Consider the following 55,795-nt stretch of genomic DNA (forward strand, 5'->3'; position numbering starts at 1 on the left):
CCTCCATCACCGGATGGGTCAGGCGAGGAACTCCCACGGGTCGAACGACTCGATCGGGATGACGCGGACGCGCGGCAGCGGCGCATCGAATGCATGGACGTCGTACTCGAGGTCGAAGAATTCGACGCCCGGGATGGCCGTGAGCTCGCTGCTGCGGAACTCCGAGAACGCCAGCACGCCCACGCGACGACCGGGCCCGGTGAGCGCCGCCACCTCGCCGACGAAGTCGCGGTCGTGGCTGACGAGCACGACATCGTCCTCGCGTTCCTTCAGCGCCGCGAGCGTGCGCTGGATGGCGATGTCGACGACCTTCTCGTCGGCGTCGCCCGACAGCGGCACCGGCTTGTAGTCGAGGGCGAGCAGCGCCTGGACGAACGACATCGGCAGGTGGTTGCTGGCGTTGAGGAAGAACAGGCCGCGAGCGGGCTGCTGCCATTGATCGTCGACGAACTGCAGCAGGCGGTCCCAGCGGGGTCGTTCGTCCGGGAGCGGACGACGCCCGAGGATCGACTGACCGAGCGTCGCGTCGATGTTCTCGCCGTCGACGAGCAGCCACGTCACGCGTTCGGTCATGAGGTCCCCTGTCTGCGAATGTCTCCCGTGAACGCTATCAAGCCGGTTCAGTCCGCTGCCGCCAGGGGGACCCGCGTCAGGCGGTCGTCGCCGGCCGCCGCGTTCCCCCGGCCGTCGGTGTTGTTCGTGAGCAGCCAGAGCTCGTCACCCGCCACGACGGCATCGCGGACGCGGCCGAGCTCACCCTGCCAGAGCGCCACCGGCTCGCCGGTGAGAGCGCCTGCCTCGACGTCGATCTGCCATACGCGTTCGCCGCGCAGACCCGCGACGAAGAGGGTGTTCCCCCGCGCCGCGACGCCGCTCGGGCTCGCCTCCTCGGGCGTCCAGGTGATGAGGGGCGCGATGAAGCGCTCGTCGTCCGATGCGCCCTCGACGACCGGCCAGCCGTAGTTGCCGCCGGCTTCGATGCGGTTGATCTCGTCGAAGCGATCCTGTCCGAACTCGCTCGCCCACAGCGTGCCGTCCTGCGTCCACGCGAGACCCTGCACGTTGCGGTGGCCGAGGGAGTACACCTCCGACCCGGAAGGGTTGCCCGGGGCGGGCTCCCCTTCCGGCGTCAGCCGCAGGATCTTCCCCGCCAGCGAACCGGGCTCCTGCGCCGCCTCGGGCCGTCCGGCGTCTCCCGTGGCGACGTAGAGCATGCCGTCGGGCCCGAAGGCGATGCGCCCGCCGTTGTGGACGCGATCACGCGGGATGCCGTCGATCACGACCTCCGCACCGCCGAGCCGGCGGTTTCCCGCCTCACCGTCGAGCCCCACGCGCACGACGCGATTGTCATCGGCCGTCGTCACGTAGGCGTACAGCAGCGTGCGGTCCTCGTCCGCGTCCTCATGCACCGCGATGCCGAGGAGGCCGCCCTCGCCGACCGCGGCCGTGAGGTCGATCTCACCCACGACGCGCGCGAGCCCGTCCGCGTCGACCTCGAGGACAGCGCCGTCGTCGCGCTGGCTCACCAGCTGGGTCCCGTCGTCGAGGACGACGACCGACCACGGCACCTCCAGCTGAGTGACGACGTCGCGGGGCTCGCCCGCGGCGTGCCACCAGGCGACGGCATCCGCCTGTTCCGTCGGGGTCTCGCTCGGGGTCGGCGCGGTCGCGCCGCCGCTCGGGCGCGGTTCGGCCGCGCCGGTGCAGGCGGACAGCAGCAGCGTCGAGGCGAGGAGCGCCCCGGCCAGGGCCTTCGGCCCCCGAGGACGCGGATGGATGCCGTGGCTCGTCGAGCGCTTCATCGTTCCAGGCTACGGGCCGGCGAGGATGGCGGCGGCGTCCTGTGCCCACCCGAGCGCCGCTTCGGGGTGTGCGAGCGTCGTGGCGTCGTCGGCGCGCGCGAGCACCGTGATGACGACGGGCGCGCCGCCCTCCCGCTCGAGGTACCACGAGCCGGCGAGCACGCCGACCGAGCTCCCGCCCTTGAAGGCGACGTACGTCCACTCGTCCCCGAACGCGAGACCGGGATTGGCGGACAGGATCTCGCGCACCGGCTCCCCCGCCGGCGTCTGCGCCCGGTCCTGCAGCGCAACGTGTGCGGCCGCGAGATCATCGGGCGCCGCGAACCAGTCGATCCCGTCGGGCCAGCCCGGCTGCGCAGCGGAGGCGGTCGCGACATCGGGGACGCCGGCGGGCAGCCGCTCCAGCACCGAGCGACGGGCATCGGGGTCGCCCGCAGCGGTCCACAGCGCCCGCAGATCGGCGTCGCCGAAGAGGAGCCAGAAGAACTCGCGCGTCGTGGCGAACGGGAGGTTCGCCTCGAGGTCGGAGTGCCCCATCGAAACCATCGCCGCTTCGACCGCATCACGACCGACGGCGCGGGTGAGCATGTCGGTGGCGGTGTTGTCGCTGATGGCGATCATCTTGTCGGCGGCCTCCCGCACGGTCACCTTCGTGCCGTCGGGACGGTCCTGCAGCTCACCGCTGGGGAGACTGCGCACCGCGGCGTCGACGACCAGCTCGTCGTCCCAGGCGAGCCGTCCGGCCGCGACGGCGTCGACGACGGCGCCGAGCACCCACAGCTTGAAGATGGAGCCGATGGGTCCGGCGGCCTGGTCACCGCCCTCGTAGAGCACCTCGCCCCCGACCTCCCGGACCTGCACGCCTGCGGTGAAGGCGGCGTCGTCGATCTGCCGGGTGAGCTCGTCCCAGGACGCCGCGGGCGTGCGCTCAGGCTGCGGCGGGCTGAACAGGAGCATCTGGATGCGAGCGTCGGGGGTGACCGAGATCGACATGTCGTAGGTCACCTGAGCGGACTCGATGGTCACGCGGGCCTGGGTCTCGACGCCGTCGTACCCGACCGCCGTCCACGGGGCCGCGGCCTGCATCTGCGCGAACACGTCCTGCAGCTGCGCGGGTGGGAGCTGCTCCAGAGCGGCGGCGTCGAAGTGCGTCTCGATGTCTTCGATGTCGGTGGCCGCGTCGGCGTTGATCTCGTCCATCACCCAGCGGACCTGGTCGCCGACCGGTGTGCCGGGGATCTCGACGGGTGCGGCCGGCGAGGCGGGCGTCCCCTCCGGCGCGGGCTCGGCAGAGCAGGAGGCGAGCGCTGCGGCGGTCGCCGCCGCGACGGCGACGGCGACCGGTCCGCGTCGGCGGGAGCGGGTGGATGGACGAGCAACATGCGTATCGATGGGGAGACTCACCTATCCAGCTTCTCGACGCACGGGTGTCACCGCCTCCCCCTGCGGGAGGAGATCGTGGCCACCCGAACCGGCTCGGCCCTGCGGGTAGCGTGAAAGGGTGGACCCGATCGTCGCGACCTTCCTGATCCTCGCCGCAGCGATCATCGCGTTCCTGTCGGCGCGGGTGCCGCTCGAGGTCGTGGCCGTGGGTGTCGCGCTCGGGCTGTGGGCCACGGGGGTGCTCACCCTCCCCCAGGCGTTCGCCGGTTTCGGCGATCCCACGGTGCTGTTCATCGCGAGCCTGTTCATCGTCGCGACGGCCCTCGAGACGAGCGGCGTCACCCGGATGGTCGGTGCCGTGATCCTCGCGCGCGCCGGTACGCGGCGTGGCCGCATCCTGATATGGGTCGGCGGCATCGTCGCGATCCTCACCGCGCTGATCAGCATCAACGGCGCCGTCGCCGCGCTCATCCCCGTCGCCGCCGTGATCGCCCGGCGGTCGGGCCTGTCGCCGTCGCAGCTCATGCTGCCGATGGCCTTCATCGCGTCGTCTGCGTCGCTGCTCACCCTGACCGGAACACCCGTCAACGTCGTGGTGTCCGAGCTCGCGGCCGAGGCGGGCCGCCCGTTCGGCTTCTTCGAGTTCGCGCTCGTCGGGCTCCCGCTCGTCGCGGCCACGATCGCGATCGTCGTGCTGCTCGGCCCGCGGCTGCTGCCGCATCACGGACCGGACCCCGCCCCCGAACATCACACGGAGCGCGAGGCCGAGACTCTTTCGCTCGTCCCCGAGGCCGTGCGCACGGGGGCTGTGCGCACGCAGCGGCGCAGTCGCCTGCACCGCGGCTCGCGGCGCACGCTCGCCGTCACAGCCGTGATGGTCGCGCTGCTGGCCACGGGCGCGACCCCGCCCGCGGTCGCCGGCCTCCTCGCCGCCGGCTCCCTCATCGTGCTGCGGGTCGTGAAGCTGCCCGACCTCTATCACGGCGTCTCGTGGACGACCCTCGTCCTCATCGCGGGCATGATCCCCCTGTCCGTGGCGTTCCTCGAGACCGGCGCGGCCGACGTCGTGGCCGACGCCCTGCTCGCCGTCGTCGGCCAGGCCGACCCGCACCTGGCGCTCATCGTGGTCTGCGTCGTGGTCGTCGTGCTCGGACAGTTCATCTCGAACGTCGCCACCGTCCTGATCGTCGCGCCGGTCGCGACCTCGATCGCGCTCACCCTCGATGTCAGCGCGCTCCCGTTCCTCATGGCACTGACGGTCGCGGGGGCGTCGTCGTTCCTCACCCCGGTCGCCACTCCCGTCAACCTCATGGTGATGGCGCCGGGCGGGTACCGGTTCGGCGACTACTGGCGGCTCGGGCTGCCGCTCACCGTCCTGTTCCTCCTCGCGGCGGTGTTCTACGTCCCACTCATCTGGCGGTTCTGAGCGCGGGGCGGCCGTGGTCAGGACGGCGGCAGGACCAGCTCCCTGCCGGTGTCCCAGTCCTCGGTCCAGCCGAGCTCGGTGAACAGGCCGTCCAGGAGCATCGCGGTGAAGCCCCACACGAGGAACTCTCCGACATCGTGGCGGACGACGAAGCCCGGTCCCCGCCATTCGGCGCCGTCTCGGCGCAGGACCGTGACGCCGCGGTTCGCCGGCGCGAGCAGATCGGCGACCGGGGCGCGGAACACGGCCGCGGATTCCGCCACATCGACCACGCGCACGGGTGACGGACGACGCCACCAGGCCAGGACGGGCGTCACGAGGTGGTGGGAGTACTCCAGCGGAACCGGCGGAAGGGCGCCGAGCACCTCGACCCCGTCGGTGTCGATGCCGGTCTCCTCGCGCGCCTCCCGCAGCGCCGCCGCAACCGTGTCGGCGTCACCGGGGTCCACCCGGCCGCCCGGCAGAGCCACCTGCCCGGGATGCGATCGGAGCGTCGCCGCGCGGGCGAGGAGCAGGACATCGAGATCGCGCGAGACAGCGGCATCGGGCGCATGATCGCTCGGATGGTCATCGAGCATGCCGAAGAGCACGAGCACGGCGGCGGCGCGTGCGCCGGGCGCGGCCGGGGTCCCCGTCACCCGGCCCGCACCGAACCCGGCCCGTCCGGCACGCGCGGCGAGCGCGGCGAGCTGTTCGCGCGCGCCCGTTCCCGGCGTCTCGAGGGGCATTCCTCCAGGCTACCCAGCCCTCAGTCGCGGCGGCCGAACACGCCGCCGAGCAGGACGTGCAGCAGCGGCAGTGCCGAGAGCCCCATGAGCACCGTGCCCGCCGTCTCGTCGTCGGGACGCATCAGGACTCCCGCCACGAGCAGACCGGCGAAGAGGATTCCCGAGACGGCGCGCCGTCCGAGCCGTTCCAGGCGCGACATCCGCCGTTCGAGCCGCCCGCTGTCGAAGCCGAGGTTGCCGTCTTCGAGATGCGTGATGAGGCCGTCGAGCCGCTGCGGGAGGCGCATCGTGATATCGGCGAACGCCATCGCGCGTCGCGCGGCGTCGCGCATGAGATCGCCGCGTTCCTCGCGGAGCAGCCGAGCCGCGTAGGGCTCCACCGCGTCCCAGAGGTTGAACGCGGGATCGATCGAGGTGCACACGCCCGACGTGAGCGAGGCCGCCCGGATGACGAGCAGGAAGTTCTCGGGCAGCTGGAACGGCAGCGCACGGGCGAGCTCGCCGAACTCCCCCGCGAAGTCGCGGAACTCCCGCGGGTCGACCTGCTTCAGCTCGGCGAATCCCATGCCTCCGAAGCGCGCGAACAGCTGGGTCATCGCGCGCTCGAGCTCGCGGACGTCGGCGGAGGGCAGCAGCGCGCCGACCTGCGACATCCCGGCGACGAGTCCGCGGCCGTCGCGGGCCGCGGCAGCGACGAGAACCGTGCGCAGCGCGTCGCGCGCCGAGGGTGAGATCTCGCCCATCATCCCGAAGTCGATGAACGTCAGCACCCAGTCCGGCTCGCCCTCGCGGCGCCGATCGGACGGCACCGGCGTGACGAAGACGTTGCCCGGGTGAGGGTCGGCGTGGAAGAAGCCGAAACCGAAGAACTGGTCGAACATCACGGAGGCGAACACGCTCGCCACCTCGTGAGGGTCGATGCCCGCGCGGCGAAGACCATCGACGTCGGTGACCTTGATCGCGGTGACGTCGGCGAGCGTCAGGACCCGCGCGGTCGACCGCTCCCACGCGATCTCGGGGACGGCGACTCGGGGGTTGCCGGCGAACTTCTCGCGGAAGCGCTCGGCGTTGGCCGCCTCGTGCCGATAGTCGATCTCCTCGAGGCTCGTGATGGCGAACTCCTCGACGAGAGCCGGCATGTCCGCTCGCCGCGAGACGATGCGGATGCGGCGCAGCCAGCGCGCGATACGGCGGAGCGCGGCGAGGTCGACGTCGACGATGGTCTGGATGCCGGGTCGCTGGACCTTCACGACGACGTCGGTGAAGCCGGCGTCGGCGGCCTGCTCGGCGGCGAGCCGGGCGCGATGGGCCTGACCGAGGGAGGCCGCGGCGACCGGCTGCTCGTCGAACGACGCGTAGGCGTCGCGCAGCGGCATCCCCAGCTCTGCTTCCGCCGCCGCGCGGATCTGGTCGAAGGGAACCGGGGGCACCTCGTCCTGCAGGCCGGCCAGTTCGGTCGTGATCTCCGGTGGCAGGACGTCGAGCCGGGATGACATGAACTGCCCGACCTTGATCATCAGCCCGCCGAGCTCGACGGCGAGCGCGTGGAAGCGGCGCGCGAGGCGGCGCAGACGGGCCGTTCGCCCCCGTTCGGAGAGCCGCTCGAGACCGAAGCGCGGCAGGACGATCTCGAACCACCACGTCTGCACGAGCGCCCGCGCGGCGAAGCGCAGGATGCGGCGATAACGCGCACGCGCGCGGGCATCACCCGGCACCGCGGGGGTGCCGGGTGATGCGACGCGATGCGGTTCGGCCGAGGCCACCCGCGTCAGGCCTGCGCGAGCAGGGCGTACAGCTTGCGGCGCGCGTCGTCGAGGATCTCCACGGCCTGCTGGACCTGCTCGGGCGAACCGCTGCGGCCGACCTGGGCGGCGGCCTGGGCGAGCTCGACGCCCGCCTTGGGCAGCGCGGTCACGCGGCTGTGGTCGCGGCTCGTGGACTCCCAAGGAGCGGACTTCTCGCCCGCCTCGCCCGCCGCCTCGCGGCCGGCCTCGGTGAGCGAGTAGGTCTTGCGTCCGTTGGACTCCTGGGCGCTGACGAGGCCCTCGTCGGCGAGCAGCTGGAGGGTGGGGTACACCGATCCCGCGCTGGGCTTCCACGACCCGCCGCTGCGCTCTTCGATCTCGTGGATGATCTGGTAGCCGTGCATGGGCTGCTCGGCGAGGAGGGCGAGCACGGCGGCACGGACGTCGCCGCGTCCGACCCGGGTGTTCACCTTCTGCTCGAAGGTCGACTTCAACTGGTCGAATGCCTCGAACACGTTGTTCCCGAGATCGGAGACGTTGAACCCGCCTCGTCCCCCAAAGATGTTGTCACGGCCGCCGAAACCGCCGGTGGGGAATGTTCCGCTCATGCTGACCTCCCGGTCGTCGATACGTTAGCGATACCTGACGATATATCGTTATCGCCCCCGGCGACAGGGCTCGCACCGAACACTCAGCCTTCACGCGGGGCGGCCGACGATGTCGTCCGCGTTCGCGGCGATCCACTCCATGAGCGGCATCATGCGCTCCATCAGCTCGACACCGCGTTCGGTCAGCGCGTACTCCACGCGAGGCGGCACCTCGGGGTAGGCGGTGCGGCTCACGATGCCGTCGGCCTCGAGCGTACGCAGTGTGGACGCGAGCATCTTCTCGCTGATGCCCGCCACGGAGCGCCGGAGCTCACCCCATCGGGCGGTGCCGTCGGTTAGTGCGAGCAGCACGAGCACGCCCCATTTGCTCATGACATGGTCGAGCACGACCCGCGTCGGGCAGTTCTCGGTGAAGACCTGATCGGAGGACGCCCGGATCTGCGCGAAACTCACTGCCATGTAGGTAGCTTACCGAAAAGTGGGTACCCATCTGACGGAATGCAAGGATGCCCGGCGGCGGTTGTCACCGGCAACACCCGACCGAAAGGACCACCGATGACCATCCTCATCACCGGAGCGAGCGGACAGCTCGGCCACCTCGTCGTCGACGCGCTGCTCGCCCGCGGCGTCTCCCCCGACACCGTCGTCGCCGGGGCTCGCGACCTCGCCAAGCTCGCCGACCTCGCCGACCGCGGTGTCACCACCGCCCGCGTCGACTACGACGACCCCGCCTCGCTGCGCGACGCGCTCGCGGGCGTCGACAGCGTGCTGCTGATCTCGGCGTCGGAGCCGGGCAAGCGGCTCGCGGGCCACAAGAACGTCATCGACGCGGCAGCGGCGGCAGGGGTGTCGAAGCTCGTCTACACCAGCGCCCCGAAGGCGACGACCTTCGAGTGGCCCTTGGGCGCCGAGCACAAGGCGACCGAGGAGGCGATCGCGGCGAGCGGCATTCCGGCTGTCGTGGTGCGCAACAACTGGTACATCGAGAACTACGTGCCCGACGTCCAGCGCGCCGCCGAGAGCGGTGTCATCGCGGCATCCGTCGGCGACGGGCTGATCGCACCGGCCTCGCGCGCCGACTTCGCCGAGGGCGCCGCCGTCGTGCTCATCGAGGACGGTCACCTCGGCAAGGTGTACGAGTTCGCGGGCGACACCCGCATCGGGTACGACGTCATCGCGGCCGCGGCATCCGAGGTGCTCGATCGCGATGTCGCCTACGCGCGCGTGTCGACGGAGGATCACATCGCGGCCCTCGAGAGCGCCGGTCTCGACGCCGGGACCGCCCAGTTCGTCGCGGGGATCGACACCGGCATCCGCGAGGGCGTTCTCGATGTGGACGACCACACCCTCTCGCGCCTCATCGGACGACCGACGACGTCGTTCGCGGACGGGCTTCGCGCCGCACTCGCCTGACCCGCAAGATGCCGACGCCCTCCGCCCCTCGGGGGCCGGGGCGCGTCGGCATCTGCTCCGCTCAGTTCAGAGGGCGCGTCGAGGGCGGGATGACACCGTTGGCGTAGAGCTGCTGGGCCACGTCCTGCAGCGCCGTGAGAGCGACCCGCTGGGTCGTCGGACCGTACGAGATGCGGGCGACGCCGAGATCCTCGTACTCCTTCGCGGTGAGCGCGCCGGGCAGCCCGATGACGCTGAGCTTGCGCTCTCCGAGCCCCTCGACGAGGCGCCGGGTGATGTCGGCGTCGAGGATCCCCGGGACGAAGACCAGATCGGCGCCGGCGTCGAGATACGCGCGACCGCGCTCGATGGCATCGGCGATCGATTCCTCGGTCGAACGGTCACCCGCGCGCACGAAGGCGTCGGTGCGGGCGTTGAGGGCGAACGGGACACCCTCGGCCTCCCCCGCCCGGACGATGGCCTCGACCGCGCGGACCGAGTCCGCGAGAGGCTGCAGGCGGTCTTCGACGTTGGCTCCCACGATGCCCACGCCGATGGCCCGGCGCGTCGTCTCACCGGGGTCGCCGAAGCCGGCGTCGAGGTCGGCCGACACCGGGACGTCGCCCGCTACCGAGACGATGCGGCCCACCATGTCCAGCACGATCTCGAGCGGGATGTCGGTGCCGTCCTCGTACCCGAACGACGCGGCGATCGAGTGACCGGCGGTGGCGATCGCGCGTGTCTCGGGCAGAGCCAGGATGGCTTCGGCCGACACCACGTCCCACACGTTCACCACCCGGAGGATCTCGGGCGCAGCATGGAGTGCGGACAGGGTCTGGGCTCGCTCAGCGGGGGTGCTCATGCCGATCACGCTAACCGCGCGCGGCGGGCACGGGGCACATGTTGCGCGATTCGACGACACGTGCCATCGGGCCGCGCCTCAGCCCTGGCGCCCTTTGAACCGCGGGTTGAGCTTGTTGATGACGTACACGCGGCCACGGCGACGCACGACCTGCGCGCCGGGCTGATTCTTCAGCGACTTGATGGATGCGCGAACCTTCACGACGACCTCCTATTGAGAACTCTTATCAACAACAAGGTACGGTGGAGGACCGATCGCCACAACTCGAGCCGGAGAGAACACCGTGACCACTCATCTCGCCGTCACCGGCGTCTGCAGCGCCGAACGCCGTCGTTACGCCCGTCTGTGCGTCATCGCCGGACGCCACCGCGCCCTCCGCGTCGTCGACCTCGCCAGCGACGCCGACCCGGTCCACGTCCACGCCACCGTCCACGGCATGCCCTCGCTCTGCGTGCTGGATGCCCGCCATGCGATCGACGACCTGCGCGACGAGGCACCGCTGCGTCGGGCCGTCCCGCACGGAGACGGGCGAGCAGACGTCGGAGCACGCGCGCGGCTGGCGGCGCAGCTGATCGAGGCGGCGAGCGCCGTCGTGATCGTCAACTGGGAGCGGATGCCGACGGCCGACCTGTCGATCCTCATGGCACTCGCGTCGCACCTGGCACCGACCGCCCGCATCCGACTCAGCCGCGGCGTCGTCGACGACCTCTCCGCACTGGGCTTCGGCACCGCCCTTCCGCTGCGCGACGCGGGCGATCGCGCCGGATGGACGCGTGCCCTCAACGGCGAGCACGATCCGTTCCTCACCGATCGGCGCGTTGCGACGATGCGCTACGAGCAGTTGCGCCCGTTCCACCCCGGCCGGCTCGTGCTGGCTCTCGATCTGCTCGATTCCGGCTCGTGCGGACTGGTCCTGCGGTCGGTCGGGGTCTGCCGTCTCGCGACGCGGCCGAATGTTCCCGCGCGGTGGGAGCAGGCCGGCTCGGCCATGTGGATCGACCCGATCGAGGCCGGCCACGGACTCGACGACGTCGGCCAGGACATCGCTCTGACCGGCATCGACCTCAACACCGTCGCCGTGCGGCACGTCCTGGATGCCGCCGTGCTCGACGACGCGGAGCTGTCGGCGGGTCCGACGGCCTGGCGACGGCTGTCCGACCCCCTGCCCGAATGGAACGTGGCGGTCGGGTCCGAAGACCCGACCGCCGACTGAGCCGCTGGGGTGCGGTTCAGATCCGTCCGCGGCGGTGCGCGCGCCGGCGGATCGCCGTGAGAAGCGCGCCGCCCGCGAGGAGCGCGAGAGCGATCCCGGTCACCGTCGCGGTCATCGAGGCCTCGCCGCCCGTCGCAGCGAGATCGCGCCGCGCGCCGGCCCCGGCCGCTGCGCCCGCTGCCTCGGGGGCGGCCGCGCCGGTGCCTCCGGACGGAGCACTGCCCGCACCCCCACCGGTGCCGCCGCCTGCTCCGCCTCCGGCGCCGGGGTCCGAGCCCCCGCCCGAGCCCTCGCCGGGGTTCTCGGGCTCGACGGCGGCGGTCACGGTGAACAGCGACACGCGCGAGTCGTCGACGGCGCCGAAGGGATCGCTCGTGCGGACGTACCATCCGCGCTCGCCCTCCTCCGCGAGCGGCCAGGCGGCCGAGAGGATCGAGCCGCTCGCGACATCCGAGAACGTCGCGATCTCCGTGCCGCCGAGGACCTCCGCCGAGAAGGCGTCGGTGCCGAGGGTGCGCGTGCCCGGCTCGATGCGCAGCTGATCGTACGTGAGCGCGAACTCCTGCTCCGAGTAGTCGCCTGCTCCCGCCGGGCCGAGGAGGCTCGGCTCGTCGGAGTTGTAGACGTCGAGTGACGGCGAGTAGGTGCGCACGAGCATCTGCCGCCCCTCGTTGTCGAAGTGCAGGAGGCGGAGGAAGCCGAGACCGCCCTCCGGGAGGCCCTGGTAGTCGAACAGCATCGAGTACACGGTGCGGTCCGAGACGCCGTCGCCGTCGTCGTCGAACGCGTCCTCGCGCAGGAATGCGTCGTGGTAGTGCCCGGAGAAGACCATGCGGACGTTCGGGTTGGTCGCGACGACCTCGTCCATGACCCGCTGCGGGATCGCACCGAGCCCGCCGGTGGTGAGGATGAACTCGTGCTGCGCGATGATCGCGACGCGATCGGGGTACTGCGCGAGCACCTCGTTCATCCACGCGATCGACTGATCGCCGGGGAGCCATCCGGTGTACAGCATCAGGAAGTCGATGCCGCCCGCCGAGATGAGGTCGTAGTGACCGCGGTTGTCCTCGAAGCTGCCGCCGTACCAGGGGTTGCCGGCGTAGCGGTCCTCGCCGAAGTACGCACCGTAGTTCGAGTAGTCCTCGAGGTGGTGTCCCACATCGTGGTTGCCGGCCAGGACGCCGTAGGGCAAGCCCGCCTCGTCGAGGCGGCGGTACTCGGGATCGGCCCGCTCCCACTGCTCCATCACGTCGTAATCGTCGATGATGTCGCCGGTGTGGAAGAGGTACTGCAGGTTCAGCTCGTCGCGCCGATCCAGCAGGTACGAGTGGATCGCCTGCTGGTGCCGGTATGGCTCGCCCGGGAGGGTGTTCTCGTTGTAGTACTGCGTGTCCGACTCCCACGCCAGGGTGAAGTCGTACTCGCTGCGCGGAACATCGGCGGCGTTGTGCGGTGCGACCGGAGTCGTCCGGTCCGAGCGGTCCGCGCCCGCGAAGCCTTCGGAGTGCTGCACGAGCATCCGCACCACCCGTCCCGCACCGTCCGAGGCGGCGAACGCGTAGTCGTCGACCGCGACGACGGCATCGAGCGAGAACGACTCGTCGTCGGCCGCGCTCACGTGGCGGTCGACCTCGTCCCACCCCGACCCGTCGGCTCGCTGGACGTAGAGGATGACGGTCGCTCCCGCGTCGACGTGACCCGACCAGGTCGAGCGGACGTCGGAACCGGCGTCGGCGTCGGTCACCGCGACGTCGAACGACTGGTACGGGAACGCCCGGTCGCTGGTGATCTCCTCCGAGAGGCCGTCGACGGCCGCGAGAGTGCGCAGCTCGTCGGTCGTCAGCTGTTCCGCCTCGGCGCGGTCGACGGCTCGTGCGTCCTGCACGGTGCCGGACTGCGCGCTGACGTCGCCGTCGGACAGATCGAGCCGGCGTCCCTCGAGGAAGCTCACGTCGAGGACGTCGCCCGTCGGATCCTCGACCTTCGCCTGCAGCGTCACGTCGCCCGCGGGCACCTCGGCCCCTTCGGCGGGCGCGAGAGCCCCGGCACTCGGCTGCTCGTCGTACGTCGTGAAGGTCGCCGTCCACGTGTCGGTGTTGCCGGCCTGATCGGTCGCGGTGATCTCGACGCGGTGCTCCCCCGCGGCCAGGTCGACAGACGAGGTCTCGTGAGGCAGGGCGATCTCAGCGCCGTCGAGCCGGGCGACGGTGCTCGCGACGCCCGATCCCGCGTCGACGATCTCGGCATCGATGACGATCGGTCCCTGATAGGCGGTGCCGTCGACGATCTGCGAGGTGACGACGGGAGCGGTGTTGTCGACCGTCACCGTCCGCGAGACGGTCGTCTCGCCGTCGGTGGCCGCCACCACGGCGGCACCGTCGGCGCCGGCGGTGGTGTCCCAGGAAGCCGAGAGCGCGGCGAACGCATCGTCGGGCAGCGCGAAGCGCGCCTCGTAGTAGTCGAGCTTCCCGGTGGCGGCTCCCGCCTCGGTGACGCTGTCGCCCATCCGCAGGACTGCGGCAGGATCGTCGTAGCCGAGGGGCGTGAGCGTCCGGCCGTCGGGGAGCACCAGGCGCAGGGCGCGGATCTCGAAGTCGTCGTTGTTCTCGGCGAGGTCGATCTCGGGCGCCTTCTTCGTACCCGCCCACACGCTCACGACGAGCTCGTCACCGCGGACGACGTACTCGAGCGGCACGGGCGTGACGATCGTCTCCCATCCCTGCGTGCCGATCTCGAAGATGTTGAGGACATCGTCACCGATGCGCACGCCGTTCTTGAAGTAGTAGTTGACGTTCGTCGTGTCGAAGACGAAACGCGGCTCGTCCTCGAGGGTGGGGGTGGTCTCCACGGCCGCGCCGTCGATCGTCAGCTCGATCGGGCTCGGGTACGCGTCGCCCCCGGCGACGATCTCCGTCGTTCCCGATACGAACCGCCCGTCCTCGAGATTGAGTCGGACCGGGTTGGTGTCGACCCCGGCCACAGGAACGCGACGAGTCTGCGTCGACGTGGTGTTCGTGCCGTCGCTCGCGGTGATCGTGTACTCGTACCAGCTCTTGCCGATGAGGTCGGCGGCGTTGACCACGAACGTCACCGATCCGTCGCCGGCGTCGAGGAGGTTGATGCGCGCCGGGGCGGGGTCGACGTCGTTGGCGAGCTGCAGTGTCACGGTCCGCGCCAGGACGTCATCGGTCACGGTCGCGGTGATGGCGAAGTCGGTGCCCGGCTGGATCTCGGCGGCGGTGCCGTCGACGATCGTCGGCGCCTGCGTGTCGGGCGCCACGATCATGAGCCCGCCGGGAACCTGGTCTGGCTGCACGGCACCCGGCGACGCCGGGGCGAGGTCGACGATCCGCTGCGTCGCGACATCCGCTCCGACGGTGTAACGGATCCCCTGGTCGGCGACGGTGTCATCGGCGCCGTCGAGGTTGTACAGCGCGGTGCTGACGTGACGGCCGCTGTTGGTCTCGATCGCGACGCCCCGAGGCGAGCCGTTCGCCATCCCGGCCGAGGAGATCTCGACGAGACTCTCCCCCGCGACGAGCCGCGAGCCGAAGTGGTCGTTGAAGTCGGCGGCGGTCAGGGCGTCGTTGGCGCCGTTCTTGATCCACAGCACGAGCGTCTCGCCGGCCGGGATCACGACGTCACCGGGAACGGCCGGCCAGACGCTCGACGAGCCCTCGACGGGGTAGAGGTAATCGATCGTGTAGTCGGAGAAGTCGATCGGATCACTGGAGGCGTTGTAGACCTCGATGAACTCGAAGGCGTCGGAGCCCGCGACGTTGGCCGAGTCGGGCAGCAGCTCGGTGATCTGCAGCGGTGCGGTGACGACGCTCGGGTCGGGCTTCGGGTCGAACCCCGGCTGTCCTCCCGGCTCCTCTCCCGCGGGCGGGGTGACGGCTTCGGGTGCGACGACGCCGGGCGTCGCCGCAGCCGGCTCGGCGAGGATGTCCGTGCCGCCGTCGACGCGCTCAGCGGGCAGACGGAAGTGCGCCGACTGTCCGGCGGCGGCCGCCGTGCGGCCGTAGGTCGACCAGCCCACGATCCCGTCGTTCTGCAGGATGCGGATGCCGCGCGGCGCGCCGTTGGCCATCCCGGCCTGCCCCGTCACGCGCACGACGGGGGTGCCGGCATCGGCGCCCCAGTGCGCGCGGAACTCGTCGATCGAGCGGGCGAAGGAGTCGACGCTCCCCGCGGTGTAGCTGAGCCAGAACACGACGGTCCCCCCGGCGGGGATCACGACCGGGTCGGCCACGGCGAGCGGAACGTCGCGGGAGCGGTCGGCACCGTCGACATACGTGTACGCGAACGAGACGCCCGCAGCCGCCAGGTCGACGTCGGCGGCACCGCGGTTGTGGACCTCGAAGAACTCGTAGTCGTCGACGCCGACGTTGTCGGGGGCGATCTCGGTCACGACGAGCGAGCCGGATGCCGCGTCGGCCGCTGTCGGCACGAGAGCGGTGGGAGCCGCGAGCGCGGGCGCTGCGAGCGCGAGCGAGAGGGCTCCCGCGGCGAGCGTCGCCGTCGTCGTCGCGATGGTGAGAAAACGGGCGCGTGGGCGCTCAGCGGGCATGACAAGCCACCTTCGGTGCAAGAGGGATGCCGCCGACGGTAGGGGCCGTGCGCGAGCACGAAGTGAACGCTCCCGTCCCGCGAGGTGTCCGCGCGGTGACACGCTGCGTCATCTTGGTGTGCTAATCGCGCGTGGCGTTCACCGCATGTTCACGGATCGGTGGTGCGCTGGACGCGTGTCGAATCTCGCCGCCGTGTTCGCGGTGTTCCTCCGCCTCGGGCTGACGTCCTTCGGCGGCCCGATCGCGCACCTCGGGTACTTCCGCGACGAGTTCGTGACCCGGCGGCGCTGGATCGGCGATCGGAGCTACGGCGAAATCGTGGCCCTGTGCCAGTTCCTGCCCGGACCCGCGTCGAGCCAGGTGGGGTTCGCGATCGGCCTGCGCCGCGCGGGACTCTCGGGCGCCGTCGCGGCCTTCGCCGCATTCACGCTGCCCTCCGCCGCGCTCATGGTCTGGGCGGCGAGCGGCATCGGGGCCGTGACCGGCCCCGTCGCGACCGGAGTCATCGACGGGCTCAAGGTGGTCGCGGTCGCCGTCGTCGCGCACGCCGTCTGGGGCATGGCGCGCAGCCTCGCGCCCGACCGGCCCCGCGGGACGATAGCGATCGCGGCGGCCGTCGGGGTCGCGCTGGTGGGCGGGCCCGTCGCGCAGCTCGGGGCGATCGCCCTCGGCGCACTCGCGGGGGTTCTGTGGCTCAGCGAGAGGTCCTCCGACTCGGATGACGCCGGCGGGGACGACGCGCTTCCGAGCGCGGGCACCCGCGTCGGGATCGCTGCGCTCGTGATCCTGGTCGCGCTCCTCGTCGTGAGCCCGATCGCCGCCCGGATCACCGGAGACGGCTCGATCGCGTTGTTCGACGCTTTCCTGCGCTCCGGCGCGCTCGTCTTCGGCGGCGGCCACGTCGTCCTCCCCCTCCTCGAGAGCGCCGTCGTCGGGCCAGGCTGGGTCGACGCCGAGACGTTCCTCGCCGGCTACGGCGCCGCGCAGGCGCTGCCGGGACCGCTTTTCGCCTTCGCTGCCTATCTCGGAGCGCTCGCGAGCGTCGGCCCGGGAGGCGTGGCCGGGGCCACGATCGCGCTCGTCGCCATCTTCCTGCCCGGCTTCCTGCTGCTCCTCGGAACGCTGCCCGTCTGGGCTGTCCTGCGGCGCCGGTCGTGGGCGCGTGGCGTGGTCCGGGGAGCGAGTGCCGCAGTAGTCGGAATCCTCGGCGCCGCCCTTTACGACCCGGTCTTCACGACGTCGATCACCCGGGTCGACCAGTTCGCACTCGCTCTGGTCTGCTTCGGGCTGCTGACGCTCTGGCGCTGCCCCGCCTGGGTGGTCGTGGCGCTGGGTGCCGGCGTCGGTGCGGCCGCCGGAGCGCTGATCAGCGGCTGACGAGCGACGGGGCGGAGCGGACTCCGCGCGGCGTTCCGGCACCATCGCCCGCGCGTTCGCGCCGCTCGATGGCGAGGTTGACGACACCGAACGCGAGCACGAGCACCGCCGCGATCGTCGGCAGCAGCATGGCAAGCCGCACCTCGCCGGCCTCGGCGATGGCGCCCGTCACGGCCGACGCGAGCGCCTGCGCCAGCGTCAGCGCCGATCCGAGGAGCGTCATCGTCGTCGCCGACCGGCCGACGGGGCTGCGGTGCCCCGCGATGCTGAACAGCGTCACGAGGGTCGGCCCGACCCCGAGCCCCATCAGCAGCAGCATCACGATGACCGCCCCGAGCGAGTCCGAGGCGGCGTAACCGCCGGCCGAGACCGCGAGGACGGCTGCGAAGACGAGCCAGCGGCGGCGCAGCGCGAACCGCGAGGGCAGGAGCACGACCGCGAGAGCGAGGGCCGCCGAGCCGATCCCCATCAGCCCGTACAGGAGTCCTGCCTCGACGTCGTCGCCCGCGGTCTGCGCGAACGCGGTGAGCGAGGTCAGTGTCGAGCCGAAGAAGAGCCCCACGCCGAACGTGGCCGCGACCAGCACGAGGATGCGTCCGCGCAGCACCTGCGAGATCGGCGCCCGCTCCTCGCTCTCGCCCGGATCGAGGGCCGTCGCCGCGATCTGCCCGCTGGGGTGAAGGGCGAAGGCGGTGACGAAGACGAGGCTGAGGGCTGCGGCGATCGCGATCGGGGCCCAGGGGGCGATGACGGCCGCGAGGATGCCGACGAGGAACGGACCGATGACGAAGGCCGTCTCGTCGGCCGCCGATTCGTACGACATCACGCGCGAGAGCGTCCGCGGTCGATGCTCGGCGTCGAGTCGCGCCCGGATGATGCCCATCAGCCGACTGCGCGACATGGCCGCGGCCTGCGGAGCGCTCAGTCCGATGGCCGCCGCGGCGGTCAGGATGAGGGGGTCGGCTGATCCGGCCGTGACGACGACGGGGAAGATCCCGAGCAGGATGCCGTTGAGGATCCCGAGCGGAACGAGCACCCGTCGCTGCCCGAACCGGTCGACGGCGTCGCCGATGACCGGACCGGCGATGACGACGCCGATGCCGACGGCGGCCGAGGTGAGCCCGCCGAGCCCGACCGAGCCGGTCGCGGAGACGACGAGGGTGAGGACGCCCACGACCATCATCGCGAAAGGAAGCCGGGCGATGAAGGCGATCGGGAAGAGCGCCCAGCCCGTGTGATGGATCAGGGAACGATCATTCGACGTCATACATGCCTCCGAGCAGTCAGCTCGTTCTCACGTGCCGCCTTGCTCCGTCAGCAGGTAGTTGCATCGCTTCATCCGGGCCGGCGCCGCGGACCCCTCGATTCTACCGGCGGAACAGCTCCTCGGCGACGAGTGAGAGGTCATGCAGGTCGGAGACCCCCGCGAGCTCGCGCGCCGAGTGCATCGAGAGGATCGGGATTCCGACGTCGACGGTGCGGATGCCGAGCCGCGTGGCGGTGATCGGCCCGATGGTCGACCCGCAGGGCACGCTGTTGTTCGACACGAACTCCTGGCTGGCGACGCCCGCCGCCTCGCACCAGCCGTTCCATGCGGCCGCTCCGACGCCGTCGGTCGCGTACCGCTGGTTGGCGTTGATCTTCAGGATCGGCCCCGATCCCAGCACCGGCAGGACGACGGGGTCGTGCTTGTGGGCGTAGTTCGGGTGCACCGAGTGGCCGACGTCGCTCGAGACGCACCAGGATGCCGCCATCGCGCGCATCCCCTCTTCGCGATCGGCCCCGAGGCCGAGCTGGATGCGCTCGATGACGTCGGCGAGGAAGGGACCGGCAGCACCCGAGCGGGTGGCCGAACCGACCTCTTCGTGGTCGAAGACGGCGAGCATCGCGATGTGCCCGGCGTCGAAGCCTTCGGCGGCTCGCTCCAGGGCGACGACTCCGGCATGGACGGAGGCGAGGTCGTCGAGCCGTCCCGAGGCGAAGAAGACGTCGCCCGCGCCGAACACCGAGCCTCGGGCGGCATCGGCGGTCACGACGTCGTAGCCGCGGATGCGGGCGGCGTCCACGCCCGCCTCTCGGGCGAGCTCCCCCAGCAGGTCGGCGGACTCGGCGGACCCGAGTCCCCAGACCGGCTGGGTCTGCGTCTGCTTGTCGAGCGCGAGATGATCGTTCGCCTCGCGGTCGAGGTGGATCGCGAGCTGGGGAAGGCGGAGCAGCGGCCCCGTCGCGGTGAGCACCGAGGTGCCGTCGTCGAGCACGAGGCGCCCGGCCAGGCGCAGTTCGCGATCGAGCCACGAGTTGAGCAGCGGCCCGCCGTAGACCTCGACACCGGCCTGCAGCCAGCCGAGACGCCCGGTGGTGGGGTGGGGCTTGAGTTTGAACGCCGGCGAGTCGCTGTGCGCGCCGAACACCCGGACGGGCGTCACCGCCGTCGCCGCTTCCGGCACGATCCACGCGAGCACGGCGCCGTCGCGCACCACGAGATAGCGCCCGCCCGGCTGATCGGGCCAGCGCTCGTCCTCGGCCAGCGCGGTGAAGCCCGCGGCGACGAGGCGACGGGCCACCTCGGCGGCGGCGTGGAAACTCGATGGCGACGACGCGACGAAGTCGGCGAGGTCGGCGGCGTGGGAGCGGGCGGCGGCGGTGACGGCGGACACGGTGACTCCTGGATCGTTGGGGGCCTCCGTCGATCGTAGGCGCACCCGCCGTCGCACCCGCGGCTCAGCCGTTGGCATCGGTGCGCATCGGCGGGCACTCCGCGCCCGGCGCGGTGGCCAGTTCGAAATGCCAGGGCTCGTTGCCGTAGGTCTGACAGATGCCGAACTCCGAGCCGTACGAGATGAGCCAGTACTGCGCGTCGACCGGCCCGATGTCGATGGCGTCCCCGCTGACGTGGCGCGACTGCTCGGGGGTGGCGACGTAGGCGCGCGCGGTCTCCTCCCCCACCGACGCGATGCGGTCGTCGAGGAGCCACTGCTGATACGCCGCGCTGCGCCATCCGCTCGTCACACCGAGGCGGATGCCCTCGTCCGCGGCACGCGCCTCGGCGGCGCGCATCGCCGCGAGCAGCTCCGGGTCGAGTCGCGAGATCGCCGGAAGGTCGTCGTCCCACAGGCTCACCTGCACGCCATCCTCGATGAACCCGTCGTCCGCCGACGGCGAGAACGCCGGGCCCGGGAACACCGGCGGCATCGGGGGCAGCTGCACGCCCGACGCACCGGCGAGCGCACCGATGGCGGACGCGCCGAGGGCGACCGCACCCGCGACCGCGACCGCACCGAGCGCGAGACGGCGGCGGCGCACACGACGGGATGTCCGCGCTCGCGGGCGCGGCGGCACGAACGTCACCCGCCGTCCGGGCTCGGTCGTCGGCAACGCGAGCGGGCGGGTCGGAACCGGGGCGGAGGAAGTGCTCATGCTCCCAGTGGACGAGAGCGGATGTTGCACCGGTGTCGCCGATTCCTCATACGCCCGCGATACCTGCGCCCGCCTATCCTGAGGCCATGCGTGTGCTGATCGTCGAGGACGAGCTCTTCCTCGCCGAGGCGATCCGCGACGGGCTGCGCCTCGAGGCCATCTCCGCCGACCTCGCCGCCGACGGCGACATCGCACTCGAGCAGCTGGCCATCACCGGGTACGACGTCGTCGTGCTCGACCGTGACATCCCCGGCCCGAACGGCGACGAGATCGCCCGCCTCCTCTCGCAGCGCCCCCAGGCTCCCCGCATCCTCATGCTGACGGCGGCCGACCGGCTGGACGACAAGGCGTCGGGCTTCGAATCCGGCGCCGACGACTACCTGACCAAGCCGTTCGCGATGCGCGAGCTCGTGCTGCGGCTGCGCGCGCTGGCTCGACGTTCGCCCAGCTCCGCTCCCCCGGTCCGCGAGTTCGGCGGCGTGCGACTCGATCCCTTTCGGCGCGAGGTCTACCGCGACGGAAGATACGTCGCGCTGACGCGGAAGCAGTTCGCCGTGCTCGAGGTTCTCGTCGGCGCCGCCGGCGGCGTCATCAGTGCCGAGACGCTGCTCGAACGGGCGTGGGACGAGAACGCCGACCCGTTCACGAACGCGGTCCGCATCACGATCTCGACGCTGCGCAAACGGCTCGGCGAGCCCTGGGTCATCGAGACCGTTCCCGGCGTCGGATACCGGATGTCGGACCCCGCGCCGTGATCGTCCGTCGCCGAGGGCTCTCCTTACGGGTCTCGCTCACCCTCAGCTACGCCGGGTTCCTCGTCGTCGCCGGCGCGGTGCTCTTCGGCGTCGGCTTGCTGGCCCTGCGGTTCGTGCCGAGCGGCGACCTGTTCAGTCAGTCGACGGGCGGGTGGGCACCGGGTCGCGGTGACCTCACCGACGTCTTCGTGAAGTACGCCTGGTGGGCCCTCGCGGCGCTCGTCGTCGTCGGCCTCGTCGGCGGATGGTTCCTCTCGGGGTGGATGCTCGCCCCGCTCGGGCGGATCACCGAGGTCGTCGGCCTGGCCGATGCGGGAACGCTTCACCGCCGGATCGCGCTGCGCGGACGACGGAACGAGCTCACCGACCTCGCCGATGCCTTCGACGACATGCTCGACCGGATCGAGAGAGCGGTCGCCGAGGAATCGCGGTTCGCGGCGAACGCGTCGCACGAGCTGCGCACCCCGCACGCCGTCATCCGGACGATCGTCGAGGTCGCGCGAGCCGATCCGGAGGAGCGCGACGTCGACCTCGTCCTGAGCAGGATCGCCGAGACGAACGAGCGGGCGATCGCGACGACGGAGGCACTGCTCGACCTGGCACGCGCCGGCCGCACCGGCCTGGCCTTCGAGCCGGTCGACCTCGCCGCCGTGACGGAACGCGTCGCCGCGGACGCGCGAACCCCCGGCGCCCCGGCGACGCACCGGCCGTCGCCGACCATCCGGGTGGAGCCGGGGCCGGCGGTCGCCCACGGCAACGCGGCCCTGCTCGGGCAGCTCGTATCGAACCTCGTCACCAACGCGATGGTCCACAACCTCTCCGACGGCGGCGAGGTCGCGGTGCGGACGCGCACGGCGCCGGACGGGTGGGCGCTGCTCGAGATAGCGAACACCGGGCCCCACCTGGATGCCGCTCGCGTCTCGACGCTCACGGAGCCGTTCGTCCGGGCGGGCGACCGCACCCGCCCGGCATCCGACCGCGGCGTCGGTCTCGGCTTGACCATCGTCGCGACCATCGTCCGCAGCCACCGCGGCGATCTGCGCATCACGGCGCGCGAAGGCGGCGGCCTGCTCGTCCGGGTCGCGCTGCCGAGCGCGTGAGCGGCCTCAGGCCGTCTCGGCCCGGCTCTGGCACTCGATGCACGCGGGAGCGTAGGGAACCGCTTCCAGGCGTGCGGGCGCGATCGCACGACCGCATCCGACGCACTGACCGTACGAGCCCGCACGGACGCGGCCCAGCGCCTCGCTGATCAGCGTGATCGTCGCGCGGTGCGATGCGGCGGCCTGATAGGCCACCGGGTCGACCGAGGGAACGGCACGCGGCTCGATATCCGCCAGCAGCTCGCGGCGTTCCGCGAGGAGCGCTTCCAGGCGCGTCCGGACGTCGCTCGACGCCGCTTCGGCCGTCTTTTCCATTTTTCTTCCGTTCCGCTTTTTGTGGTGCACGAAAAGCCCCGATCTCGAGCCCGCAGGGGCGAGATGACGGGGCATTGACCACCCACCATAGCCAGTGCGCACAAAAAAGCAAGTCACTGCAAATCGCCCTCGACGGTCGATTTGACTTCTTTATTTTCCGGGCTATGGTCGGCAGTCACACGCCAGCCACAAGGGGAAGCGAGTTCTTATGTCGACCAAAACACCACGCTCACGCGGCGACAAAAAGGCGCCGCAATTGTCACTCAAGGAAAAACGCGCCGCCAAACGCGAGAAGCAGGAGGACGGCGCGTTCCTCAAACCGCGGAAGGGCTCGGCCCGCTGACGCCGCGCGTGCGCATGCGGGATAGCCCGTGGCACATCTCGAATCGATTCGATAGACTGACCGACGGCGGCGCTCCGGCGCCGCCGTTGTCGTGCCCGCATCTTCTCGAAGGCCACCGCGATGTCCCGCAACCTCACCACCGGCAGCCCCTGGCGCGTCATCCTCGCGTTCTCGGTGCCCCTTCTGATCGGCAACGTGGTGCAGCAGATGTACCACATCGTCGACGCGGTCGTGGTGGGCCGCTGGCTCGGCGTCGACGCACTCGCTGCGGTCGGCGCCACCGGCTCGATGCTCTTCCTCCTCATCGGCTTCGCGTGGGGACTGACCTCGGGGTTCGCGATCCCCACGGCGCAGGCCTTCGGCGCCGGCGACCACGCCGCAGTGCGCCGCTCGGTCGCGGCCGGTGCCACGCTGACCGCCATCACGAGCGTCGCGCTCACCGTCGTGGCGCCGTTCCTCTCGCGCCCGCTGCTTCAGCTGCTGCAGACGCCCCCGGAACTGCTCGACGACGCGACGACGTTCGCTGTCGTCAGCTTCCTGGGTGCCGGGGCGACGATGTTCTTCAACTATCTCGCCGCCATCATCCGCGCGATCGGCGACTCACGCACCCCGCTGATCTTCCTGACGGTCGCGTGCGTCTTCAACGTCGTGCTCGTGGTGCTGATGGTCGGACCGCTCGGGTGGGGGGTCGGCGGGGCCGCCCTCGCGACGGTGGTGTCGCAGGCGCTCTCGGTGGTGCTGTGCCTCGATTACATCCGCCGGCGCATCCCCGTTCTGCGCATGCGGCGCTCCGACTGGCGCATCACGCGTGCCGATCTCGCCCTGCATCTGCGACTCGGGCTGCCGATGGGATTCCAGGCGTCGATCATCGCGATCGGCACGCTCGCGGTGCAGGTCCGTCTCAACGAGCTCGGTGCCGACGCCGTCGCCGCCTACACGACCGCCTCCCGCGTCGACGGCATCGCGGTCGCTCTGCTGCAGTCGCTCGGACTCGCCGTCTCGATGTTCGTCGCGCAGAACTACGGCGGCGGCCGTCCCGACCGCATCCGCCAAGGCGTCGCGCAGGCGACATGGATGGCAGTGATCGGCGCCGTCGCTCTCGGCGTGGTGCTGATCACCTCGGGGGCCTCGCTCGTGCGCCTGTTCGTCGGCGACGGCTCGGATGAGGTCGTCTCCCTCGCCGCGCTCATGCTGATCATCAACGGGGCGACCTACAGCGCCCTCGGCGTCCTGTTCGTCCTTCGCGGGGCCCTGCAGGGGCTCGGGCACACCCTCGTGCCGACCATCACCGGGATCGTCGAGCTGTTCATGCGCGCCGGAGCCGCCGTCGTGCTCGGCGCGCTGCTCGGGTTCGCGGGAGTGGCCTGGAGCAATCCCCTCGCGTGGCTCGGCGCAACCGTCATCCTGATCCCCGCCTACCTGCGGGCCCGGCGCGAGCTCGCGGGCATGCCCGTCGCCCGCGCGGATCACATCACCGCAGCGACGACGCCGGTACCGGTCGTGGGCCCCGCGAGCGGATCGATGGTCGTCGACGCGGTGGTCACGCAGCCGGTGCCCGTCGTTCCGGTCGCGCGGCGCCGACGTCGTGCGCTCGTCTCGGCGTTGCGCCGCGGACGCGGCTGACCGGGCGCCGCCCCGCGATCAGCTCGCCGACGAGCCGGGCCGGGATGCCCGGCGGGGAGCCCGCTTGACGGGCGCGGATGCCGCAGCTGAAGCCGGAGCCGAAACGGCGTCGGCCGGCGCCTCGACGGCGGGCTCGGCGGCAGTCCGACCAGTCGTCTTCGTCGCGGGCTCCGCGACGGGCTCGACAGCGGGGTCGACCGTCGGCTCGCTCGCGGGCTCAGCCGCGGCCTTCCGGTTGCGCGACGCGCGCTTCGGCCGGACAGGAGCCTCGGAGTCGGCATCGTCCGAGGCGGTCTTCGATGCGGTTGCTCGGCTGCGCGACGCGCGCTTCGGTCGCGCGGGCGTCTCGGCCTCGGTCTCCGTCTCGACCGTCGTCGGAGCGGCACCGTCGTCCGGGCCGGACACGGATTCCGCGCGGACGCTCGGCTCCGTCGGATCGGCGTCTTCGGCCGCAGGCTTCGCCGCGGCGCGAGCGGTCGTCGTCCGGGGGGCCCGGGTCTTCGCCGCGGGAGCCTTCGCGGGGGTCTTCGCATCAGCCTTCGCGGTGGTCTTCTTCGCGGCTGTCCGCCTCTTCGCCGCTCCGCCGTCGGACACCGCCTCGTCCTCGGCCGGGGCGGCATCCACCGAGCCGGTCGCCTCGTCGGGTGTCGTGCGCTCCGTCGCGGCAGGCATCGGCGCGGGGTCGACCGCTCCCCCGCCGGCGCCTACAGCATCGGCATCCTCTGACGACGACGACGACGCGGCGTTGCCGCGCGCGGCCGACGAGACCGCGTCGAGCGCGGCATCCAGAGCTGCGCCCAGCGTCAGCTGCTCGATCATCGGACGACGGCCGCGGGATGCCGACCCGCTCGCGCTCTCCGACGGAGCGGTCGCCCGCGAGGTCTCGACGCGGGAGTCCGCACCGTCCTCCGGCCCGGTCGGCGCCTCCGGCGCGGTCGGTGTCGCCTGCGCGAACGACTCGGACTCCGAGCCTGCGCTCTTGGCACGCGACGGCTTGCGCCTCGAGCGTCCCGGTTCGGCATCTCCTCGGCCCTTCGCGGACGCGTCGGCAGCGGTGTCGTCCGAGCCCTTCGAGCCCCCCGCGGTCTTCGGGCGCAGCGACATCCCGCCCGGCTTCGACTCGATCGTGAACAGCCCCACCGCTCGCACGAGATCCGACAGCTTCGCGTAGCCCCAGTTGCGGGGGTCGAAGTCGGGCTGCTGCTTGCGCATGAGCTGACCCACCGTGCCGAGATCGGACCAGCCGTCGTCGGCGGAGGCGGTCTCGGCGGCGCTGCGCAGCAGGGCCACGAGGCGCGCGTCGCCGCGCAACGCCGCAGACGTCCAGCGCTCCGCGGTGGTCGAGCGTGCGGCATCCGGCTCGTCGACGACACCGAGCACCTCGAGGTAGGTGAACTGATCGCACGCGTTGCGGAAGGCCTCGGGAGTCTTCCGCTCACCGAAGCCGTAGACGGTGACCCCTTCCTCGCGGATGCGCGAGGCCAGACGCGTGAAGTCGCTGTCGCTCGAGACGATGCAGAACCCCTGGAACCGGCGCGTGTACAGCAGGTCCATCGCATCGATGATCAGCGCGCTGTCGGTCGCATTCTTGCCGGTCGTGTTGTCGAACTGCTGCATCGGCTGGATGACGTGCTCGCTCGCGGCATCCTTCCACCCGCGCAACTGCGACTTGGTCCAGTCGCCGTAGACGCGCTTGACCGAGGCGGTGCCGTAGGTCGCGATCTCGGCGAGCACACCGCCGATCCGCGATGGCGAGACGTTGTCGGCATCGACGAGGACGGCGAGGAGGTCGCTCTGCTGAGGCATACCCCCAGCATGTCATTGACGAGGCGGCGCAGCACTGTCAAGCCGCTGCCGGCGCTCCCCCGGCAGCCGTAGCGTGAGGTCTGATGACACGCGAAGCCCGGCCCCCGCTGCACCGTCCGACCGTCTCGGTCGTGATCCCGGTGAAGGACGACGCCGTGATGCTGCGGCGGTGTCTGCGCGCTCTCGCCGAGCAGTCCGACCTACCCGACGAGATCGTCGTCGTCGACAACGGCTCGCGCGATGATTCCGCCGACGTCGCCCGCGCCGCCGGTGCCCGCGTCGTCGAATGCGCCGCCGCCGGCATCCCCGCCGCTGCGGCGACGGGCTACGACCACGCGCTCGGCGATCTCGTGCTGCGCCTGGACGCCGACTCGCTGCCGTCGCCCAGCTGGATCGCCGGCCTCTGCCGCGACTTCGCCCGCCGCCCTGATGTCGCCGTGCTCACGGGAGGCGCCCGTTTCATCGACGGACCGCGGATGCTGCGCCGCCCCCTCGCGGCGACCTACCTCGGTCTCTACGCGCTGCTGGGGTTCGCCGCGCTCGGCCACCTGCCGCTGTTCGGCTCCAATCTCGCCTTCCGGCGCACCGCGTGGCGGAGCGTCAGTACAGAGGTGCACCGCGGCGACGCCGAGGTGCATGACGACTTCGACCTGGCGTTCCACCTGGGCGGACGGCACCGCATCGCGTACTCGCGACGCGCCGACATGGGGATCTCGATGCGGCCCTTCGACGACGGGCGCGCCTTCCGTACCCGGGTCGCCCGCGGCTTCCACACCGTCGTCGCGCACTGGCCCGACGAGCTGCCGCACCGCCGCGTCGCCCGCCGACTGCGGCGCACCAGACGCCGCCGCATGACCCGCGCCGCGGAGGCTCGACGATGACGCGCGCATCGCGCGGGAGCACCGTCGCCCGCCTCTTCGACCCCGGCGAGATGCATCCGCACGACCTTCACGTCGCGACCTGGAACATCCGCCGACGCATCGACGGTCCGACGTGGCCGCCGAATGACCGCTGGACGGTGCGCGGTCGGCGACTGGCCACCGTGCTGCACGCCGACCCGCCCGCGATCCTCGGCACGCAGGAGGCGATGCCCGACCAGGCCGACCTCGTGCGCGCCTCGCTCGGCACGTCCTACCGCTTCATCGGTCATGGCCGGAACGCCGACGGCCGCGGCGAGGGATGCCCGATCTTCTTCGACACCGAGCGTCTCGAACTGACCGGCCACGCTCAGCTCGCACTGTCGGAGACGCCCGCCGTCGCCGGATCGGCATCATGGGGCAATCCGGTGCCCCGGGTCGTCGTCCGGGCTTCGTTCCTCGATCGCGTCACGGGCAGCGTGCTGACCGTGTTCAACACGCACCTCGACGTCTTCTCGGCGCGATCGCGCCTGCGCTCGGCCTGGCTGCTGCACGACCTCGCCGCAAAGACGCCGGGTCCGGTCGTCGTCATGGGCGATCTGAACGCCGGGCCCGGCTCGGCGCCGGTGGCGGCGCTCCTCAGCGGAGACCTGGTCGACGCGTGGCACGCCGCCGAGATGCGCACGACTGCGCTCTGGGACACCTACGGCGGCTACCACCCGCCGCGCGTCCGCAAGGGGCCGATCGACTGGATCGCCGTCGACCGTGGCACCCGCGTCACCCGCGCCGCGATCGACACCCGGACGATCGACGGCGCGGCGCCGTCCGACCACCTCGGCGTGCATGTGCTCCTCCGGTTGGGAGAGGACGCCTCATGAGCCGCCCCGTCATGATCGAGAACTTCCTCCGCCCGCCTCGAACGATGAGCGCCGTGGTCGCGGACGCGGTGCGGCTCTGCGGGCTGCTCAGCATCGTCGTCGCCGCACTGTGGTTCGAGCTCACGGATGCCGGCATCCTCGCCTTCGCGCTTCCCGCGCTCGTCGCACCGCGTTTCGTCGGGGTCCGCCCCTCGTTCGACATCGCGTGCGGCGTCACGGTGCTCATCGCTGCGTGGAGCAACGTCGTCGATCTGTACCGCAGCGTCCCGTCGTGGGACATCCCGGTGCACCTCGTGTGCACGGGCGTGCTCGCGGCCCTCGCCTACATCGCGGCGGCTCGCGTCGGGATCGTGCCGCTCCCCGGCGCTACGGGCTTCCGACGGCGTACCGGCCTCATCGTCACGACGGCGTTCGGTCTCGCCTTCGCGGCGCTCTGGGAGATCGTGGAGTGGGTCGGGAAGGCCTTCGTCGACTCCATCCTCGTGACCTACGACGACACGATCGGCGACATGGCCGTGGGCGGGGTCGGTGCGCTGATCGCCGGCATCCTCGTGGCGCGCGTGCGGCTGACGGCCGAGCGTCCGCGCGGCACGGGCGGCGACGTCGACCGCGAGGATGCCGCCGGCGTCACACCCTCCCGGTGAGGATGAGGTTCCAGTACACCCACGGCAGCACGCGCCGGTCGAAGAACCACGACAGCGCGCTCTCGCGATACATCCGCCGGAAGAACGGGATCGTCGGCATGAGCTCGCCGGACGGACCGAACTCGGCCCACACGACACTCGACCGCGACACCGTCATCGGGCACACGCCGTAGCCGTCGTACCGCGCGCGGGGCTCGCCTCCTCCGGCGACGGCCGCGAGGTTCTTCGCGAGCACCATGGTCTGCTTGCGAAGCGCTCCCCCGCTCTTCGAGTTCGTCGTCCCGGCGGCGTCGCCGATGGCCCACACGTTGCCGAAGCGAGTGTGGCGCAGCGTCTCAGGGTCGACGTCGACGAACCCGTCGGCGTCGCCGGCTGCTGCCAGCCCGGACTCCCGGATCCAGTCGGGAGCCGACTGCGGCGGGACGACGTTGACGAGATCGAACCGGATGCGTTCGATGCCGGAGGGCGAGGCGATCACGACCTCGGACGCCGCGGCATCCAGCTCGATCAACGCGCTCTCGGTGCGCAGCTCGATGCCGTAACGGTCGATCGCCCGCTGGATCTCGCGATCGAAGGCCGGGATGCCGAACACGGTGGTCTCCGGCACGACGAGGACGACCCGGATGTCGTCGAGCACACCCGTGCGCTGCCAGTAGTCGCACGCCTGGTACATCGGCTTCTGCGAGGCGCCCGCGCACGAGGCGGGACCCGCGGGCTGCGTGAAGACGACGGTGCCTCGCCGGAGGTCGCGCAGGCGCAACGAGGTGCGGGCCGCGAGATCGCCCTCGTAGTGGGTGGTCACGTCGCCCGTGCCGATCGATTCGGCCAGACCCGGGACGCTCGCCCAGTCCTTCTGCATCCCGGGGCTCAGCACGAGATGGTCGTAGCCGACCTCTCCGCCCGAGGCCAGGCGCACCGTCGACCGGTGCGGATCGACCGAGGTCACGGCATCCTGGATCCATCGGACACCGTCGGGGATGACACTGCCCTGCGGCCGAACCGTCTCGCTGATGCGCGCGGTGCCGCCGGCGACGTGCGAGAACAGCGGCTGGTACTCGTGGGCGTCCTTCGGCTCGATCAGCGCGATGTCATCGACACCCTGCCGTTGCAGTCGGGCTGCGGCCGAGACGCCGCCGTTGCCGCCGCCCACCACCACGACCCGGTGATGCACGGGGTGCCGTCGTGTCGCTCGAGGATCAGATGCTGCGTCTGCCGTCGCCATGCGACCACGCTAGGTGCCGCTCCCGGAACGGCGAGGGTGCTTGCGTCGCGCGACGGCGGGGTCTAGGCGAGGTGCGGATGCCGCCGAGAACGCACCCGCGACGCGAGCACGCTCGCTGCATGGTGCGTGCTCGGAGCGGAGGTGCGTTCTCGGCGAGAGCAGGGCCGGGCTAGAGGGTTTCGGTGATGTAGATCAGGATGAAGATCGCGAGGATGCCGACGGCGAGGATCGCCATCGCGAGAGCCAGGCGCCGGTTGCGCACGGGCGCGTCGGCCGATGACCGGGCGGCGACGACCATCATCGCCCAGCCGACCACGGCGAAGATGATGCCGATGGCGGGCAGCGCCGTCTGCAGCTGGAACGCCAGCACGTAGAGGACGATCGCTACCGCGGCCAGGACGCCCGCGGGCACGAGCCACCGCGAGGCCGATCCGTGTCGGAAGCTGGCCTGATTGGTCAGATCGGTGGGATCGGGCCGGGGGTGGCGGTCCGGCATCTGCTCTGGTCCGTGGGGCTCGTTGCGCTTGTCGACCATGTCGTCCTCCCGTTCGGCCCCACGGTACGTGCCCCGCACGCCCCGCCCGACCCCCTTGCGCATCTCCCGCCGAGCACGCACCATCCCGGCGACAGTGCACGGTGTGCGGTGCGTGCTCGGCGCGACGGTGCGTGCTCGGCGCCGGCAGGTCAGCCGGCGAGGGCGACCATCTCGGCGCTGCGATCCCAGAGCTCGCGGGCGAGATCGGGGTCGGTCGCGTTGCGGTGCGACCGGGTCGGGCGGTCGTTCTCGTAGTACGCGCCGGGCACCCAATCGCGATTCGGGACTCCGTCGGCGAGGAAGACCAGGCGCGCGCCGCCCTCGTCGGTCGTGGTGAGCAGCCGCCGCGCGAGCGGGTTGTGGTAGACCCATCGGAGCGGACCGGGCACGTTCGCCGCGAACTGCGTCGCGACGACGCCGGGGTGGAAGGCGGCCGCCGAGATGCCCTGATCGCCGAAGCGGGTCTGCAGTTCGCGCGTGAACAGGATGTCGGCGAGCTTGGCGTTGCCGTAGGCGATGCGCCCCGAGTAGTGCTTCGCCGCGTTCAGGTCGGTCGCGTCGAACCGCGAGAACAGGCGAGCCGCCACGCTGGCCGTCTGGATGACGGATGCTTCGCTCTCGATGAGCCGCTCCAGCAACAGGTTCGTCAGCAGGAAGCCGGCGAGGTGATTGACCTGGAAGGTCTGCTCGTAGCCGTCGACGGTGAGGGCGCGCGGACCGAAGATGCCGCCGGCGTTGTTGGCGAGCACGTCGATGCGCGGATAGGCCTCGAGCAGTTCGTCGGCCAGACGCCGCACCTGAGCGAGCTCGGCGTAGTCGGCCAGGTGGTACGGCGCGTCGAGCTCGCTCGCGAGAGCCCGGGTCTTCTCCGGCGAGCGCCCGACGAGCACGACGCGGTGCCCTTCTCGCGCGAGACGCCGCGCGGCGGCCGCCCCGATTCCGTCGCTGGCTCCCGTGATGACGATCGTGCGCATGCCCGCAGTCTCGCAGGCTGCGGGCGCCTGGCGGGAGTGCTGGCGCATCCGACCCCGGTGTGTCAACGACTTCTCGCCCGGCACCGCCGGGCGACAGTATCGCGGCAACCGAAGCACAACGGAAGGAGCCGGGATGGCTCAGGAACTGTCGAAGGGCGACCGCGTGAGCTGGGACACCTCTCAGGGGCGGACGCAGGGGAAGATCGTCGAGAAGAAGGAGAAGGACTTCCAGTTCGCGGGTCAGAAGTTCACGGCATCCGCCGACGAGCCGGCCTTCATCGTCGAGTCGGAGAAGAGCGGCGATCAGGCGGCGCACAAGCGTTCGGCGCTGCGCAAGCTCAGCAGCTGAGCGGCAGCCACCCCGCATCCGCTCACGCATACGACGAGAGGCCCCTCCGCCGAACGGAGGGGCCTCTCAACGTATACGTGAGCGCCGGGGTCAGTTCTCGATGTCGCCGCGCCAGGCACCGGTCTCGGTGCCGCGCGACTCGATGAACTCCTTGAAGCGCGTGAGGTCCTTCTTCACGGCGTGGTCGTCGATGCCGATGGCGGCACCGACCGATTCGACGAAGCCCTCGGGCTTCCAGTCCAGCTGGACCGTGACGCGCGTCTCGTTGTCGCTGAGCTTGTGGAAGGTCACGACGCCGGCGTGCTCGTCCTTGCCGCCGACGCTGTTCCAGGCGACGCGCTCGTCGGGGTGCTGTTCGGTGATCTTGGCGGTGAACTCGCGCTCGGCCCCGCCGATCTTCACCTTCCAGTGGGTCGTGCCGTCGTCGAGCTGGGTGACCGACTCGACGAAGCTCAGGAAGTGCGGGAACGACTCGAACTGCGTCCACTGGTTGTAGGCGACGGAGACGGGAACGTCGACGTCGATGGTCTCGATGATGCGAGCCATGGGCGGCTCCTTTCGTTTCGATTGCGGGGCTGCCTTCATGCTTCGCCGTCGCCGGCGCCGTCGCGACCGACTTGCGACCTCGGCGGTCGGCTGGTAGGCCCGGCGGTCGGGGTCAGTCGAGCCCGCGCACCGACACGCCGAGCCACTCGGCGAGGTCGCGGATCTCCGCCTCGACCATCTCGCGCTCTTCGCTCTCCCAAGGCACGAGCTCGTGCAGCGCCGCGACGACGAGGTTCTCCTTCGCTTTGTCGAGGGCCGCGTCGAGAAGACCGATGAACCGGTCGCCGCACAGGATCGGATGCGCGAAGTAGCCGTACACGCGCTGCGCCTTCGGCACGAACTGCTCGAGCTTGTAGGTGAAGTCGAACGCCTCGATCAGTCGCGGCCGGTCGAACAGCATCCCGTCGTACGGGTTGAGGATCGCCACCCTCCCCCCGGGGTCGTCGTCGATGGCCTCGAGCGCCCGCGGGTCGACTCGCCACTTCCACGCGCTCCCCTCGACGACGGCCGGCTCACCGGCCAGCCCCACCCCCGACCACGACGACTTCTGCCGCGCGAGTCCCGCTCCCTGCAGCCGTCGCTCGTCGAGCATCGCGCCGGCCTCGTCGTAGGTCAGGTCGTCGGGCTCGGGGCCGCGTGCCCGCTCGGCGACGTCCCAGCGGCGCAGTCGGCCGGCACGCCCGACGACCGCGACCTCGCCGAGTCGTTCGAGCAGATCGAGCATCCGCGGCACCTGGTTGTCGCTGTACCAGCCGCTGTCGTTGCCGGCAGGCACGGCGGCGGTGTCGGGGATGTCGGCCGCCAGCAGCGGTCCGTCGGCGCGCAGGCGCGCCAGCACGTCGGCCCGGAACGCCCTGTTGGCCTCGAGCCACGCCGCGGTGCTCTCGCGCACCGGGCGCCCGCGCATCCGCACCCGCATCGCGGGCAGCATGCTCGCGGGGTGGAACGATCCGGCGTACTCGAAGAGCTGCCGGTCGTCTTCGACGGCCTTCGTCAGCTGCCCCGGCTCATATCCCCAGCCGATCCTCGCCCACGGGATGGCCTGCTCGCTGGGCGCGATGACGGCCGTCGGATCGATCTTGATGGCGCCGATCTGCTCGGCCACCTCGACGACGTCGCCGGGCCGGTCGGCCTCGAGCAGCTGCGCCCGCACGATGATGCGACGGGCTTGCTCACGAGTGAGCCGGTGCGGTTCCATGCCACGACGCTACCGCCGACCTCCGACGCGCCCGCGACCTCCGTCAGAAGCGGGCGACCCACTCGGGAACGGTCACCGTCGCCGGCCCGAGCACGACGTCGTCGAACAGGCGCAGGTCGTCATGGGCATCGAGGTTCAGCAGAGCGGTGCGAGCCCCGGCTTCCGCCGCAACCGCGACGAGGGATGCCGCGGGCGTGACCGCCCCCGACGTGCCGATCACCCAGAACTGCTCGCACAGCGCCACCGCGTCGAAGATGTCGTCGAGCCCGTACACCGCCTCGCCGAACCAGACCACGTCGGGGCGGAGCGCCCGGGCCCCGCATGAGGGACAGCGCGGCCCTCCGGCGAGGTCGCCGTGCCACGGCATCCGCTCTCCGCACGCCTCGCAGAGCGCCGACCCGAGCTCGCCGTGGATGTGGCTGACGCGCATCGACCCGGCCCGCTCGTGCAGGTCGTCGATGTTCTGCGTGACGATGAGCACATCGCCCGGCCGCCGTGCTTCGAGGCCGGCGAGGGCGAGATGCGCCGCGTTGGGCTCCGCGGCGGCCACCGCGCGACGACGCTCGTCGTAGAACGCGTGGACGAGAGCCGGGTCGGCCGCATAGCCCTCGGGAGTCGCGACATCCTCGATGCGGTGGTCCTCCCAGAGCCCGTCGACGGCGCGGAACGTGCGGATGCCCGACTCGGCGGAGATGCCGGCCCCGGTGAGGACGACGATCCGCGCCACGGTCAGCGCCGCGCCGATAGGTCGGGGGCGAGGGCCTCGCGCTCATCGAAGACGAAGCACTCGCCGTTCCAGTGCGCGCCGCCCTCGTGCTCGAAGTAGCCGAGGATCCCGCCTTCGAGCTGGTAGGCGTCGACCCCCTCCTCGCGCAGGACGATCGCGGCCTTCTCGCAGCGGATGCCGCCCGTGCAGAAGCTGACGACCGTTTTGCCCTCGAGCTGATCGCGGTGCGCGGACGCGGCATCCGGGAACTGCGTGAAGCGCTCGATCCGCCAGTCGACAGCTCCCGCGAACGTGCCGTAGTCGACCTCGAAGGCGTTCCGGGTGTCGAGAAGAACGACCTCGCGCCCGGCGTCGTCGTGGCCCTGGTCGAGCCAGCGCCGCAGGTCATCGGGCGACACGCTGGGCGCGCGCTCGGCGGCGGGCCGGATGGCGGGACGGTCCATGCGGATGATCTCGCGTTTGACCTTCACCAGCATCCGGCCGAACGGCTGGTCGCCCGACCAGCTCTCCTTCGCCGTCAGCGCCGCGAAGCGCTCGTCGGCGCGCAGGCCGTCGAGGAAGCCCCGAACAGCGGTCTCGGCACCGGCGAGGAAGAGGTTGATGCCCTCCTCGGCCAGCAAGATCGTGCCCTTGAGTCCCGCTCCCAGGGCACGCTCGCGCAGCACGTCACGCAGCGCGGCGGGGTCGGCGATGTGCGTGAACAGGTACGCCGAGACGTTGAGAACGGATGCCACGCCTCCAGCCTACGAAACCGCGCGGCCAGGCGCGGATCGGGCGCAGTCCCCGGCATCCGCCGCAGAACGATCTGCGCGGGATGCTGAGAACTGCGCCCGAAGCCGAACCCCGATCGGGGCCGAGGTCAGTTCACCTCGGAGGGGTGCGCGCTCACACGGCCCGACCCGTCGCCCGGGTCGAGGGCCGAGATCGCGTCGACCTGAGCCGTCGTGAGCTCGAAGTCGAACAGCGACGCGTTCTCGACCATGCGCTCGCGGCTGACCGTCTTGGGGAAGACGATGAAGCCACGCTGCAGGTGCCAGCGAAGCACGACCTGAGCGGGGCTCTTCCCGTGCGCGGCAGCCGCCTCGGCGACCGGCTCGGCGCCGAAGAGATCGTACTTGCCCTGACCGAGGGGACCCCACGACTCGATGCGCACGCCCTTGTCGGTCGCCCAGTCGACGACCTCCTTCTGCTGGTAGGCCGGGTGCAGCTCGATCTGGTTCACAGCGGGGAGCACGCCGGTCTCGGCGTGGATCTTCTCGAGGTGCTCGACGAGGTGGTTCGAGACGCCGATCGAGCGGGTGTGGCCCGCGTCGCGCAGCTCGATGAGCTTCTGCCACGCATTGACGTAGTTGCCGTTGGCGGGAGCCGGCCAGTGCACGAGGTACAGGTCGACGTGATCGAGTCCGAGCTTCTCGAGGCTCTCCGAGAGGGCCTTGCGAGGCTCGTCCCCGCCCTGCCGGTCGTTCCAGAGCTTCGTGGTGATGAACAGCTCGTCACGCGGGATGCCGCTGGCCGCGATGGCCCGGCCGACGCCCTCCTCGTTGCCGTAGATCGCAGCGGTGTCGATGTGGCGGTAGCCCGCCTCGAAGGCCTCGGAGACGAGACGCTCGGTCTCGGCCGGGTCGACCTTGAAGACGCCGTAGCCGAGCTGCGGGATCTCGAAGCCGGAGTTGAGGGACACGTTCGGAACGTGGATCTGATCTGCCATGCCTCCACCCTACGAGCGTGCTCCGACCGCGTCGTCGGGATTGACGCGGGGCGCCCCGAGGGGCAAGGAGGTACTCAGCCCGCGAGCGCGTGCAGCGCATCGCCGGTGAGGCGCTGCGTCGTCCACTCCGACATCGGCTCGGCACCGATCGAGCGGTAGAACGCGATAGAGGGGGCGTTCCAGTCGAGGACGGTCCACTCGAGCCGCGAGTATCCGCGCTCGACGCAGACTTCGGCGAGCGACGCGATCAGCGCCTTGCCGTAGCCGCTGCCCCGCTGCGATTCGTCGACGAAGAGGTCTTCGAGCCAGATGCCATGGCGCCCCGTCCAGGTCGAATAGGTGAGGAACCAGATCGCGATCCCCACGATGTCGCCCTCGCGCTCGACCACGTGGCAGAAGGCGCGAGGCTCTGTCCCGAACAGCGTCTCGGTCAGCATCTCGGCGGTGTTCTCGACGGCATCCGGCTCACGCTCGTAGACGGCGAGCGCGCGGATGCAGGCCAGGATGCCGGTCTCGTCACCGGGGCGGGCGGCGCGCAGCACGGCGCCGCCGGGAAGGTCGCGCGGGGTCATCCCGTCAGCGTATCGAGGGCGTCAGCCGACGAGCGGACCGCCGTGCCGCCAGTACCCGAGGAACGAGATGCGCTCCTTCGGGATGCCGACCTCGGTGGTGAGGAAGCGACGGATGCCGGTGACGACGCCCGATTCGCCGGCGAGCCACACCGCGAACCCCGGATCGGCGGCCGCAGTGGCGCCGTGTGTTTCGGCCCACGACCGCACAGCGAGGGTGAGGCCGTCGTCGCCGGCGCGGTGCTCGACACGCGTCACGAGCGCGCGATCGGCGAGCGCGTCGGTGACGAGGTCGTCGGCGGCGTCCGCCACGCCCGCGATCACGTGCGGCTGCGTCTCCTCGGGCAGCGAGTCGACGATGTTCCGCAGGGCGGGGAAGGCCGTCTCGTCGCCCACGAGGAGGAACCGGCTCGCCTCGCCGGGCGTCCAGTGGATGCCGTATCCCGTCCACCCCATCCGCACGTCGGGTCCCGTGATGACGAGGGGGTCGCCGGGTCGGGCGGCCAGGGCCCATGCCGAGGCGGGCCCGATGGGCTCGTGCAGGAAGAAGTCGACGTCGATCTCCCGCTGGGCGACGCGGATCGCCGACGGCGTATAGGTGCGCAGCACGTTGCGGTCGTCCTCGTCGAGCGCCTTCCACCGCGCATACCAGTCGGAGGGGTGCGGGGTCGGCTCGTCGAGCAGGCCGAACTCGGCGAGGCCCGGGTGCGGGCGCCCCGACATCGGCAACACGATCTTGATGCGCTGGTCGAGGCCCCACGGTGCGAAGTTCGCCAGTGCCTCGCCGCGAAGGGTGATGCGGATGAAGCCGGGGCTGAGCCGGGCCACGGCGGCGACCTCGACGACGAAGGCACTGTAGGCCCAGGGACGCTCGCCGCTCACGGCGTCTCCTCCCCCGTCACAGCCCCGGGCCGACGTGCGCGGAGCGGCACGACGAGCGGACCGCCCGTGACCGGATCGTCGACGACGATGTTCGCGAGGCCGAAGACCTCCTCCACCCGCTGGCTCGTGATCACCTCCGCCGGTGGTCCCTCCGCGAGGATGCGCCCGTCGCGCATCGCGACGATGCGGCTCGCATACCGGGCGGCATGGTTCAGATCGTGGAGCACCGCGACGATCGTCCGGCCCCGCTCGTTCAGCTCAGCGAACAGCTCCATCAGCTCGACCTGGTGGGCCACGTCGAGGAACGTCGTCGGCTCGTCGAGCAGCAGCAGGTCGGTCTGCTGTGCCAGGACCATCGCGACCCACACCCGCTGCCGCTGGCCCCCCGACAATGCCTCGACGGGGCGCGAGGCGAGCTGCGTCGTGCCGGTCGCCGCCAGCGCCTCGTCGACAGCCGCGTCGTCGGCGGCGGACCACTGCCGGAACACGGTCTGGTACGGGTAGCGCCCGCGTCCGACCAGCTCGCGCACCGTGATGCCCTCCGGGGCGATCGCCGACTGCGGCAGCAGGCCCAGCCGCCGAGCGACCTCCTTCGCGGGCATCTCCGTGATCGCGCGGCCGTCGAGCACGATACTCCCCGCGCGCGGGGCGAGCAGACGCGAGAGGCCGCGCAGAAGCGTGGACTTGCCGCAGGCGTTGGGACCGATGATGACGGTGAACGACCCGGGCTCGATCCGCACCGACAGATCGCGGACGATATCCGCACCGTCGTAGGCGAGGGTCACAGACTCGGCGGCGAGCGATGTCGCCGGGGGGAACGGGTCAGGCACGGCGGCGGACCTCCAGCACGATCATGAGGACGAGGTAGGCGCCGCCGAGCGAGACGGTGACGACGCCGACAGGAAGCGGTGCGGGCAGCAGATGCTGCGCGATGAGGTCGGAGGCGATCAGCAGCACGGCCCCGATGAGGGCCGAGAGCCCGAGCGACAGGTGGGGCGTGCGCGCGATGAGGCGCGCCACCTGCGGCGCCGCCAGAGCGACGAAGGCGATCGGACCGCCGACGGTCGTCGCCGCCGCGACCAGCACGACCCCGACCAGCAGTGCGAGCGTGCGGACGAGATGCGGCCGGGCGCCCGTCGCCGCCGCGAGGTCGTCGCCGAGCTCGAGCTGACGCAGCCGCGGCACGAGCGCGAAGGATGCGACGACGAACGGCGCTGCGCACGCCAGTGCGCCGGCCACCGCCGGAGCCGTGACGCCGTTGAGACTGCCTGCGCCCCAGGCGGAGGCGAACATCGCCGTCTCGAGCTCGATCTGCAGCAGCATCCAGGTGTTGAGCGACGCGAGCATCGCCGAGACGCCGATGCCGACGACGATGAGGCGGAACCCCTGCAGGCCGCCGCGCCAGGCGAGCGCCCAGATCGCCACGGCGGTGGCGAGGGCACCGATCAACGAGCCGCCCACGAGCACCGGCCAGCTCGACGACACCAGGACCAGCGCGGCGAGCATGCCCGTGAAGGCACCGCTGGAAAGCCCCAGGATGTCGGGACTCGCCAGCGGATTGCGCGTGACGGTCTGGAACAGCGCCCCGGCGATCCCGAGGATCGCCCCCACCCCGAGCGCCGCCAGTGCCCGTGGCAGCCGCCATTCGCGGACCACGGTCTGCACGAGCGCATCGTCACTCGCGCCCGCCAGCGCCGCGACGACATCGCCCGGCGCGACGGGGAAGGTGCCGGCGCCGAGGGCGACGACCAGCAGCACCGCCGCGACGACGAGGGCAGCGATCCCGACGACCACGCTGCGCAGGCGCAGCACCACGTGCAGGCCGCCGACTCGCGGGCTCAGCATCCGCGGCCCGCCGCTCACAGGGCGCTCGCCCGGCGTCGGCGCGCGAGCGCGATGAGGATGGGAGCCCCGACGAACGCCGTGACGATGCCGACCGGCAGTTCCGCGGGCGCGATGAGCACGCGCCCCACGACATCCGCCGCCAGCACGACGACGGGTGCCAGCAGTGCGCTGACGGCGAGGATCACCCGATGATCGGCACCGAACAGCCAGCGGGCGATGTGCGGCACCATGAGCCCGACGAACGAGATCGGTCCCGCGAGTGCTGTCGCCGCGCCTGCCAGCAGGGTCACCGCGATGATCACGCCGATCCGGATACCGGCGAGGTTCGCACCCTGCGCACGAGCGACATCATCGCCCAGTGCGACGGCGTTGAGTCCCGCGCCGAGAACGAGGGCCAGCACGAGTCCGACGGCGATGAAGGGCGCGACCGCCACGATCGTGTCCCAGCCACGACCCAGCAGCGACCCGGCGTTCCAGCTGCGCATCGCGTCGAACGCATCGGGGTCGCTCAGCACGATGCCCGTCGTGATGCCCGACAGCACCGCGCCGAGGGCGACGCCCGCGAGCGTGAGCCGGATCGGGCCCGCGGCTCCGCGTCCGCCCGAACCGATGACATAGACGGCGACGGTGACGGCGAGCGCTCCGACGAACGCGAACCACACCGTCCCCGACGCCGCGCGCACGCCGAGCACCGCCATCCCGAGCGCCACGGCGAGGGCCGCACCGGCGTTGACGCCGAGGATGCCGGGATCGGCGAGCGGATTACGCGTGAAGGCCTGCATCAGCGCACCGGCGACTCCGAGCGCCGCGCCCGCGAGAAGTCCCACGACCGTCCGCGGGATCCGGAGCTCGGCCACGACGAACGTCGCCTCGGGTGAGCCCTCGCCCCGCAGCACCGCGGCGACGGTGCCCGGCGACAGCGGATTCGCCCCGACGGCGAGGGATGCCGCGACGACGAGCACCAGGGCCAGGGCGATCGCGGCGCCCGCCGCGGCGCGTCCGGCTCTCGAGGTCACCGCCCGTCGAGGAAGCGCTCGATGTCGGTCAGCACGCTCTGAGCGCCGCGGGGGCCGACGCCGGCCACCCAGGTGCTCGTGTCGACGAGGGTCACCGACGGGAAGGCATCCGCGTTCTGGGTGATCGCCGCCGGGATCGCCGACGCGTCGGTCGTGTCGGATGCCGTGACGAACACCGCGTCGGCGCGGGCGTCGAGGATGTTCTCGGGCGAGATGTCGGCCTGCAGGCCGTCGGCCCAGTCGTGCTCGGGCGTCGCGTAGCCGACGCACTCGAGCAGGCTGCCCGCGAACGACACGGGTCCGTACAGACTGAGGGTCGTCTCGTCGCGCGGCCGGATGACCTGTGCCGTCTTGCCTGCGAGGTCGTGCGCAGCCCCGATCTCGGTGCAGCGGTCGTCGACGGCCGCGATCTGCGCGGCGACCTCGTCCTCGCGTCCGAGCGCCTGGCCGATCAGCTCGGCGTTGTCACGCCACGGATCGGCCTGTGTCGCGATGAAGACCGTCGGAGCGATCGCCGACAGCTGGTCGTACAGCTTCGAGTGGCGCGCCTCGGTTCCGAGGATGAGGTCGGGCTTGAGCGCGGCGATCGCCTCGAGGTCGGGCTCGGGCACCGTGCCGACCGGTTCGACTCCGTCGACCTCGAGGTACGCCGGGATTCCCGCGACGTTGCTCGCGACCGCGGCCCCCACCGGCGTGATGCCGACGGAGACCGCGGTGTCGAGTTCGAGGGGCTCGAGGGTCACGACGCGCTGGGGCTGCTCGGGGACCTCGGTGACGCCGCGGGCATGCTCGACGGCGCGAGGGGCGACGCTGGCCTCCGAAGAGGTGTCGGCCGCGGAGGGCTGCGCCGCGCATCCGGCGAAGACGAGGGCCGCGGCGGCCGAGATGGCGACGGCGCTCAGGGCGCGCCGAACAGGACGAGACAGCATGTGGGGCCTTTCCTCGGGTCGATCTCGCGGCGAGCGCGATGAGGCAAGGCAACCCTAACAAAGACGGTCAGTCGGCTGTGAGCGCCGCCTCGATCGGGGTGTCGCCGCCCGTGAACTCGATCATCCGCCCGACGGTCGCGGGCTCGGACAGGACGGCGGCGATGACCGCCGCCACATCGCCACGCGGAACGGACTCCTTGCCTGAACCACCGACGGTGATGCTGCCGGTCGGCTCGTCGAGCGTCAGAGCGCTCGGCGCGACGATCGTCCAGTCCAGTCCGCTCTCGCGCAGGTGGGCGTCGGCCTCCGCCTTCGCCTCGGCGTAGGCGTAGAAGGAGTCGTCCTCGGGCACGCCGTGATCCGGCCCCGCGCCGAAGTACGACACCATGACGTAGCGGCGGATGCCGGCCACCGCGGCGGCGTCGATCGAGCGGATGGCCGCGTCGCGGTCGACCGCCCAGGTGCGGGCGGCATCCCCTCCCCCGGCTCCCGCGGCCCAGACGACCGCGTCGTTGCCGCTGAGCAGGTTCGTCAGCTGCTCGACGTCGAACGACTCGACGTCGGCGACGAGCGGCGTGGCGCCGGTCGCGGCGACATCCGCCTCGTGGTCGCGGTTGCGGATGACGGCCGTGACGGTGTCGCCGCGCTCGGCGAGGATCGGCTCCAGGCGCAGCGCGACCTTGCCGTGGCCTCCGATGATCAGGATGCGGGACATGGGTGTTCCTTTCGTCGGGGGATGTGGATCGGATGCGGCTGCGGCGGCCCCGTCGGCCGGCGCGTCAGCCGCGGAAGTCGTCGGGGTCGATGTCGTCGAGGAACTCGCGGAACTCCGCGACGCGCTGCTCGGCCGCCTCGGGAGTCTCGGCTCCCTCCGGCGCTTCGCTCACGGTGTCGGGGATGCCCGCCTCGGCGAGCACGTCATCGGCGACGAAGATCGGCGCCCCGGCGCGCGAGGCGAGTGCGATCGCGTCGGAGGGACGGGCATCGACGACCCGCGATCCGGTGAGGGCCGTGACCGTCACCTCCGCATAGAACGTGCCGTCGTCGATGCGGGTGACCTCGACCCGGTCGACGGTCGCATCGGTCGCGTCGAGCAGGCGGATCATGAGGTCGTGCGCGAGCGGCCGCGGCGGCGAGACCCCTTCGACAGCGACGAGGATCGATGTCGCCTCCTGCGAACCGATCCAGACCGGCAGCACCCGATCCGACAGGGCATCGACGGGCTTGAGCAGGATGACGTGCTGTTGAGCGGGATCGAGCGCGACCCCGAGAACGCGGACCTGGACCATGACACCTCCCGGGGTCGGTTTCGCCCAGCCTATGCACGAGGGAATGAGAACGGGGCCGCGGGCGTTGCGGCTTGACATGCAGCGTTTCGGCACTCTTTCGTTCGGTCACTACGGTCCCCTCGGCGGCGGTCGCGAGCTCACCGCCGGTGCCTCGCTGCGTCAGGCGATCGACCTCGCGCAGGGAATGGACGACCTCGGCGCCGTGGGCGCCTACTTCCGCGTGCACCACTTCGCACGGCAGCAGGCGTCGCCGATGCCGCTGCTGGCCGCGATCGCCGCGACGACGAAGAACATCGAGATCGGCACCGGCGTCATCGACATGCGATACGAGAACCCGCTGTATCTCGCCGAGGAGGCGGCGGCGGTCGACCTCATCTCCGACGGACGGCTCGCCCTCGGCGTCAGCCGCGGGTCACCCGAGACCGTCGTCCGCGGGTACGAGGCGTTCGGGTACACCGGCTCGCAGGATCCCCGCGGCGCCGACATCGCTCGCGACCACTTCGACACCTTCCTCCGCGCCATCGAGGGCGAGGGGCTCGCTGAGCGCGACCCGAACAGCCCGTTCGGAGGCGGGAACGGCAAGCAGCGGATCGAGCCGCACTCCCCCGGCCTGCGCTCGCGCATCTGGTGGGGCGCCGGAACGACCGAGACCGCGGAGTGGGCCGGCCGCATGGGCGTGAACCTGATGTCGTCGACACTCCTCACCGAGGCCGACGGCACGCCGTTCGACATCCTCCAGGCCCGACAGCTCGACGCGTTCCGCGCCGCGTGGCGCGAAGCCGGGCATCCCGGTGAGCCCCGCACGTCGGTCAGCCGATCGGTCTTCCCGATCACGACCGCCGAAGACGAGCTGTACTTCGGCGGCAGCAACGACCAGGACGGCATCGGTTACATCGACGGCATGCGCTCGACCTTCGGCAAGACCTACGCCGCGGCGCCCGACGTGCTCGTCGAGCAGCTGATGCAGGATGCCGCGGTCATGAGCGCCGACACCCTCATGCTGACGATCCCCTCGCAGCTGGGCGTCGAGTTCAACCTGCGCATCGTCGAGTCGTTCGCGAAGTACGTCGCTCCCGCCCTCGGCTGGAAGTCGGGCGCTCTGCAGCCGCGATGATCGCGGCGGAACACGGCTCGGGCGTCCCGCTCATCGCGGTGCACGGGTTCGGAGTCGATCACCGCATCTTGCTTCCCTTGGAGGACTGGGTAGCCGATCGCCCATGGCGGCGCATCTATCTCGACCTGCCCTGGGCGGAGGGCGCGACCGATCAGGGTGTCAGCACGCCTCGGGAGGTCGCCGACGCTGTCCGCGACGAGGTTGAAACCATCGCCGCGGGCGGGCCCTTCGCCATCGTCGGCAATTCGTTCGGCGCGATGGTCGCCCGTCACGTGGCGCATGCGCTTCGGCCTCAGTGCCGCGGGCTGGCGACCCTCGCCGGCGTGTTCGAGCTCGACCATGACAAGAGGCGACTGCCTCCGCGCGAGATCGTCATGGCGAACGAGTCCGTGCTCTCCCGAGCGGGTTCGTTTCGGGACGACTTCGCGGAGATGGCGGTGCTGCAGACCGCCGAAGCGCTGACCGCGTTCGAGAGGTTCGTGCTGCCCGGCATCCGGGGAGCCGACACGGAGGTCCTCGACCGGATCACCTCGTCGTACTCGGCTGGATACGCTCCCGAACGCACCGACCTCCCGTTCACGGCGCCGAGCCTGCACGTCTTCGGGCGTCAAGACCACGTCGTCGGTTTCGAGGACGGGCTCGGTACCGCCGGCCATTACGTCCGCGGCACCTTCGTCGTCGTCGACGGGGCGGGACACAACGTCCATCTCGAGCACCCGGACACTGTCGCCCCGCTCGTTCGCGACTGGCTTCTGCGAGCGGAACACCACGCCCTCTGACTGCAGGCGCTCGCGCCCCGTCCGACTAGCGTGGATGGGGTGCACGATGAAGAGACACACAGCCTCGCGACTTCCCGGACCGCCCCTCGGGTGGACACCATCGAACTCGTCCGTATCGACCCGGCGGGAGCCGACCGCGAGGAACTGATCGCGTTCATGACCGGCGAGGTGTTCCCGTTCCACGTCGGAATCCGACCGACGCGCGCTCAGGTCGAGGAGGGCATCGCCGCGGGGCGGTTCCGCGACGACGACAACGACTCGTTCTGGATCGACCATGTCGAACACGGCCGCATCGGATTCTTCCGCCTCGAGGAGATCAGCGACGGCGCACCGCTGTTCGATCTCCGGCTGGCGTCGGTGTGGCGGGGCCGCGGCCTCGCGAAAGACGTGCTGGCGACGGCGGCAGACCACGTTTTCACGACCATGCCCGAGGTCGACCGCTTCGAGGGGCAGACCCGCGAAGACAACCGTGCGATGCGCCGGATCTTCGATGCGTGCGGCTGGGTGCAGGAGGCCTACTACCGCGAGGGGTGGCCCGTCGAGGGTTCCGAGCCGCTGGGGTCGGTGGCGTACAGCATCCTCCGCCGCGACTGGGAGACCGGCGAGGTCACGCCCCTGCGCTGGTCTTAGCTCGCGCCGAGTACGCACCATCGCGCCGAGAACGCACCGTGCGGGGTATGTTCTCGCGGCGACGGTGCGTTCTCGGTGATGTGCAGGGCGCCGCACCCGGACAATGGACGGATGACGCAACGCCGCCCCACGATCATCCACCGCGGCGGCGTCTCGCTCGCGGTGACCGAGACCGGAGGGACCGGCCCTGCGGTCCTGCTGCTGCACGGGCTGGCAGGCAGCTCGCGCGAGCTCATGCCCACGGCGGATGCGCTCACCGACGGGCACCGGGTGCTCCTGCTCGACCAGCGCGGTCACGGCCGCAGCACGCGGCGACCCGACGACCTCTCCCGCGACGCCTTCGTTGCGGATGTCGTCGCCGTGCTCGAGCGCTTCGCGCCGGGTGAGCGAGTGGCACTGGTCGGGCAGTCGATGGGCGCGCACACCGCGTTGCTCACCGCGAGCCGGCATCCCGACCTGGTCAGTCGGCTGATCCTGCTGGAGGGGCATCCGGCCGGGAGCACCGATCCACAGGATGCCGCCGACCTCGGCGCCTTCTTCGCCTCGTGGCCGATCCCGTTCGCCGATGCGGCCGCCGCGCGGGAATTCCTCGGCGACTCGCCGCTCACCGAGGCCTGGGTCGCGGACCTTGAGCAGACGCCCTCGGGGTTGCGGCCCCGCTTCGACGCCGACGTCATGCAGGCCGTGATCGCCGCGGTGCACGAACCACGGTGGGCGGAGTGGGAGGACCTCGCGGTGCCGACGACGGCGGTGTTCGCCCATCGCGGCATGTTCTCCCCCGAGCAGCAGGCCGAGCTCGCCGCGCGGCGCCCGGGCACCCGCATCCTGCCGCTCCCCGACGGCAGCCACGACGCGCACCTCGATGCGTTCCCGTCGTGGCTCGCCGCGCTCCGGGACGCACTCGCCTGACGGATCCCGTGCGAGAACGCACCATCGCGCCGAAAGCACACCGTCGCGGGTGCGTTCTCGCGACGAGGGTGCGTGCTCGCGGCTCGCACGGGCCCGCAAGAGTACAACCACGGCGGGAGTGGGCGAAAGAGCCGCGGTGATCCCGACCGCGCAGTCATAACCTGTCGTCCGCCCCGGGTGCCCGACCGGCGCCTGTTCCTGCACAGAAAGAAGAAGCACCATGCTCTGGACGATCCTCGGCCTCATCCTCGTCGGACTGATCGCCGGCTTCATCGCGCGCGCCGTCATCCCCGGCAAGCAGAACATCGGCATCCTGATGACCATCGTGCTCGGCATCGTCGGCTCGTTCGTCGGCGGATTCCTCGGATTCCTCATCTTCAACCACAGCCCCGAGGGCGGCTTCCTGCAGCCGTCCGGCATCATCGGCTCGATCATCGGTGCCATCATCGTGCTCGGCATCTACGTCGCCGTCTCGCGCCGCGGCTCGACTCGTACGCGCTGACACAGCTGCACACAGGCACCGCGCCAACTCCTCAGCTCCGGCGGCCCCTCCCGTGGCGGGGCTCGACACCGCCTCACGTCGGATTCTGAGGAGTTGGCGCTTCGTCGTCACCGGGCCGGAATATCAGCCCGACCCCACCGCTTGAACCCACCATGAGCACGATCGGAAACAGCGACCTCTCCGTCTTCCCCCTCGCCCTCGGCGGCAACGTCTTCGGCTGGACCGCCGACCGCGACGCGTCGTTCGCGATCCTCGACGCGTTCGTCGAAGGCGGCGGCAACTTCATCGACACCGCCGATTCCTACAGCGCCTGGGCGCCCGGCCACAGCGGGGGCGAGAGCGAGACGATCATCGGCGAATGGCTCGCAGCACGCAGCCGCCCCGAGGTCGTCGTGGCGACGAAGGTCAGCCAGCATCCGGACTTCCGCGGGCTCTCCGCCTCGAACGTCCGCGCCGCCGCCGAGGCTTCGCTGAAGCGCCTGGGCGTCGACGCGATCGACCTCTACTACGCACACTTCGACGACGAGGAGACCCCTCTCGAAGAGACGGTCGGCGCGTTCGGCCAGCTCGTCGCCGACGGCCTGGTTCGCCACATCGCCGTGTCGAACTACACCGCGGAGCGCATCGAGGAGTGGCTGCGCATCGCCGACGAGACCGGCGTCGCCCGCCCCGTCGCCATCCAGCCGCACTACAACCTCGTGCACCGCAACGAGGTCGAAGAGACCATCGTGCCGATCGCCGAGCGCGAGAACCTCAGCCTCATCCCCTACTTCGCCCTCGCGAAGGGCTTCCTGACCGGCAAGTACCGGTCGACGGATGCCTCGGCCCACAACACCCCGCGCGCCGAGGGCGCCGCCGTGTACGCGACGCCGCAGGGCCTGCAGATCATCGACACCCTCGAGCGGGTCGGCGCCGCACACGACGTCTCGATCGCCTCGGCCGCGCTCGCGTGGCTGCGTTCGCAGCCGACCGTGGTCGCGCCGATCGCGAGCGCCTCGCGCCTCGAGCAGGTGCAGGGCCTGCTCGACGGCGGGCGCGTCGAGCTCACGGCCGACGAGATCGCCGAGCTCACCCGCGTGTCGACCTGGACCCCGGAGGCCTGAGCCGCGGCATCCGCAACTCGGACAACCACGCGAACCTCGGAGCCCCGCGCAGGCAGGCTCCGAGGTTCGTCGTTTTCTCCGAGGTTTGCGCCACACACACCTAGGACGCGCCAGCAAACCCACAAAATTCACGGTGTGGTAAGACCACAGACGGTTTTCCGTGTTTAATGAGTCCTATGAGCACCGCGACCGTCGGATACAGCGCCATCTCGAGCTACTCCCGCGTGGAGATCCTGCACCTCATCCAGGAGCAGCCCCGCCGGACGATCCTCGAACTGCAAGAGGCCACCGACCTGCACCCGAACACCATCCGAGAGCACCTGGCCCGACTGATCTCCGACGGCTTCATCGTCGCCGAGAAGGAGCACCGCACCACCCGCGGACGCCCCCGCGTGCTCTACAGCGCCGCCGACGGAGACGCGACCCGCAGCGCCATCCAGCGCCGCAAGGTGCGGGATGCCGCGCAGCGCGGCGACCTCATGCGCCGCGTCCTCACCGTCGACGTCCCCGACGTGCTCGAGACCCGCGCACTGCACCAGCTCGACGCCCTCGTCGAGGAGCTCGAGGACGAAGGCTTCGACCCGATCATCGACGACTCCGCGCTGACGGTCGACCTGACCCCCTGCGCACACGCCACGGCGCAGGCCGATCATCGCGAGGTGCTCTGCAGCGTTCACCTGAGCCTGCTGCAGGGCGTGCTCACCGAGGCGGGCGGACCCCTCGCCGTCGACGGCATGCGGTCCTCGTGCGACCCGTCGGTGTGCATCATCCAGCTGCTGCACGCCGCGACCGCCCACGACTGAGCCCGGCGGAGTCGACACCCGGACCTCGTCCGGCCTCAGCCCCGGGCGGCCGCGATCACCAGCGCCGCGGTCGAGCGGGCCAGCTGGGTGTCGTGACCGCGCTCGCGCAGCCGCATCGCCAGGTCGCCGCTGACGACGAGGAGCAGCCGCTCCGCGAGCTCGGCCGCGGCGACCCCGGCGATCGGACGAGCGAGCTCGGTCAGCCGCGCCCGCATGCCCTCCGTGTCGGCGCGAACGGCGGATGCCACCTCCGGCGGCGGATCGGCGTATTCGGCGGCCGCGCCGAGGAAGGCGCACCAGCGCGACCCGCGCGGCTCGTCGCGGAACGCCGCGAGCGCGTCGAACACCGCGAGCAGCCGCTCCTCGTCGTCGGCGCCGCGCTCGACGGCGGCGTCCCACGTTTCGATCCAAGCCCGCTGCCGCCGCTCGAGCGCCGCCGCGAGCAGCGCCTCCTTGCTCGCGTACCCCCGGTAGAGCGTCGCCGCCGACACGCCCGCGCGGGCCAGCACGGCGTCGATCGGAGTCGCGGCGATGCCCTGAGTGAAGAAGAGATCCTCGGCGGCATCGAGGATCCGCTCCTGCGTCCGCGGCCGCATTCCCATGCCAGCACTCTATGCTCGGTAAAGTGAAACGGTCGTTTTTGTTTCGGCAGTGGGGTCTCGTCGCCTCCGGAGTCGCGCTGATCGCGGCGACCTACGGCCTCGTGCGCCTCGCCTTCGGACTCCACCTGCCCGAGATGAGCGCCGACCTCGGCATCGACACCGCCGCGGCCGGCCTCGTCTCGGCGGCGGGGTCGATCGTCTACGCCCTCGCCGCGCTCGTCGGCTTCCTCGCCGCCGAGCGACATCCACGCCTCCTCGTCGTCGCGGCGATCCTCACGGCGGGCGGCGGTGCCGTCGGGATCGCGGCGGCGACGGATGCGGCGACCTTCGCCCCCGCTGCGGCGATCTCCTCCGCCGGCGCTGGGCTCGCCTCGCCCGCCCTCGTGCGCCTGGTGGCAGGTACGTTCGCCGATCGCGAGTCGAGCACGCCGCAGGCGATCGTCAACGCCGGGACCGGCCCGGGCCTCGTCATCGCAGGTTTCATCGCCCTCGCCCTCACCCCCGACTGGCGCCTGTGCTGGCTGATCGCGGCAGTCGCGACCGTGGCGGCGGGGATCGCCGTCCTCATCGCCGATCGCCGACGGAACAGCGCTCCGGGAGACGAAGGCGCGAGCCGGCCTCCCGTTCTTCCGCCGGGAACGTGGTGGACGGCGCATCGCTCGGCGATCGCGGCATCCGTCCTTCTCGGAATCGGCGCGTCGGCGATCTGGAACTACGGCCGCACCGTCCTGGTCGACGCGGGCGGGTCACAGACGCAGTCGGTGCTGGCGTGGATCGTGCTCGGATGCGGCGGCGCCGCCGTCATCGCGACATCGCGGCTCGTGTCCGGCCTGCACCCCCGGGCACTCTGGCTGATCGGCGCGGGGCTCATCGCCGGGTCGACACTCGCGGTGGGCGCCGCCCCGACGAACACGGCGCTCGCCCTCGGTGCGTGCGCCGTGTTCGGGTGGGCGTACGTCACCGCTTCAGGAGCGCTCATCGGGTGGACGACGCGAATCGATGCCCTACACGCGGCCGCCGGCACAGCACTGCTGTTCGTGACCTTCATGGTCGGACAGTCCATAGGCGCGGCAGCGATCGGCGCACTGCTCCCCCGCGGCGGACCGGCGCTCGTCTTCGCCGCAGCCGCCGCGACGTGCCTCGCCGGTGGTGCGGTCCTGATCTCACCGCGCCACCGCGCAGTGACCCCACCCCGCGCCTGAGCGGCGATCTCGACCTACCCGCCGATCGCGTTCATCCCGCGGGCGGGCTGCAGGAAGCCCGGGTCGTCGATCGCGTGACCGGCCTTCTTGCCGGCGATGCAGTTTCGGAGCACACGATCGATCCGCTCGGCTCGCGCCTCGGGCGGCGTCTCGGAGCGCAGCACCGGCAGCAGGTCGTACTCGTCGATCGAGAAGAGGCAGTTGCGCAGCTGGCCGTCGGCGGTCAGCCGCATCCGGTCGCACGCGCCGCAGAACGGGGCGGTCACCGATGCGATGACGCCGACCGTGTGCGGGCCGCCGTCGAGCCGCCAACGCTCCGCGGGCGCGCCGCCACGCCCCGGGACGGGCTCGAGGCTCCAGCGCGCCGCGAGCGCTTCGAGGATCTCCTCGCGCGTGACCATGCTCGACCGGTCCCACGTGTGGCCGGCATCCAGCGGCATCTGCTCGATGAATCGCATCTGCGCGTCGTGCGCCACGGCGAAGGCCACAAGGTCGGCGAGCTCGTCGTCGTTGACACCGCGCATCGCGACCGCGTTGATCTTCAGCGGCCGGAGCCCGGACGCCTGGGCCGCGCGCACCCCGTCGAGCACCTCGTCGAGGCGGTCACGACGGGTGAGGTTTCGGAACCGCTCCCGGTCGAGGGTGTCGAGCGAGATGTTCAGGCGAGCGAGCCCCGCGGCGACGAGGTCGGGCAGCACCTCGGGCAACCGGATGCCGTTCGTGGTCATGGCGATCTCGATCGGGCCGTCGGGCGACGCGATGGCCGCGAGCCGCCGCACGATCTCGACGATGTCGGTGCGCAGCAGCGGTTCCCCGCCGGTGAGGCGGAAGGTCGTGATGCCCGCGGCTGCGGCGACGGTCGCGACCTCGACGATCTCATCGAGGGTGAGGATGCTCTGCCGCGCGAGCCATTCGTTGCCCTGCTCGGGCATGCAGTACGTGCAGCGCAGCGAGCAGCGGTCGGTCAGCGAGATGCGCAGGTCGCGGTGGACCCGGGCGAATCTGTCGACGAGCGGCTCCCCCATGGGTCGAGCGTAAGCGGCTCCGGAGCATCCGAGGGCCGGCCGCGACCGATCGGAGCCGCGTTTTGTGGTCTGACAGCACCTTGCTTAGTGGTCTGACCACGCGTAGCATTATTCCCGGCCGCCCCTGAGACCGGGGAAAACCACACTCGATACCTTCAGCCTGTCGAAACCCTCGCCTCCCGAAAGGCACGCCCCGATGGACTTCCTCGATCCGCTCCTGCTGGCACGCTGGCAGTTCGGTCTGACGACGCTGTACCACTACCTCTTCGTGCCGCTGACCCTCGGGATGGCTCTTGTGGTGGCGATCTTCCAGACGGTGTGGCACCGCACCGGCAACGTGAAGTGGCTGCACCTGACCCGCCTGTTCGGCAAGATCTTCCTCATCAACTTCGCCATGGGCGTCGTGACCGGCATCGTCCAGGAGTTCCAGTTCGGCATGAACTGGTCGGCCTACTCCCGTTTCGTCGGCGACATCTTCGGCGCACCGCTGGCCTTCGAGGGTCTCCTCGCCTTCTTCTTCGAGGCGACCTTCATCGGCTTGTGGATCTTCGGCTGGGACAAGCTGCCCAAGGCGCTGCACTTGTTCTCGATCTGGATGGTCGTGCTCGGGTCGACCCTGTCGGCCTACTTCATCCTCGCCGCCAACGCGTTCATGCAGAACCCGGTCGGATACCAGATCGCCGCCGACGGCGGCCGGGCCGAACTGATCGACTTCGGCGCGGTCCTGACCAACCCGATCGTGCTGGCCGCTTTCCCGCACACGATCTTCGCCGCCTGGATGTTCGCCGCTGCCGTGGTCATCGCGGTCGCCGCCTGGCACCTCTCGCGCGCGCAGCACGTCGAGACGATGCGTCCCGCCCTCCGCTTCGGCATGTGGGGCATGATCGTCTCGTTCGTCGGGGTCGCACTCTCGGGAGATCAGCTGAGCCTCGTGATGGTGGCGACGCAGCCCATGAAGATGGCCGCGGCCGAAGCCATGTTCAACAGTGCCTGCGGGGCTGACGCGTCCTTCTCGATCTTCTCCATCGGAACCCCCGACGGCACCGAAGAGGTCTGGTCGCTGCGCGTGCCGTACCTGCTGTCGTTCCTGTCGACCCATAGCTTCGACGGGTGCGTCGAAGGCCTCAATGACCTGCAGGCGCAGTACACCGAGACCTTCGGGGCGGGCGTCGACTACCGCCCCATCGTGTGGGTCACCTACTGGTCGTTCCGCTGGATGATCGGCCTCGGGGGCATCGCTACCCTCATCTCGGTCGCCGGCCTCTGGGTCACGCGCAAGAAGGCTCAGCGCCCCGTCGCCCGGTGGATGTGGAAGGTCGCCATCTGGTCCGCTCCCCTCCCCCTTCTCGGCAGCCTCGTCGGCTGGGTCTTCACCGAGATGGGCCGCCAGCCCTGGATCGTCTTCAGCCTCATGCTGACCGAGGACGGCGTCTCACCGAACGTGCCCGGTTGGACGGTCCTCATCTCGCTGATCGCGTTCACCGCGGTGTACGCCTCGCTCGCCGTCGTCGAGTTCGGCCTCATCCGCAAGGCCGCGCAGAAGGGCCCCGACCCGCTGCCCGAGCCGGGCTCGCCCGAAGCCGAAAACCCCTCGGCGTCCCACACCCAGACCACCGTCTACTGAGGAGCACGACATGGATCTCGCATACGTCTGGTTCTTCATCGTCGGAGTGCTCTTCGTGGGCTACTTCGTCCTCGACGGGTTCGACTTCGGTGTCGGGATGTCGCTGCCCTTCCTCGGGAAGGACAACGTCTCGCGGCGCCAGATCATCAACACCATCGGCCCGGTCTGGGACCTCAACGAGACCTGGGTGATCGTGGCGGGCGCGTGCCTGTTCGCAGCGTTCCCGGAGTGGTACGCGACCCTGTTCAGCGGGTTCTACCTGCCGCTGCTCCTGATCCTCATCGCCCTGATCCTGCGCGGGGTCTCGTTCGAGTACCGCCACCAGCGCGATGACGCCACCTGGCGCAAGCGCTTCGATCTCATGATCGTGGTGGGCTCGGCACTCCCCGCCTTCCTCTGGGGCGTCGCGGTCGCCAACATCGTGCAGGGCGTTCCGATCGACGCAGACAAGGAGTTCACCGGCACCCTGTTCACGCTGCTGAACCCCTACGGCCTGCTCGGCGGCGTCGTCACGCTGCTGCTGTTCTTCACCCACGGGGTCTACTTCGTCGCCCTCAAGACCGACGGGGACGTGCGCGCGCAGGCCCGTCGCCTCGCGACGAAGTCGGGACTGCTGACCCTGGTCGCCGCGGCCGTCTTCCTCGCCTGGACCGTGCTGTCGGCGATGCAGGCGCAGGCGCCGCTGCTGCCGCTCGTGTTCGTGACGGCCGCCCTGGCCGCCGTCATGCTGATCGGAGCCATCCTCGCCAATGCCCGGGGTCGCGAGGGGTGGGCCTTCGCGGGAGGCGCCGGCACCGTGATGTTCGCCGTGCTGACCCTCTGGCTCTCGCTCTTCCCGAACGTGATGCCGTCGTCGACCGACCCCGCGTGGAACCTGACGATCGAGAACGCGTCGTCGACCGACTACACGCTGACGATCATGACCTGGGCAGCCGTGATCTTCCTGCCCCTCGTGCTGCTCTACCAGGGCTGGACGTACTGGGTCTTCCGCAAGCGCGTCACGCGGGCCCGTATCGAAGAGGCCGAGCTCGTCGCCCACTGACCGGATGACGGGATGCCTCGGATCCGCGCGATCGCGCCGGGCCCGAGGCATCCCGGTCCCGGGGTAAGGCAGGATCGAAGGGTGAGCATGGACGACCCCGAGGCGCCCGCGCGCTCGAGCGGGCGGCCCGTCGATCCGCGGCTGCTGCGCTATGCCCGCGCCTCGCGCGTCTTCTTCGTCGCGATCGGGGCGATCGGCCTCGCCCAGACCATCGTGATCGTCGGCTTCGCGTGGCTGACCACGCAGGCCATCGTCGGCGCCATCGGCGGGATGCCGATCGCCGACCTCATGCGTACCCTCGCCGCTCTCGGGGCCGTCGTCGCCGCACGCGCCGGGCTCCTCTGGCTGCGCGAAGCCGTCTCTGCTCGCGCCGCTGCCCGGGTGCGCAGCGAGTTGCGCGGCGCACTCACCTCCGCCGTCGGTCGCCTCGGCCCCGGATGGCTCGCGAGCCGCAACTCCGCTCAACTCGCCGTCACGGCAGGCCGCGGCCTCGACGCGCTCGACGCCTACTTCGGCCGTTACCTGCCGCAGCTCGTCCTGACGGTCATCGCGACCCCGGTGCTCATCGCCGTCATCTGGTGGAGCGACTGGATCTCCGGGCTCACGGTCCTGCTGACGATGCCGCTGATCCCGCTGTTCATGGTGCTGATCGGCCTGGCGACCCGCGCCGTCCAGCGCGCGCAATGGCAGACGCTCCGCCAGCTCGCCGCCCGCTTCGCCGACACCGTCCGGGGCCTGTCGACGCTCACCGTGTTCGGGCGGCAGCACCGGGCCGCGACGTCGATCGAACGCGTGACGGAGAACTACCGCATCGAGACGATGCGCGTCCTGCGGGTGTCGTTCCTGTCGGGCTTCGCGTTGGAGTTCCTCGCGTCGATCTCCGTCGCGATCGTGGCGGTGTCGATCGGCTTCCGGCTCATCGACGGCTCGCTCGGCCTATCGGTCGGGCTCTTCGTGCTGCTGCTCGCCCCCGAGGCGTATCTTCCGCTCCGTCAGGTCGGCGTGCAGTTCCACGCCGCCGCAGAGGGGGTCGCCGCCACCGACGACGTCTTCGAGGTCCTCGACGCCGCGAGGGCGCTGCCGCAGCAGGATGCCGCGATCCCGGCGCCGACGGATGCCGCGACGACCGCGGCGGCGGAGCGCGGCGTCCTCCGCGCCCGTGAGCTTCGGGTGCAGCGCGGCGACTCGCTGCTCGCACCGGTGTCGTTCACGGCGAGGCCGGGCACGATCACGCTCCTGTCAGGGCCGAGCGGCGCCGGCAAGTCCAGCGTCTTCGCCGCACTGCGCGGCGTGGCCCCCTTCGAGGGCGACCTGACGCTCGACGGAGCGCAGGTTCCGCCGCCGGCGTCGTGGCTCGCCTGGGCCGGACAGGATCCGGGCCTCATCGCCGGCACTGTCGCCGAGAACGTCACTCTCGGCGCTTCGGCAGACCGCACCGCGGGGGCCGCGGACGAGCGTGCCATCTCGCGCGCGCTGGTGGCTGCCGGCGCCGCCGACCTCGACCTGGCGCTCGAGCTCGGCGTCCGCGGCGCGGGCCTCTCCGGCGGTCAGGCGCAGCGGGTCGCGGTCGCGCGCGCCCTCTTCCGGCACGAGAGCGTCGGCGCGCCGGTGATCGCCCTCGACGAGCCGAGCGCGGCTCTCGACGCCGAGACCGAGGCCGCCCTGTGGCAGAGCCTGCGCCGCGTCGCGGATGACGGCGCGACCGTCCTGCTCGTCTCGCACCGGGAGACGGCCCGCTCCATCGCCGACGTGCTGGTGGACGTGCGACCCCGATCCGAGGTGACGGCATGACGACGACCGCCGACGTGCTCCGGGGCGCGATGCCG

At 71.1% G+C, this 55,795-nt stretch carries 56 protein-coding genes (1 of these 56 running past the window's edge); 23 read left to right on the forward strand and 33 right to left on the reverse strand.

Translation table 11 applies throughout. The annotated features are described in order from the left end of the window. Positions 1-18: 18 nt before the first annotated feature. Genes CBF90_RS13200 through CBF90_RS13210 form a run of 3 tightly spaced genes read right to left on the reverse strand, consistent with a single transcriptional unit; the run spans position 19 to position 3,206 of the window. The gene (locus tag CBF90_RS13200; RefSeq protein ID WP_023951887.1) at positions 19-573 is read right to left on the reverse strand and encodes an NYN domain-containing protein; all 555 of its coding nucleotides are present in this window, start codon (positions 571-573) and stop codon (positions 19-21) included. A 47-nt stretch (positions 574-620) separates the two neighbouring features. After that, entirely contained in the window at positions 621-1,802 is a 1,182-nt protein-coding gene (locus CBF90_RS13205; protein WP_083990573.1) for a sorbosone dehydrogenase family protein, read from the reverse strand. A gap of 9 nt (positions 1,803-1,811) precedes the next feature. Beyond that, positions 1,812-3,206, reverse strand: a complete 1,395-nt coding sequence (locus CBF90_RS13210; protein ID WP_088380806.1) for a Cpe/LpqF family protein — start codon at positions 3,204-3,206, stop codon at positions 1,812-1,814. Positions 3,207-3,303: 97 nt separating this feature from the next. On the opposite strand from CBF90_RS13210, the gene CBF90_RS13215 reads away from it, so the two are divergent. Beyond that, a complete protein-coding gene (locus tag CBF90_RS13215; protein WP_088380807.1) occupies positions 3,304-4,611 on the forward strand; it encodes an SLC13 family permease in 1,308 nt (435 codons plus the stop codon). A 17-nt stretch (positions 4,612-4,628) separates the two neighbouring features. Here CBF90_RS13215 and CBF90_RS13220 read toward each other — a convergent pair whose 3' ends face one another. From CBF90_RS13220 to CBF90_RS13235, 4 genes are all read right to left on the reverse strand, one after another. Next, positions 4,629-5,339 carry a CoA pyrophosphatase gene (locus CBF90_RS13220; RefSeq protein ID WP_088380808.1) on the reverse strand — a complete coding sequence of 237 codons (711 nt, stop codon included), beginning with the start codon at positions 5,337-5,339 and terminating at the stop codon, positions 4,629-4,631. A 20-nt stretch (positions 5,340-5,359) separates the two neighbouring features. Beyond that, positions 5,360-7,054: an AarF/ABC1/UbiB kinase family protein gene (locus tag CBF90_RS13225; protein WP_064956202.1), complete on the reverse strand. Its 1,695-nt coding sequence runs from the start codon at positions 7,052-7,054 to the stop codon at positions 5,360-5,362. Positions 7,055-7,107: 53 nt separating this feature from the next. Beyond that, positions 7,108-7,692: a PadR family transcriptional regulator gene (locus CBF90_RS13230; RefSeq protein WP_023951899.1), complete on the reverse strand. Its 585-nt coding sequence runs from the start codon at positions 7,690-7,692 to the stop codon at positions 7,108-7,110. Positions 7,693-7,782: 90 nt separating this feature from the next. Continuing rightward, positions 7,783-8,151 (reverse strand): helix-turn-helix domain-containing protein, encoded by a 369-nt coding sequence (locus CBF90_RS13235; RefSeq protein WP_023951900.1) that lies wholly within the window; start codon positions 8,149-8,151, stop codon positions 7,783-7,785. Between the two features lie 96 nt (positions 8,152-8,247). Here CBF90_RS13235 and CBF90_RS13240 point away from each other — a divergent pair, with 96 nt between their 5' ends. After that, the gene (locus CBF90_RS13240; protein ID WP_088380809.1) at positions 8,248-9,105 is read left to right on the forward strand and encodes an SDR family oxidoreductase; all 858 of its coding nucleotides are present in this window, start codon (positions 8,248-8,250) and stop codon (positions 9,103-9,105) included. A 61-nt stretch (positions 9,106-9,166) separates the two neighbouring features. Here CBF90_RS13240 and CBF90_RS13245 read toward each other — a convergent pair whose 3' ends face one another. After that, a complete protein-coding gene (locus CBF90_RS13245) occupies positions 9,167-9,946 on the reverse strand; it encodes an isocitrate lyase/phosphoenolpyruvate mutase family protein (protein ID WP_023951904.1) in 780 nt (259 codons plus the stop codon). 78 nt (positions 9,947-10,024) lie between these two features. Further along, on the reverse strand, positions 10,025-10,147 hold the full coding sequence (gene ykgO, locus CBF90_RS13250) for a type B 50S ribosomal protein L36 (RefSeq protein WP_023951906.1): 123 nt from the start codon (positions 10,145-10,147) through the stop codon (positions 10,025-10,027). A gap of 82 nt (positions 10,148-10,229) precedes the next feature. On the opposite strand from ykgO, the gene CBF90_RS13255 reads away from it, so the two are divergent. Further along, a complete protein-coding gene (locus tag CBF90_RS13255; protein WP_088380810.1) occupies positions 10,230-11,159 on the forward strand; it encodes a GTP-binding protein in 930 nt (309 codons plus the stop codon). 16 nt (positions 11,160-11,175) lie between these two features. On the opposite strand, the gene CBF90_RS13260 is transcribed toward CBF90_RS13255, so the two are convergent. Then, on the reverse strand, positions 11,176-15,729 hold the full coding sequence (locus tag CBF90_RS13260) for a lamin tail domain-containing protein (RefSeq protein WP_088380811.1): 4,554 nt from the start codon (positions 15,727-15,729) through the stop codon (positions 11,176-11,178). 175 nt (positions 15,730-15,904) lie between these two features. Here CBF90_RS13260 and chrA point away from each other — a divergent pair, with 175 nt between their 5' ends. Continuing rightward, positions 15,905-17,107 (forward strand): chromate efflux transporter, encoded by a 1,203-nt coding sequence (chrA, locus tag CBF90_RS13265; protein ID WP_036304639.1) that lies wholly within the window; start codon positions 15,905-15,907, stop codon positions 17,105-17,107. Here the strand turns inward: chrA and CBF90_RS13270 are convergent. The 3 genes from CBF90_RS13270 to CBF90_RS13280 all read right to left on the reverse strand — a co-directional run bounded on the left by CBF90_RS13270 (position 17,097) and on the right by CBF90_RS13280 (position 20,524). Next, positions 17,097-18,374 carry an MFS transporter gene (locus CBF90_RS13270; RefSeq protein ID WP_088380812.1) on the reverse strand — a complete coding sequence of 426 codons (1,278 nt, stop codon included), beginning with the start codon at positions 18,372-18,374 and terminating at the stop codon, positions 17,097-17,099. The two genes, chrA and CBF90_RS13270, sit on opposite strands and share 11 nt — an antisense overlap. A gap of 100 nt (positions 18,375-18,474) precedes the next feature. Then, positions 18,475-19,764, reverse strand: a complete 1,290-nt coding sequence (locus CBF90_RS13275; protein WP_242435680.1) for a M18 family aminopeptidase — start codon at positions 19,762-19,764, stop codon at positions 18,475-18,477. A 64-nt stretch (positions 19,765-19,828) separates the two neighbouring features. After that, positions 19,829-20,524: a M15 family metallopeptidase gene (locus CBF90_RS13280; protein ID WP_088380814.1), complete on the reverse strand. Its 696-nt coding sequence runs from the start codon at positions 20,522-20,524 to the stop codon at positions 19,829-19,831. 86 nt (positions 20,525-20,610) lie between these two features. Here CBF90_RS13280 and CBF90_RS13285 point away from each other — a divergent pair, with 86 nt between their 5' ends. Together CBF90_RS13285 and CBF90_RS13290 are read left to right on the forward strand one after the other, a co-directional pair. Then, positions 20,611-21,279: a response regulator transcription factor gene (locus CBF90_RS13285; protein WP_064955940.1), complete on the forward strand. Its 669-nt coding sequence runs from the start codon at positions 20,611-20,613 to the stop codon at positions 21,277-21,279. Continuing rightward, a complete protein-coding gene (locus CBF90_RS13290) occupies positions 21,276-22,379 on the forward strand; it encodes a HAMP domain-containing sensor histidine kinase (protein ID WP_306460407.1) in 1,104 nt (367 codons plus the stop codon). The genes CBF90_RS13285 and CBF90_RS13290 overlap by 4 nt, the downstream gene beginning before the upstream one ends. A gap of 6 nt (positions 22,380-22,385) precedes the next feature. Here the strand turns inward: CBF90_RS13290 and CBF90_RS13295 are convergent, their stop codons facing one another. Beyond that, on the reverse strand, positions 22,386-22,694 hold the full coding sequence (locus tag CBF90_RS13295; RefSeq protein WP_088380815.1) for a TraR/DksA family transcriptional regulator: 309 nt from the start codon (positions 22,692-22,694) through the stop codon (positions 22,386-22,388). 463 nt (positions 22,695-23,157) lie between these two features. On the opposite strand from CBF90_RS13295, the gene CBF90_RS13300 reads away from it, so the two are divergent. Further along, on the forward strand, positions 23,158-24,660 hold the full coding sequence (locus CBF90_RS13300; RefSeq protein WP_064955941.1) for an MATE family efflux transporter: 1,503 nt from the start codon (positions 23,158-23,160) through the stop codon (positions 24,658-24,660). 18 nt (positions 24,661-24,678) lie between these two features. On the opposite strand, the gene CBF90_RS18590 is transcribed toward CBF90_RS13300, so the two are convergent. Continuing rightward, positions 24,679-26,466 carry an NYN domain-containing protein gene (locus tag CBF90_RS18590; protein ID WP_141097166.1) on the reverse strand — a complete coding sequence of 596 codons (1,788 nt, stop codon included), beginning with the start codon at positions 26,464-26,466 and terminating at the stop codon, positions 24,679-24,681. A gap of 83 nt (positions 26,467-26,549) precedes the next feature. On the opposite strand from CBF90_RS18590, the gene CBF90_RS13310 reads away from it, so the two are divergent. From CBF90_RS13310 to CBF90_RS13320, 3 genes are read left to right on the forward strand one after another with little or no spacing between them, the layout of a single operon-like run. Next, the gene (locus CBF90_RS13310; RefSeq protein WP_088380816.1) at positions 26,550-27,347 is read left to right on the forward strand and encodes a glycosyltransferase family 2 protein; all 798 of its coding nucleotides are present in this window, start codon (positions 26,550-26,552) and stop codon (positions 27,345-27,347) included. Further along, positions 27,344-28,201, forward strand: coding sequence for an endonuclease/exonuclease/phosphatase family protein (locus CBF90_RS13315; RefSeq protein ID WP_088380817.1), 858 nt, complete (start codon positions 27,344-27,346; stop codon positions 28,199-28,201). The genes CBF90_RS13310 and CBF90_RS13315 overlap by 4 nt, the downstream gene beginning before the upstream one ends. Beyond that, entirely contained in the window at positions 28,198-28,845 is a 648-nt protein-coding gene (locus CBF90_RS13320; RefSeq protein ID WP_242435681.1) for a hypothetical protein, read from the forward strand. The genes CBF90_RS13315 and CBF90_RS13320 overlap by 4 nt, the downstream gene beginning before the upstream one ends. On the opposite strand, the gene CBF90_RS13325 is transcribed toward CBF90_RS13320, so the two are convergent. The 3 genes from CBF90_RS13325 to CBF90_RS13335 form a co-directional block, all read right to left on the reverse strand. Continuing rightward, complete coding sequence (locus tag CBF90_RS13325; RefSeq protein WP_088380818.1) at positions 28,829-30,067, reverse strand: NAD(P)/FAD-dependent oxidoreductase; 1,239 nt, start codon at positions 30,065-30,067, stop codon at positions 28,829-28,831. The two genes, CBF90_RS13320 and CBF90_RS13325, sit on opposite strands and share 17 nt — an antisense overlap. 169 nt (positions 30,068-30,236) lie before the next feature. Next, positions 30,237-30,602: a hypothetical protein gene (locus tag CBF90_RS13330; RefSeq protein WP_103841014.1), complete on the reverse strand. Its 366-nt coding sequence runs from the start codon at positions 30,600-30,602 to the stop codon at positions 30,237-30,239. A gap of 149 nt (positions 30,603-30,751) precedes the next feature. Continuing rightward, complete coding sequence (locus tag CBF90_RS13335) at positions 30,752-31,576, reverse strand: SDR family NAD(P)-dependent oxidoreductase (RefSeq protein ID WP_064955945.1); 825 nt, start codon at positions 31,574-31,576, stop codon at positions 30,752-30,754. Positions 31,577-31,709: 133 nt separating this feature from the next. Here CBF90_RS13335 and CBF90_RS13340 point away from each other — a divergent pair, with 133 nt between their 5' ends. After that, complete coding sequence (locus tag CBF90_RS13340) at positions 31,710-31,925, forward strand: DUF2945 domain-containing protein (RefSeq protein ID WP_023951934.1); 216 nt, start codon at positions 31,710-31,712, stop codon at positions 31,923-31,925. 90 nt (positions 31,926-32,015) lie between these two features. Here the strand turns inward: CBF90_RS13340 and CBF90_RS13345 are convergent, their stop codons facing one another. The 13 genes from CBF90_RS13345 to CBF90_RS13405 all read right to left on the reverse strand — a co-directional run bounded on the left by CBF90_RS13345 (position 32,016) and on the right by CBF90_RS13405 (position 42,634). Beyond that, complete coding sequence (locus CBF90_RS13345) at positions 32,016-32,471, reverse strand: SRPBCC family protein (protein WP_023951935.1); 456 nt, start codon at positions 32,469-32,471, stop codon at positions 32,016-32,018. A gap of 112 nt (positions 32,472-32,583) precedes the next feature. Continuing rightward, positions 32,584-33,669, reverse strand: a complete 1,086-nt coding sequence (locus tag CBF90_RS13350; RefSeq protein WP_088380820.1) for a crosslink repair DNA glycosylase YcaQ family protein — start codon at positions 33,667-33,669, stop codon at positions 32,584-32,586. Between the two features lie 43 nt (positions 33,670-33,712). Then, positions 33,713-34,396, reverse strand: coding sequence for an NAD-dependent deacylase (locus CBF90_RS13355; protein WP_088380821.1), 684 nt, complete (start codon positions 34,394-34,396; stop codon positions 33,713-33,715). Positions 34,397-34,398: 2 nt separating this feature from the next. Next, on the reverse strand, positions 34,399-35,130 hold the full coding sequence (locus tag CBF90_RS13360) for a sulfurtransferase (RefSeq protein WP_088380822.1): 732 nt from the start codon (positions 35,128-35,130) through the stop codon (positions 34,399-34,401). A gap of 125 nt (positions 35,131-35,255) precedes the next feature. Continuing rightward, complete coding sequence (locus tag CBF90_RS13365) at positions 35,256-36,104, reverse strand: aldo/keto reductase (RefSeq protein WP_023951941.1); 849 nt, start codon at positions 36,102-36,104, stop codon at positions 35,256-35,258. A 74-nt stretch (positions 36,105-36,178) separates the two neighbouring features. After that, the gene (locus CBF90_RS13370; protein ID WP_172407843.1) at positions 36,179-36,676 is read right to left on the reverse strand and encodes a GNAT family N-acetyltransferase; all 498 of its coding nucleotides are present in this window, start codon (positions 36,674-36,676) and stop codon (positions 36,179-36,181) included. Between the two features lie 21 nt (positions 36,677-36,697). After that, a complete protein-coding gene (locus CBF90_RS13375; protein WP_088380823.1) occupies positions 36,698-37,555 on the reverse strand; it encodes a siderophore-interacting protein in 858 nt (285 codons plus the stop codon). After that, the gene (locus CBF90_RS13380; RefSeq protein ID WP_064955950.1) at positions 37,552-38,385 is read right to left on the reverse strand and encodes an ABC transporter ATP-binding protein; all 834 of its coding nucleotides are present in this window, start codon (positions 38,383-38,385) and stop codon (positions 37,552-37,554) included. The genes CBF90_RS13375 and CBF90_RS13380 overlap by 4 nt, the downstream gene beginning before the upstream one ends. Next, a complete protein-coding gene (locus tag CBF90_RS13385) occupies positions 38,378-39,400 on the reverse strand; it encodes an iron chelate uptake ABC transporter family permease subunit (protein ID WP_088380824.1) in 1,023 nt (340 codons plus the stop codon). The genes CBF90_RS13380 and CBF90_RS13385 overlap by 8 nt, the downstream gene beginning before the upstream one ends. A 14-nt stretch (positions 39,401-39,414) precedes the next feature. Beyond that, positions 39,415-40,416, reverse strand: a complete 1,002-nt coding sequence (locus CBF90_RS13390; RefSeq protein ID WP_064955951.1) for an iron ABC transporter permease — start codon at positions 40,414-40,416, stop codon at positions 39,415-39,417. After that, entirely contained in the window at positions 40,413-41,345 is a 933-nt protein-coding gene (locus tag CBF90_RS13395; protein ID WP_088380825.1) for an ABC transporter substrate-binding protein, read from the reverse strand. Before CBF90_RS13395 ends, CBF90_RS13390 begins: the two co-directional genes overlap by 4 nt. A 67-nt stretch (positions 41,346-41,412) precedes the next feature. Continuing rightward, positions 41,413-42,060 (reverse strand): SDR family oxidoreductase, encoded by a 648-nt coding sequence (locus CBF90_RS13400; RefSeq protein WP_088380826.1) that lies wholly within the window; start codon positions 42,058-42,060, stop codon positions 41,413-41,415. A gap of 64 nt (positions 42,061-42,124) precedes the next feature. Next, complete coding sequence (locus CBF90_RS13405) at positions 42,125-42,634, reverse strand: bifunctional nuclease family protein (RefSeq protein WP_023951957.1); 510 nt, start codon at positions 42,632-42,634, stop codon at positions 42,125-42,127. 76 nt (positions 42,635-42,710) lie between these two features. Here CBF90_RS13405 and CBF90_RS13410 point away from each other — a divergent pair, with 76 nt between their 5' ends. The 7 genes from CBF90_RS13410 to CBF90_RS13440 all read left to right on the forward strand — a co-directional run bounded on the left by CBF90_RS13410 (position 42,711) and on the right by CBF90_RS13440 (position 48,474). Beyond that, a complete protein-coding gene (locus CBF90_RS13410; protein WP_023951959.1) occupies positions 42,711-43,748 on the forward strand; it encodes an LLM class flavin-dependent oxidoreductase in 1,038 nt (345 codons plus the stop codon). After that, positions 43,745-44,527, forward strand: coding sequence for an alpha/beta fold hydrolase (locus tag CBF90_RS13415; protein WP_088380827.1), 783 nt, complete (start codon positions 43,745-43,747; stop codon positions 44,525-44,527). Before CBF90_RS13410 ends, CBF90_RS13415 begins: the two co-directional genes overlap by 4 nt. Positions 44,528-44,617: 90 nt before the next feature. Then, a complete protein-coding gene (locus tag CBF90_RS13420; RefSeq protein ID WP_233494894.1) occupies positions 44,618-45,157 on the forward strand; it encodes a GNAT family N-acetyltransferase in 540 nt (179 codons plus the stop codon). Between the two features lie 111 nt (positions 45,158-45,268). Next, entirely contained in the window at positions 45,269-46,066 is a 798-nt protein-coding gene (locus CBF90_RS13425; RefSeq protein ID WP_088380828.1) for an alpha/beta fold hydrolase, read from the forward strand. A 220-nt stretch (positions 46,067-46,286) separates the two neighbouring features. Next, positions 46,287-46,568 carry a GlsB/YeaQ/YmgE family stress response membrane protein gene (locus CBF90_RS13430; protein WP_023951967.1) on the forward strand — a complete coding sequence of 94 codons (282 nt, stop codon included), beginning with the start codon at positions 46,287-46,289 and terminating at the stop codon, positions 46,566-46,568. Positions 46,569-46,720: 152 nt separating this feature from the next. Beyond that, on the forward strand, positions 46,721-47,671 hold the full coding sequence (locus tag CBF90_RS13435) for an aldo/keto reductase (protein ID WP_064955956.1): 951 nt from the start codon (positions 46,721-46,723) through the stop codon (positions 47,669-47,671). Between the two features lie 176 nt (positions 47,672-47,847). Beyond that, complete coding sequence (locus CBF90_RS13440; protein WP_071918395.1) at positions 47,848-48,474, forward strand: metalloregulator ArsR/SmtB family transcription factor; 627 nt, start codon at positions 47,848-47,850, stop codon at positions 48,472-48,474. A gap of 35 nt (positions 48,475-48,509) precedes the next feature. On the opposite strand, the gene CBF90_RS13445 is transcribed toward CBF90_RS13440, so the two are convergent. Then, the gene (locus CBF90_RS13445; RefSeq protein WP_036304642.1) at positions 48,510-49,076 is read right to left on the reverse strand and encodes a TetR/AcrR family transcriptional regulator; all 567 of its coding nucleotides are present in this window, start codon (positions 49,074-49,076) and stop codon (positions 48,510-48,512) included. 23 nt (positions 49,077-49,099) lie between these two features. On the opposite strand from CBF90_RS13445, the gene CBF90_RS13450 reads away from it, so the two are divergent. Continuing rightward, a complete protein-coding gene (locus tag CBF90_RS13450; protein ID WP_172407844.1) occupies positions 49,100-50,278 on the forward strand; it encodes an MFS transporter in 1,179 nt (392 codons plus the stop codon). Positions 50,279-50,292: 14 nt separating this feature from the next. Here CBF90_RS13450 and moaA read toward each other — a convergent pair whose 3' ends face one another. Beyond that, entirely contained in the window at positions 50,293-51,303 is a 1,011-nt protein-coding gene (gene moaA, locus CBF90_RS13455; RefSeq protein ID WP_023951975.1) for a GTP 3',8-cyclase MoaA, read from the reverse strand. A 196-nt stretch (positions 51,304-51,499) separates the two neighbouring features. Here moaA and CBF90_RS13460 point away from each other — a divergent pair, with 196 nt between their 5' ends. From CBF90_RS13460 to cydC, 4 genes are all read left to right on the forward strand, one after another. Next, on the forward strand, positions 51,500-52,927 hold the full coding sequence (locus CBF90_RS13460; protein ID WP_023951977.1) for a cytochrome ubiquinol oxidase subunit I: 1,428 nt from the start codon (positions 51,500-51,502) through the stop codon (positions 52,925-52,927). Positions 52,928-52,937: 10 nt separating this feature from the next. After that, positions 52,938-53,969 carry a cytochrome d ubiquinol oxidase subunit II gene (gene cydB, locus CBF90_RS13465; protein ID WP_064955961.1) on the forward strand — a complete coding sequence of 344 codons (1,032 nt, stop codon included), beginning with the start codon at positions 52,938-52,940 and terminating at the stop codon, positions 53,967-53,969. Between the two features lie 87 nt (positions 53,970-54,056). Next, positions 54,057-55,760, forward strand: a complete 1,704-nt coding sequence (gene cydD / locus CBF90_RS13470; RefSeq protein WP_088380830.1) for a thiol reductant ABC exporter subunit CydD — start codon at positions 54,057-54,059, stop codon at positions 55,758-55,760. Beyond that, positions 55,757-55,795 carry the 5' portion of a thiol reductant ABC exporter subunit CydC gene (gene cydC / locus CBF90_RS13475; protein ID WP_088380831.1) on the forward strand. Its footprint extends 1,623 nt past the window's final position, so 39 of the gene's 1,662 nt are visible here — the first part of the coding sequence; it begins with the start codon at positions 55,757-55,759; its stop codon lies off the right edge, out of view. The genes cydD and cydC overlap by 4 nt, the downstream gene beginning before the upstream one ends.

This window comes from Microbacterium sp. AISO3 (genome assembly GCF_002204305.1).
In the GTDB taxonomy this organism is placed as follows: Bacteria; Actinomycetota; Actinomycetes; order Actinomycetales; family Microbacteriaceae; genus Microbacterium; species Microbacterium arborescens.

Bases quoted from the DNA above. Each gene is read 5' to 3' on its own strand.
- CBF90_RS13270 (WP_088380812.1), bottom strand. From the start codon at position 18,374: ATGACGTCGAATGATCGTTCCCTGATCCATCACACGGGCTGGGCGCTC.
- CBF90_RS13430 (WP_023951967.1), top strand. From the start codon at position 46,287: ATGCTCTGGACGATCCTCGGCCTCATCCTCGTCGGACTGATCGCCGGC.
- CBF90_RS13200 (WP_023951887.1), bottom strand. From the start codon at position 573: ATGACCGAACGCGTGACGTGGCTGCTCGTCGACGGCGAGAACATCGAC.
- CBF90_RS13385 (WP_088380824.1), bottom strand. From the start codon at position 39,400: ATGCTGAGCCCGCGAGTCGGCGGCCTGCACGTGGTGCTGCGCCTGCGC.
- CBF90_RS13435 (WP_064955956.1), top strand. From the start codon at position 46,721: ATGAGCACGATCGGAAACAGCGACCTCTCCGTCTTCCCCCTCGCCCTC.
- CBF90_RS13235 (WP_023951900.1), bottom strand. From the start codon at position 8,151: ATGGCAGTGAGTTTCGCGCAGATCCGGGCGTCCTCCGATCAGGTCTTC.
- CBF90_RS13365 (WP_023951941.1), bottom strand. From the start codon at position 36,104: ATGGCAGATCAGATCCACGTTCCGAACGTGTCCCTCAACTCCGGCTTC.
- CBF90_RS13460 (WP_023951977.1), top strand. From the start codon at position 51,500: ATGGACTTCCTCGATCCGCTCCTGCTGGCACGCTGGCAGTTCGGTCTG.
- CBF90_RS13295 (WP_088380815.1), bottom strand. From the start codon at position 22,694: ATGGAAAAGACGGCCGAAGCGGCGTCGAGCGACGTCCGGACGCGCCTG.
- CBF90_RS13345 (WP_023951935.1), bottom strand. From the start codon at position 32,471: ATGGCTCGCATCATCGAGACCATCGACGTCGACGTTCCCGTCTCCGTC.
- CBF90_RS13395 (WP_088380825.1), bottom strand. From the start codon at position 41,345: ATGCTGTCTCGTCCTGTTCGGCGCGCCCTGAGCGCCGTCGCCATCTCG.
- CBF90_RS13415 (WP_088380827.1), top strand. From the start codon at position 43,745: ATGATCGCGGCGGAACACGGCTCGGGCGTCCCGCTCATCGCGGTGCAC.
- CBF90_RS13315 (WP_088380817.1), top strand. From the start codon at position 27,344: ATGACGCGCGCATCGCGCGGGAGCACCGTCGCCCGCCTCTTCGACCCC.
- CBF90_RS13405 (WP_023951957.1), bottom strand. From the start codon at position 42,634: ATGGTCCAGGTCCGCGTTCTCGGGGTCGCGCTCGATCCCGCTCAACAG.
- CBF90_RS13300 (WP_064955941.1), top strand. From the start codon at position 23,158: ATGTCCCGCAACCTCACCACCGGCAGCCCCTGGCGCGTCATCCTCGCG.
- CBF90_RS13425 (WP_088380828.1), top strand. From the start codon at position 45,269: ATGACGCAACGCCGCCCCACGATCATCCACCGCGGCGGCGTCTCGCTC.
- CBF90_RS13350 (WP_088380820.1), bottom strand. From the start codon at position 33,669: ATGGAACCGCACCGGCTCACTCGTGAGCAAGCCCGTCGCATCATCGTG.
- CBF90_RS13205 (WP_083990573.1), bottom strand. From the start codon at position 1,802: ATGAAGCGCTCGACGAGCCACGGCATCCATCCGCGTCCTCGGGGGCCG.
- CBF90_RS13325 (WP_088380818.1), bottom strand. From the start codon at position 30,067: ATGGCGACGGCAGACGCAGCATCTGATCCTCGAGCGACACGACGGCAC.
- CBF90_RS18590 (WP_141097166.1), bottom strand. From the start codon at position 26,466: ATGCCTCAGCAGAGCGACCTCCTCGCCGTCCTCGTCGATGCCGACAAC.
- CBF90_RS13280 (WP_088380814.1), bottom strand. From the start codon at position 20,524: ATGAGCACTTCCTCCGCCCCGGTTCCGACCCGCCCGCTCGCGTTGCCG.
- cydB (WP_064955961.1), top strand. From the start codon at position 52,938: ATGGATCTCGCATACGTCTGGTTCTTCATCGTCGGAGTGCTCTTCGTG.
- CBF90_RS13310 (WP_088380816.1), top strand. From the start codon at position 26,550: ATGACACGCGAAGCCCGGCCCCCGCTGCACCGTCCGACCGTCTCGGTC.
- moaA (WP_023951975.1), bottom strand. From the start codon at position 51,303: ATGGGGGAGCCGCTCGTCGACAGATTCGCCCGGGTCCACCGCGACCTG.
- CBF90_RS13285 (WP_064955940.1), top strand. From the start codon at position 20,611: ATGCGTGTGCTGATCGTCGAGGACGAGCTCTTCCTCGCCGAGGCGATC.
- CBF90_RS13400 (WP_088380826.1), bottom strand. From the start codon at position 42,060: ATGTCCCGCATCCTGATCATCGGAGGCCACGGCAAGGTCGCGCTGCGC.
- CBF90_RS13440 (WP_071918395.1), top strand. From the start codon at position 47,848: ATGAGCACCGCGACCGTCGGATACAGCGCCATCTCGAGCTACTCCCGC.
- CBF90_RS13445 (WP_036304642.1), bottom strand. From the start codon at position 49,076: ATGGGAATGCGGCCGCGGACGCAGGAGCGGATCCTCGATGCCGCCGAG.
- CBF90_RS13260 (WP_088380811.1), bottom strand. From the start codon at position 15,729: ATGCCCGCTGAGCGCCCACGCGCCCGTTTTCTCACCATCGCGACGACG.
- CBF90_RS13220 (WP_088380808.1), bottom strand. From the start codon at position 5,339: ATGCCCCTCGAGACGCCGGGAACGGGCGCGCGCGAACAGCTCGCCGCG.
- CBF90_RS13370 (WP_172407843.1), bottom strand. From the start codon at position 36,676: ATGACCCCGCGCGACCTTCCCGGCGGCGCCGTGCTGCGCGCCGCCCGC.
- cydD (WP_088380830.1), top strand. From the start codon at position 54,057: ATGGACGACCCCGAGGCGCCCGCGCGCTCGAGCGGGCGGCCCGTCGAT.
- CBF90_RS13330 (WP_103841014.1), bottom strand. From the start codon at position 30,602: ATGGTCGACAAGCGCAACGAGCCCCACGGACCAGAGCAGATGCCGGAC.
- CBF90_RS13335 (WP_064955945.1), bottom strand. From the start codon at position 31,576: ATGCGCACGATCGTCATCACGGGAGCCAGCGACGGAATCGGGGCGGCC.
- CBF90_RS13245 (WP_023951904.1), bottom strand. From the start codon at position 9,946: ATGAGCACCCCCGCTGAGCGAGCCCAGACCCTGTCCGCACTCCATGCT.
- CBF90_RS13410 (WP_023951959.1), top strand. From the start codon at position 42,711: ATGCAGCGTTTCGGCACTCTTTCGTTCGGTCACTACGGTCCCCTCGGC.
- CBF90_RS13340 (WP_023951934.1), top strand. From the start codon at position 31,710: ATGGCTCAGGAACTGTCGAAGGGCGACCGCGTGAGCTGGGACACCTCT.
- CBF90_RS13230 (WP_023951899.1), bottom strand. From the start codon at position 7,692: ATGAGCGGAACATTCCCCACCGGCGGTTTCGGCGGCCGTGACAACATC.
- CBF90_RS13240 (WP_088380809.1), top strand. From the start codon at position 8,248: ATGACCATCCTCATCACCGGAGCGAGCGGACAGCTCGGCCACCTCGTC.
- CBF90_RS13320 (WP_242435681.1), top strand. From the start codon at position 28,198: ATGAGCCGCCCCGTCATGATCGAGAACTTCCTCCGCCCGCCTCGAACG.